The following is a 57671-nucleotide window of genomic DNA, read 5'->3' as shown; positions in this document are numbered from 1 at the left end:
TCTGTCCAAGTTCAAGCAGGACATCGGGGAGACCGTGGACGAGATTCGGGGCATCGTGTACGACCTGCGGCCCCAGGCGCTGGACGAGCTCGGGCTGATCGGCGCCGTCCGGCAGCGGATCGAGCAGGTCCGGCAGCTTAGGCAGCTTCGGGATCTCGAAGCGGACGAACCGTTCGAGGTGGAGCTGGAGGCTCCGGACGAGCTTCCGATTCTTCCCGCGGCGGTCGAGGTCGGCGCTTACCGGATCTTGACCGAGGCGCTGGTCAACGTCGTGAAGCACGCCCGGGCGAGCCTCTGCCGGATCCGCATCTCGCTCGAGACCGAGGAGGATTCCGGCGCTTTGACGCTTCTCGTCGCCGATAACGGGATCGGGTTGGGGAGCAGGGAGGAGGCGCCTGCGTCCGCGGAGGAGTCCAAGGGCGGGCTTGGGTTGTTCTCCCTGCGGGAGCGGGCCGAGGAGCTGGGCGGCTCCTGCTATATAGGACCGGGGGAATCCGGAGGAACCCGGATCGAGGCGAGGCTTCCGCTGAGAGCCGGAACGATTCATGGAAGGGGTTCGAATCATGCTGCGTATTCTGTTGGCCGATGATCATCCGATGTTCCGGGAGGGCGTCCGGAGCGTGCTCGAGGGCGCCGAAGGGATCAGCGTGGCGGGGGAGGCCGCCACGGGGGACGAGGCGGTGCGGCTCGCGCTCGAATTGCGGCCGGATCTGGTTCTCATGGACCTGCGAATGCCCGGGCTGAACGGCATCGAGGCGACGGCCCGGATCCGGGAGGCCGATCCCGGCATTCAAGTTCTGGTCTTCACGATGTTCAAGGACGACGCTTCCGTCATCACGGCCATGAAGGCCGGAGCCCGCGGCTATATCCTGAAGGATTCCGATCGGGACGACATCCTCCGCGCGATCTGGGCCGTCGCTTCCGGCGAAGCGATCTTCAGCGGGGACGTGGCTTCCCGGATGATCGACTACGTGACCCGGCCGCTGAGCCGGATGGACGCGTTCCCGGAATTGACCTACCGGGAGAAAGAAGTGCTCAGTCTGGCGGCGGAAGGCTGCGGCAACTCCGAGATCTCCCGGAGGCTCGGGCTCAGTTCGAAGACCGTATCGAACTATATGACCAACATTTTCAACAAATTGCAGGTATCCGACCGCGCGGAAGCCATCGCCAAGGTGAGGGCTGCGGAGAGATAACCGGGGACAAGCGGGGCGTCGGCCGATAGGGGCCGGCGTTTTTGCTTGGCGCCGGGTACTTCCCGGTCTTCCGGCCGCAATTTCCCGGATTTCGGGATAGAGACTCCCTTCCCCGCGGGAAAGAACGGGTGCTAAGATGGATATAACGACCAAACCGCGGCAGATCGGATTCAATCGAGGAGGAGGGGCCGTTCGTGGGAGAGCGTCGCCGGTTAGCATACGATATTCACGATACGGTGGGGTACACCCTTACGACGGCGCTGGTTCAGGTCGAGGGCATTCGCCGCCTGCTCGAACGGGGAGACGACGAAGGAATCCGGAAGCTCGAAGCGCTCGGGAATTTGCTCCGGATCGGCTTGGGGGAGCTTCGTCAGCTTCTGAGGCAGACGGAGGACGGTCCGGAGCCGGACGATCTCCCGGATTTGGAAGAGTCCTTGAGAGGACTGATGGAGACGACCCGGGACGCGGCCGGAGCGGAGACGTCCGTCGTCATCGATGCTCCTCTCCGCCGGCTCTCGGTCGCGCAGAAGAAAATGATCTACTACACGGTGCTGGAAGGGCTGACGAACGGATTGCGCCATGGGGAGAGCACCCGGTTCGAATTGTCCCTGACCGTGCGGGAATCCGTCCTGGTGATGGAATTGGCGAATAACGGGAAGCCGATGGCCTGTACCGGGTCCGGGTCGGGAGTCGGCTTGTCGGGGATGCTCGCCCGCATCGCTTCCGTCGGCGGCTCCCTGGAGATCAAGCCGGGGGCGGAGAAGGGAGTCCGGCTGCGCGTGAGAATCCCGATGGCGGACGAACAACGGGATGCGATCGCCGCAAGTCAGGAAGGCGAAGTCTAAGCCGCGCGGATGGAGAGTTCGCCGTCCTCTGCATCGGTTTTGATAGACGGCACCTTTACGGAATCGCGGCGAATGGAACCCACCGGACCCGGCCGGCGGTTCTTTCTTATTTCTCAGGTCCGCCAGGGCTTGCTGGTTGGCTTTTTTTTCTACGAAAGACCATTTCGTTCATGGTTGCAAGTTGCAATTGGAATCCCATGCTCCCCGTTCATAGGCCCCTTTCTTCTCTAGCGAACCCAGGAGACGCTATTTAGCGTTTAGAAGCCCTTTTGACAATCTAACGAACTCCAGCGATCTTATTTAGGGGAATTGAGGGGGAAGCGGCGCGATTAGCGCTGGAACCCGATATTGCCCTGGTTAGAGAGCTTCCGCCAAGACCTCGGACAAGCGGCATGAATAAGTGGTAAATCGCACCAGCGCCTTGAAGCAAACGCAGCGGGGGCGCGGATTGTTGTTCTTTAAGCCTAGGCGCGTTCTGGACCCTATTGCCTATGGGAGAGTCCCTCCTTGAGAATTCCGTCTCATGAATCCCGCCGCATGTCCTCCGATAATGGACTTGATACACCAAGTTCATGGGGAGGACAAGACTACATGAGAAGGAATTTGATGATTGCGCTGACCGCCCTGACGCTGGCTTCCGCTCTCCCGGCTGCGGCCGGCGCGGCGGCGAAGGAGGGCAAGGCGCAGATCGTGGCGACGGTCAGCTTCCGCACGGCCCCGAGCACGTCTTCGAGCGTCGTTCGATACCTGAAGCCCGGCGAATCGGTCGCCCTGCTGGAGAAGACGAACGATTACTGGTGGAAGGTGCGGGAGTCCGGCGGCCGGACGGGCTACGTCTCCTCGAGGTCGACGTACGTCAAGCTGATCTCGGCGCCGGCCGAAGAAGCCGATTCCGGCGCCAGCGCCAACGCCAACGCCGTCATCGTCTCCTCCGTCTCGTTCCGCGAAGCTCCGTCCGCGTCCGGGGCCCGCATTCGCTACCTCAAAGCGAACGAGAAGGTAACGGTGACCGCTAAGGTCAACTCTTACTGGTATGCGGTCACCGACTCCGACGGCAAGGCCGGCTACGTCAGCTCCTCCTCTTCCTATATCAAGCTGACGGGACCGATCCCGGACGCGTCCTCGGGGGGAAGCTCCGGCGGCAACGCGGGAACCGGCTCCGGAGGGAACGGTTCGAGCTCCGGCGGAAGCGGCTCCGGCTCGGACTCCGGAACGGATACGTCCGGCCCGGGCGGGACGTTGGACGCGGCCGCGAAGGCCGAAGCCGTCATCGAAGCCGGCCTGAAGTATCTCGGCACCCCGTACGAATACGGCTCCGACCGGAACACGACGACGACGTTCGACTGCTCGGACTTCGTCCGGCAGGCGTTCAAGGACGCGCTCGGCGTGACGCTTCCGGGCGATTCCGCTTCCCAAGGGGCCTACGTGCGCGAGAGATCGGCCGTCACGACCGATTGGAGGCAACTGAAGCGCGGCGACCTTATGTTCTTCATGGATTACAAAGGGACAAGCTCGTCCTTGTACGCGAACAAGCAGCCGTTCACCTCGAAGATCAGCCACGTAGGCATCTACCTGGGCGACGGCAAGATTCTCCAGACGTACTCGAAGACGTCCGGAGGCGTCCGGATCGACTCGATCGCGGGCAAGCATTGGGAGTACCGCTTCCTGTTCGGAGGCAGCGCCCTGTAAGCAAGCCGCGCCGCGTGCCTCGCGCCGTTCGCCCCCTCGCGCGTCTCTCCCGGCGCGCGTTATGGCGCCGAAGGCGCCGTGCGTCGGGACGCAGCACAATGGCGGCGTTCGTCCTCCATCTGCCGGGACGCTCGGCCCCCAAGGAGCGGCAACGGCCGCTATAATCCATACAAGCCGGACGAGTTCCGCTCGTCCCGGTTCGCCAAAGTTCGTCCCCTATCCGACGGGGGACGGGCTTTTTTTGTGTCGGCCGGGAGAGCCGGCGATACGGAAATCGTTTTCCAAGTGGTTACTTTACCGTTCATAAGAAGTTACAATCCGCACATTTGTCAAACAATCGCGGATTTATAATCAAATTGGAACCGAATCCCAAGCGTCATTCGGAAAGGAGGAGAGGCGTCAGCGCTATCGCATCGCAAATCCATTCGGGAGGGATTAACGATGAAGTGGAAGAGGTTGACCAGAACGTTATCCGGCTTGATGGCGTTATCGACGGCATTGTCGTTGGGATGGGGCCCGCTCTTCCAGGAGGGGCGCGCGTCGGCCTCCGCCTCCTCGTACAACTACGCGGAGGCTCTGCAGAAGTCGATTTACTTCTACGAAGCCCAGCGGTCGGGCGACTTGCCCGCGAACAATCGCGTGGAGTGGCGCGGCGATTCGGGCATGACGGACGGCGCGGACCGCGGAATCGATCTGACCGGCGGCTGGTACGACGCGGGAGACCACGTCAAGTTCGGCCTGCCGATGGCGTCGACGGCGACGATGCTCGCTTGGTCGGTGTACGAGTATGCAAGCGGTTACAATCAAGCCGGCCAGTATGAAGAGATTTTGGACAATCTCCGTTGGGTCGACGATTACTTCATGAAGGCGCACACCGCCCCGAACGAGCTGTACGTCCAGGTCGGCACGGGCGGGGTCGATCATGCCTGGTGGGGTCCCGCCGAAGTGATGCAGATGAACCGGCCGTCCTACAAAATCACCGCCTCGTGCCCCGGCTCGGACGTCGCGGGCGAGACGGCGGCGGCGCTGGCGGCTTCCGCGATCGTGTTCGAGGAGACCGATCCGGCGTACTCCGCCCAGCTGCTCACGCACGCGAAGCAGCTGTACTCGTTCGCGGACACGTACCGCGGCAAGTACACCGACTGCGTGACGGACGCCGCCAGCTTCTACAATTCCTTCTCCGGCTATTGGGACGAACTGGCTTGGGGGGCCGTCTGGCTCTATCTGGCGACCGACGACCAGACGTATCTGACCAAGGCGATCGCGGCCTCCGACCAATGGGGCAAGGAAGGGCAAACGAGCCACTGGGGCTACAAGTGGACCCAATCGTGGGACGACAAGCATTACGGGGCCCAGCTGCTCCTCGCCCGGATTACGAACGACGCCCGCTATATAACGTCTACCGAACGGAACCTCGACTTCTGGACGACCGGAACGACGGATACGCGCGAACGGATCACCTACACGCCCGGCGGCCTCGCCTGGCTCGACCAGTGGGGCTCGCTGCGGTATTCCATGAACGCTTCGTTCCTCGCGTTCGTCTATTCGGACTGGGTGACCGATCCGGCCAAAAAGCAGAAGTACAAAGACTTCGCCGTCGGCCAGGCGTTGTATGCGCTCGGGGATAACCCCCGCAATAGCAGCTACGTCGTCGGCTACGGCGTCAATCCGCCGCAGCATCCGCACCACCGCACCTCGCACGGCTCCTGGGCGGACAGCCAGACCGTGCCGGCGAACCATCGCCACGTCCTGTACGGGGCGCTCGTCGGCGGGCCGAACAGCAGCGACGCTTATACCGACTCGATCGGCGACTACGTCAGCAACGAGGTGGCGACCGATTACAACGCGGGCTTCACCGGCGTGCTGGCGAAGATGAACCTGCTCTACGGGTCGGGACAGCAGCCGCTCGCGAACTTCCCGGCGCCCGAGACGAAGGAAGACGAGATGTTCGTCGAGGCTTCGTTCAACAGCACCGGTCCGAACTATACCGAGATCAAGGCGCTTCTCAACAACCGTTCCGGCTGGCCGGCCCGCATGGGCGACAAGCTGAGCTTCCGCTACTACGTCGACCTGACGGAAGTGTATAACGCGGGGTACACGGTTAACGACATCGCGATCACGACCAACTACAACCAAGGAGCGACGGTATCGGCGCTCAAGCCATACGACGCGGCGAACCATATCTATTACGTCGTCGTGGACTTCACGGGCACGAAGATTTATCCGGGCGGGCAGTCGGCCTACAAGAAGGAGATCCAGTTCCGGCTGGCGGCGCCGCAGGCGACGTCGTTCTGGAATCCGGCGAACGATTATTCGGCGAAGGGATTGACGGCGATGTCGACCGTGAAGACCGCCTACATTCCGGTGTACGACAACGGCGTGAAGGTGTTCGGCAGCGAGCCGGGGGCCGTTACGCCGACCGTTCCGGCGGCTCCGGCGGGGCTCTCCGCGACGGCGGGCAACGCGCAGATCAGCCTGAGCTGGACGGCGTCGGCCGGAGCGACGGGCTACAACGTGAAGCGGGCGACGACGAGCGGCGGCCCGTATACGACGGTGGCGACGGGCGTGACGGCGACGAGCTACGCGGATACGGGGCTGACGAACGGCACGACGTACTACTACGTCGTCAGCGCGACGAACGCGGCGGGCGAGAGCCCGAATTCGGCGCAGGTTAGCGAGACGCCGACCGCGGCGCCGACGGTTCCGGCAGCTCCGGCGGGGCTCTCCGCGACGGCGGGCGACACGCAGGTCAGCCTGAGCTGGACGGCGTCGGCCGGAGCGACGGGCTACAACGTGAAGCGGGCGACGACGAGCGGCGGCCCGTATACGACGGTGGCGACGGGCGTGACGGCGACGAGCTACGCGGATACGGGGCTGACGAACGGCACGACGTACTATTACGTCGTCAGCGCGACGAACGCGGCGGGCGAGAGCCCGAATTCGGCGCAGGTTAGCGCGACGCCGGCGGCGCCGGCGACGGGCGGACTCGTCGTGCAGTACAAGACGACCAATTCGAGCGCGACCGACAACCAGGCGTACGCCCAGTTCAACATCAAGAATACCGGCACGAGCGCCGTCAACCTGAGCGGGCTGAAGCTGCGCTACTACTTCACGAAGGACGGCAATTCGGCGCTTAGCTTCTGGTGCGATTACGCGCAGGTCGGCAGCTCCAACGTCAGCGGCGCGTTCGCGACGGTGAGTCCGGCGAAGACGGGCGCGGACACGTACCTGGAGATCTCGTTCGGCTCGGGAGCGGGCTCGATCGCGGCCGGCGGGCAGAGCGGCGAGATCCAGGTCCGGTTCGCGAAGTCCGACTGGTCGAACTTCAACGAAGCGGACGACTATTCGTACGACGCGACGAAGACGTCGTTCGCCGACTGGAGCAAGGCGACGCTGTATCAGAACGGAACGCTGGTATGGGGAACGGAACCCTAATAAACCGACAGCGAACGAAATACGCGACTCCGATCCGAAGGCGCCGAGGCCTGCGCGGCGCGGCCCCTTCGGCTATCAACCGCCAAAGGAGCTGATATCGTTGAGTAAAACGAAAGGGATCGCTTCCGTCGCGGGCGCGGCCGTGCTGCTGTCCGCGCTGCTTCCGCTGGCCCCGGCCGCCCATGCGGCGCCGGTCAACGTATCCATTACGGTCGACACGGGAGCGGAGAGGACGAACATCAGCCCCTACATTTACGGGACCAATCAGGATTTTCCGAATGTCGGCGATTATACGGCCCGACGATTGGGAGGCAACCGGCTGACCGGCTACAACTGGGAGACCAACGCTTCGAACGCGGGCAGCGATTGGCTGCATTCGAGCGACGATTATCTGTGCGGCGCCAACGTCAGCGGCTGCTCGGCTCCGGGCGCCACGGTAACCAAGTTTCACGACGTGTCCGTCGCGAACGGAAGCTACTCGCTCGTCACGCTTCAGATGGCGGGCTACGTCGCCGCGGACAAGAACGGATCCGTATCGGAGAGCGAAGCGGCTCCTTCATCCCGGTGGCGCCAAGTCGTGAACGAGAAGGGCAGCCCGTACACCCTGACGCCGGACCCGAACGACGGAAGCGTCTATATGGACGAAGAAGTGAACTTCCTCGTGAACAAGTACGGCTCCGCGGCGACTTCCACGGGAATCCGGGGGTATTCGCTGGATAACGAGCCGGCGTTATGGTCGTCGACGCATCCGCGAATCCACTCCGCCAAAGTGGGAGCCAAAGAGTTGGTGGACCGGTCGGTCGCTCTGTCGAAGGCGGTTAAAGCCGTCGATCCAGCCGCCGAAATTTTCGGACCCGCGTTGTACGGATTTTACGCCTATTACGCGCTTCAGGACGCGCCGGACTGGCCGGCGGAGAAGGGCAGCTACAACTGGTACGTCGATTACTACCTCGACAAAATGAAGCAGGCATCCGCGACGGCGGGCAAACGGCTGCTCGATACGCTCGACGTTCACTGGTATCCCGAAGCGCAAGGAGGCGGACAGCGCATCGTTTTCGGCGGGACCGGCAATACGGACACGCAGAAGGCGCGCGTGCAGGCGCCCCGTTCGCTGTGGGACCCGACGTATCACGAAGACAGTTGGATCAACACGTCCTTTTCCAGCTATCTTCCCATAATCCCGAGACTGAAATCTTCGATCGACTCGTATTACCCGGGCACCAAATTGGCGATCACCGAGTACAGCTACGGCGGAGAAGGGGACATCTCGGGCGGCATCGCCCAAGCGGACGCGCTCGGCATATTCGGGAAGTACGGGCTGTACTTCGCGTCGTTCTGGAAGCTCGAGTCCGACTCCGATTACGTGAATTCGGCGTTTAAGCTGTACCGCAATTACGACGGCAACGGCTCCAAATTCGGCGACATTCACGTCAAGGCGGACACTTCCGATATCGCGAACAGCTCCGTATACGCCTCCGTCAACGACGCGACGAATTCGGAGCTGCATCTGATCGTTCTGAACAAGAGCTTCGACAGTTCGCTGAACGCGAACATTCAAATCGCCGGCGACAAGACGTATACCTCCGGCGTCGTCTACGGCTTCGACAGCACCGGTACTGCACTCTCGCAGAAAGGCGTTATCTCCTCCATTAGCGGCAATCAGTTCGCGTACTCGATTCCGCCTTTGACCGCCTATCACATCGTACTTCAATCGGGGAATTCATCGACGCCTGCGGCACCGACGGGCGTGACGGCGACGGCGGGCGACGCGCGGGTCGACTTGGCTTGGGCCCCTGTAAGCGGAGCCGCGAGCTATAACGTGAAGCGGGCGACGACGAGCGGCGGCCCGTACGCGACGGTGGCCTCGGGCGTGACGTCGACGGCTTACGCGGATACGGGCCTGACGAACGGGACGACGTATTATTACGTCGTGAGCGCGGTCCATCCGGCAGGCGAGAGCGCGAACTCCGCTCAAGCCGTCGCAACGCCCCAAGGGGCGCCGCCGACGGGCGGGCTTGCGGTGCAGTACAAAGTGAACAACGCGAGCCCGAACGACAACCAGGTCATGGCGCAGTTCAACATCAAGAACGCGGGCGCGAGCCCGGTCGCCATGAATTCGCTGAAGCTGCGCTACTACTTCACGAAGGACGCCGGTTCTTCCGCGCTTCAATTCTGGTCCGACTGGGCGCAGGTCGGCAGCTCGAACGTGAGCGGCTCGTTCGTCGCGATGAACCCGGCGAAGACGGGAGCGGACGCCTACCTCGAGATCTCGTTCGGCCCGGGAGCGGGCTCGATCGCGCCGGGCGGACAGAGCGGCGAGATTCAAGCCCGGTTCGCGAAGTCCGACTGGTCGAACTTCGACGAAGCGAACGACTACTCCTACGACGGAACGAAGAGTTCGTTCGTCGACTGGAGCCGGGTAACGCTGTATCGGAACGGCACGCTGGTATGGGGAACGGAGCCGTCCTGAACGGCGGCTCTTCCCTTCATTCGATCAGGAGGAGGAGTTACGAATGATAGCGAGTTTGACGAACAAGGCGTTTAAGCTCTGGATCGCCCTCGCCGTCGTCCTGACGGTCTATGCGGGATTAGGGTCGGGCCCGGCTCCGAAGGCCGCCGCGGCGACCGTGAACGAGACCCGGTTCCTGGAGCTGTACGACGCCATCAAGGATCCGAATAACGGGTACTTCTCGCCGGAAGGCATTCCGTATCACTCCGTCGAGACCCTCATCAGCGAGGCTCCCGACTACGGCCATATGACGACGTCCGAGGCGTACAGCTACTGGCTGTGGCTGGAGACGCTGTACGGCTACTACACCGGGGACTGGACCAAGCTGGAAGCGGCTTGGGACAGCATGGAGAAGTACATCATTCCGATCAACGAAGGCGACGGCAAGGAAGAACAGCCGACGATGAGCTATTACAATCCGAACAGCCCGGCCACGTACGCGGCGGAGAAGCCCTATCCCGACCAGTATCCGTCCCAGCTGACGGGGCAATACGCGGCGGGCAAGGACCCCCTCGACGCCGAGCTCAAGGCCACGTACGGCAACAACCAGACGTATCTGATGCACTGGCTGGTGGACGTCGACAACTGGTACGGCTACGGCAACCTGCTGAACCCGTCCCATACGGCGACATACGTGAACACGTTCCAGCGGGGCGAGCAGGAATCGGTCTGGGAAGCGATCGACCATCCGTCCCAGGACGACAAGTCGTTCGGCAAGCCGGGCGAAGGCTTCATGTCCCTGTTCACGAAGGAGAACGCCGCTCCCTCCGCCCAGTGGCGCTACACGAACGCGACCGACGCGGACGGGCGGGCCATCCAGGTGATGTACTGGGCGAAGCAGCTTGGCTACAACAACCCGGCATACCTGAATAAAGCGAAAAAAATGGGAGACTACTTGCGCTACGGCATGTACGACAAGTACTTCCAGAAGATCGGCAGCGCCAGCTCCGGGTCGCCGACGGCCGGCACGGGCAAGGACGCCAGCCACTACCTCATGTCGTGGTACACGGCTTGGGGCGGCGGACTGGGAGCGAACGGCAGCGGCAACTGGGCTTGGCGGATCGGCGCGAGCCACGCCCACCAGGCTTACCAGAACCCCGTCATGGCGTACGCCCTGTCCACGAACGCGGGCGGCCTCATCCCGGCCTCGCCGACGGCCCAGACAGACTGGAGCACGTCGCTGACGCGGCAGCTCGAGTTCTACACGTGGCTCCTGTCCTCCGAAGGAGGAATGGGAGGCGGCGCGACCAACAGCTGGAACGGAAGCTACGCAGCCTATCCGTCCGGCGTCAGCAAGTTCTACGGCCTCGCCTACCAGGAGGCTCCGGTGTACCACGACCCGAACTCGAACACGTGGTTCGGCTTCCAATCGTGGCCGTTGGAGCGCGTCGCCGAGCTCTACTACATCCTCGCCTCCAACGGGGATACGTCGTCCCAGAACTTCCAGATGGCCAAGAACATCATCCAGAAGTGGATCGACTGGTCGATGGACTACGTGTTCGTGAACAAGCGTCCGTCGACGGACGCCGACGGCTACTATCTGAACGCGTCCGGACAGCGGGTGCTGGGCGGCCTCAACCCGGCCATCGCCTCGACGAACGCGCCGGGCGAATTCTGGCTCCCCTCTACGCTGGAATGGACGGGACAGCCGGACACGTGGAACGGCTTCTCCTCGTTCACCGGCAACCCGTCCTACCACGTCATCACGAAGAGCCCCGGCCAGGACGTCGGCGTGCTCGGAAGCTACGTCAAGGCGCTGTCCTTCTTCGCGGCCGGCACGAAGGCCGAGACGGGCGGCTTCACGGCGCTTGGCAGCCAGGCGAAGACGCTGGCCGAGCAGCTGCTGGATACGGCCTGGAGCTACAACGACGGCATGGGCATCGCGGTCGACGAGACGCGGGCCGATTATTACCGCTACTTCACGAAGGAGATTTACTTCCCGAACGGATGGTCCGGAACGTTCGGCCAAGGCAACGCGATTCCGGGAACCGGAGCCGTCGCTTCCGATCCGGCCAAGGGCGGCAACGGCGTCTACATCAGCTACGCGCAGCTTCGTCCGAAGATCACGCAGGATCCGCAATGGTCTTATCTGTCCGACCTGTATAACAGCTCCTGGAATCCGGCGACCCAGAAGTGGGAGAACGGGACGCCTACGTTCAAGTACCATCGCTTCTGGTCGCAGGTCGACATCGCCACCGCCTACGCGGAGTTCGACCGGCTGATCGGCGGAGGCTCGACGACGCCGACGGTTCCGGCGGCTCCGGCGGGGCTCTCCGCGACGGCGGGCAACGCGCAGGTCAGCCTGAGCTGGACGGCGTCGGCCGGAGCGACGGGCTACAACGTGAAGCGGGCGACGACGAGCGGCGGCCCGTACGCGACGGTGGCGACGGGCGTAACGGCGACGAGCTACGCGGATACGGGGCTGACGAACGGCACGACGTATTACTACGTCGTCAGCGCGACGAACGCGGCGGGCGAGAGCCCGAATTCGGCGCAGGTTAGCGCGACGCCGACCGCGGCGCCGACGGTTCCGGCAGCTCCGGCGGGGCTGACGGCGACAGCGGGCAATGCGCAGGTCAGCCTGAGCTGGACGGCGTCGGCCGGAGCGACGGGCTACAACGTGAAGCGGGCGACGACGAGCGGCGGCCCGTATACGACGGTGGCGACGGGCGTGACGGCGACGAGCTACGCGGATACGGGGCTGACGAACGGCACGACGTACTATTACGTCGTCAGCGCGACGAACGCGGCGGGCGAGAGCCCGAATTCGGCGCAGGCGAGCGCGACGCCGACGGCGCCGGCGACGGGCGGACTCGTCGTGCAGTACCGGACGACCAACTCGAGTCCGACCGACAACCAGGTGTACGCCCAGTTCAACATCAAGAACACCGGCACGAGCGCCGTCAACCTGAGCGGGCTGAAGCTTCGCTACTACTTCACGAAGGACAACGCCTCTGGGCTTAGCTTCTGGTGCGATTACGCGCAGGTCGGCAGCTCCAACGTCAGCGGCGCGTTCGCGACGGTAAGCCCGGCGAAGACGGGCGCCGATACGTATCTGGAGATCTCCTTCGGCTCGGGAGCGGGCTCGATCGCGGCCGGCGGGCAGAGCGGCGAGATCCAGGTCCGGTTCGCGAAGTCCGACTGGTCGAACTTCAACGAAGCGGACGACTATTCGTACGACGCGACGAAGACGTCGTTCGCCGACTGGAGCAAGGCGACGCTGTACCAGAACGGAACTCTCGTCTGGGGAACCGAGCCTTAATCGCCGCGGCGGGCGTCCCCTTCTTCCGGCTTCCGGGTCGGGGACGCCCGTTCGTGCATTCCGATGCGAAGGAGGAGTCCGCCATGTTCAATCCGAAGAGAGGGCGGCGGCGTCTCGCGCCGCTGCTCGCCTTCGCCGTCGCGCTCGGCCTGTCGTTCCCGGCGGGGAGCGGGGAGAGCGCCGCCGCCGGCGCGCCGACGGGCTATTATCATACGTCGGGCAACCGGATCGTCGATTCCAACGGCGATCCCGCGATTTTCAACGGCATCAGCTGGTTCGGCTTCGAGACTTCGAATTATTCTCCCCACGGCCTGTGGGCTCGTTCGCTGGACAGCTACCTGGACGAGATCAAGAACCGCGGCTACAACTTGATCCGGCTGCCGTTCAGCTCCCAGATGTTCGATCCCGGATCGACCGTCAACAGCATCAACGCGGTCGTGAATCCGGACCTGGTCGGGCTTACTCCCCTTCAGCTCATGGACAAGGTCGTGCAGGAGGCGGGGGAACGCGGCATCCAGATCTTCCTGGACCGTCACCGTCCCGATTCGGGAGGCCAATCGGAGCTGTGGTACACGGCGCAGTATTCGGAGCAGCGCTGGATCGACGACTGGAAGATGCTCGCGGCGCGTTACGCGAACAATCCGACGGTCATCGGCGCGGACCTTCATAACGAGCCGCACGGAACGGCGACGTGGGGCACCGGCGACCCGGGCACGGACTGGCGCCTCGCCGCGGAACGGGCGGGCAACGCGATCCTGTCGGTGAACCCGAATTGGCTGATCATCGTCGAAGGGATCCAGTCCAACGTACGGGGGCAGACCGGCTCCTATTGGTGGGGCGGCAACCTGAAGGGAGTCCGGAACGACCCGGTGCGCCTGAACGTCCCGAACCGGGTCGTCTATTCGCCGCACGATTACGGGCCCGGCGTCGCACAGCAAACGTGGTTCGAGGACCCTTCGTTCCCGAACAACCTGCCGGCGCTGTGGGATTCGTACTGGGGGTATATCAGCAAAGAGAACATCGCCCCGATTCTCGTCGGGGAATTCGGCGGGCGCAGCGTCGACGCGGTCAGCAAGGAAGGCCGATGGCAGAACGAGCTGGTCGACTATATTCAAGCGAACGGCCTGTATTGGGCGTACTGGTGCCTCAATCCGAACAGCGGAGACACCGGAGGGCTGCTGCTCGACGATTGGACGACGTGGAACGCCCCGAAGCAGACGATGCTTAACTGCATCATGAAGCCGCTGTCGGGCGGATGGCAGTCGGCGCCGCAGCCGCCGTCAAGCCTGACCGCGACGGCGGGCGACGCCAAGGCGAGCCTGAGCTGGCCGGCCTCGGGCGGAGCCGCGAGCTACAACGTGAAGCGGGCGGCGACGAGCGGCGGCCCGTACGCGACGGTGGCGTCGGGGGTGACGGCGACGAGCTACGCGGATACGGGGCTTGCGAACGGCACGACGTATTACTACGTCGTCAGCGCGGCGAACGCGGCGGGCGAAGGGGCGAATTCGCCCGAAGCGGCCGTTACGCCCCAGGCGGGATCGAACGGTTCGCCGGGCTCCCTCGTCGTCCAATACAAGGCGAACCAGCCGAATCCGGCCGGCAATCAGATTACGGCCCAATTCAATATCAAGAACAATGGCGCTAGCGCCGCGAGCCTCTCCGGACTTAAGCTGCGGTATTATTTCACGAAGGAAGGGGCGGCCGGGCTCAGCTTCTTCGTCGATTACGCGGCGGTCGGCAGCTCCAACGTCGGCGGTGCGTTCGCGGCCGTCAGTCCGGCGAAGCCGGGAGCGGACACGTACCTGGAGATCTCGTTCGGGCCGGGCGCCGGCTCCATCGCGCCGGGCGGCCAGAGCGGGGACATTCAGATCCGCGCGGCCAAGACGGACTGGTCGAACTTCGACCAGAGCGACGACTACTCGTTCCTGGCGACCCAATCGTCTTACGCCGACTGGACCCATGCGACGCTGTACGAGAACGGCGCTCTCGTCTGGGGAACGGAGCCTTGACGGCGCGCCGATAGCGAGCGAACGGGACGACGGGAAGCCGGGGCGAACGAGATTCGGCCCGGCTTCCGGTTCCGGCTTGGGAACGCAGGACCGTTTTCTGACGCCAGACCGTCTCTTTTTCCTTAAAATAGTAGTTGTCGGACATATCGGAGGGGAGAGGAGGACCCCGAATGCAGACCGTTCTATTCATCGCCGGCGAGTCGGAATCGGCCGAGTGGTTGGAAGGGTGGGGCGATTCGGAGACCGCGCCCGCGAAGATCTGGAAGGCTTCCGATGCCGGAGGCGCCAGGCGGCGGCTCGAAGGAAGGCGGTTCGACTGCGTATGCTGCGATCTGGAGGCGACCGGATTCGAGGAGGGGCTGGCGCTGCTGGAGTGGGCCCGGGAACGGGATCCCGGCGTCGCGTGGCTGTCGATCGTTCCGCCCGGCTTGACGGGAGAGCAGATCGAGAGGCTGGACGGCTGTTCCTACGTCGTGAAGCCGCTTCGGCCCGGGAGGCTGCCGGCCGTTCTGTCGCGAATGCTACGCCAATCAAGGGAGAGGGGGGAATTGAAGAATAAGCGGGAAGCGGCCGGCGAATGGCTGCTTCCCGTTCGCATCGCCGTGAACCGATGGCGCATCGGGCTCACTTCCCGCGAGCGGACCTTGCTCGAGTTCGCGCTCGGCAACGCGGCGGACGAACTGATCCGGGGTTCGGAAGCGGGGCTGACGGTTCCGGTCCAAGACGGCTTCGCGGTGCTGCTCCTCGGGCTTCCGGCGCCGCTTCGAAGAACGGACGAGATCGAGAGCCGCTGCCGCCGGTTCGCGAAGGCCGCCCGGAATCACTTCTACGCCGACGTCTCGGTCTCGATCGGGGAGCCGGTCGCGATGAGAAGGATCGGGGGCGAAGCGGAGGACGAATACGAGGGAGACGAGGAGGGAGGCCGGGCGGGAAGTCCGGAACGCGGGCGTAGCGGCGCGTCGGCATCGTTATCGATGGAGGAGGCGCAGGAGGAGAAGACTCAGGAGGAGAAGACGCAGGAAGAGAAGCTGCAGGCGGAGAAGACGCGGGCAGAGAAGGCGGAGGCAGAGTCGCCGGAGGAGGCGAAGAAGGAGGCAGGGAGGCCGGATGAAGGGAAGAAGGAGGTCGGCAGGCGGGAGACAGGCGATTCGGAGGGCAGGCTCGCGCGCGAAGCGGACGGGAAGCCGAGCCGTCAGGCGCGAACGAGGAGTCCGAGTCCGTCGGACCGAGCCGTTCTGCAGCGCATCTTCTCCTACGTGGACGAACATTTGCCCCATGAGCTGAAGAGAGAGGAGATCGCCGATCTCGTCCACTTCCATCCGGCTTACTTGTCCCGGTTCTTCAAGAGCCGGACGGGAACGTCGCTGTCGCGGTACATCGTCAACCAGCGGATCGAGAAGGCGAAGGTGCTGCTGACGCAGTCCGAGCTGCAGGTGAGCCACATCGTCCATCGGCTCGGCTATTACAATACCTCCCACTTCACGCGAACGTTCAAGCAGGCGACCGGCTTCACGCCCAGGCAGTACCGCAGCGTCATCGTCGGAGAATCGGACTCGCCGCCCGTCCGTTGACGGCCGCCGCACAACTTTTTTTTGCTTCCGGTCCAGCCTATCTGGATGATATTGGCGGACCGGGAAAATATATGCCTTAGCCAACCGGGGGGCCTGATTTTATACTTAAAGGGTTGGATTCAGGTTTTTTTGCGAACAGGAAGGGATTTGGACATGGCAACCAAGAAGAGGCAGCAGGAGCACAACGGCAATCAACTGGTACGGGGCTTGAAGGCCCGCCACATGACGATGATCGCCATCGGGGGCTCGATCGGAACGGGGCTGTTCCTGGCGAGCGGCAGCGCGATTCATTCCGCCGGCCCGGGAGGCGCGCTTCTGGCTTACGCGGTCATCGGCTTCATGGTTTACTTCCTGATGACGAGCCTTGGGGAGATGGCGGCCTACATGCCCGTATCGGGCTCGTTCAGCACGTATGCGGGGAAGTTCGTCGACCCGGCGCTAGGCTTCGCTCTCGGCTGGAACTACTGGTTCAATTGGGCCATCACGATCGCCGCCGAGATCTCGGCCGCCAGCCTTATCGTCAAATATTGGCTGCCGGGAACGCCTTCGCTAGTATGGAGCGTACTGTTCCTTCTGCTAATGACCGGCATCAACTATTTCTCCGTGCGGGCGTACGGGGAATCGGAATTCTGGTTCTCGTCCATCAAGGTCATCACGGTCGTCGTCTTCATCGCGATCGGACTGATCATGATCGTGCGCATCCTGACGGGAGCCAATCCGGGACCTCTGCATTTCTCGGAAGGGGGAACGTCCGTACACGGCGGGCTGCTGGCGGTGTTCGGCGTGTTCATGACGGCCGGCTTCTCCTTCCAGGGCACCGAGCTCGTCGGCGTCGCCGCCGGGGAGAGCGAGGACCCGGCCCGGAACGTGCCCCGGGCGATCAAGCAGATTTTCTGGCGCATCCTGATCTTCTACATTATGGCCATCGCGGTGATCGGAGCCCTGATCTCGTACCGGGATCCGCTGCTCCTGCAATCCGGGATCGAGAACATCGCCGTCAGCCCGTTCACGATCGTCTTCGAGAAGGCCGGCTTCGCCTTCGCCGCCTCCGTTATGAACGCGATCATCCTGACGTCCGTGCTGTCCGCCGGCAACTCCGGCATGTACGCGTCCACCCGCATGCTGTGGGTGCTGGCGAAGGAGGGCAAGGCGCCGGCTTGGCTGAGCAAAATCAATAAAAGAGGCGTCCCGACCGCTTCTCTTCTCGTTACGGCGGCAATCGGGATGCTCGCGTTCCTGTCCTCGCTGTTCGGAGACGGCACCGTCTACATCTGGCTGCTGAACGCTTCCGGCATGTGCGGCTTCCTGGCGTGGCTGGGCATCGCGATCAGCCATTACCGGTTCCGGCGGGCCTTCGAGGCGCAGGGCAAGAAGGCGGACGAACTGCCGTACCGCGCCCGCTGGTTCCCGTTCGGCCAGCTCGTGGCGTTCGCGATCTGCTTCGTCGTCATGATCGGCCAAGGGTATTCGCTCCTCGAGACGGGCGAAGTCGATTGGTACGGGGTCGCGGCCACGTACATCGGGCTTCCCCTGTTCCTGATCGTCTACGCAGGATACAAGATCAAGCATCGCACCCGGCTGATTCCTCTGCGGGAGTGCCGGTTCGAGGATACGTAGGAAAAAAAGCCGCCCTCCGGAAGCTCCGATCGCTGGATCGCTTCCGGGGGACGGCTGTTTTGTTGCGAATCCGGTTCAGGATTGTTCCAGCAGCTGCAGGACCGCCTTCGCGCACTTGGCCGGCTCGTATTCCGCGTTCCTCAGGGCGAGGAGGCTGTCGCGGTGCTGATTCGCCTCGTAAGGCTCCTGGATGAGCCGGAACCAGCGGTCGATCGTCTCCGTCGACGTCAGCAGCTCGCCGAAGCCCTGGGTGACGAAGTAGTCGAGGTTCTCTTCCTCCTGGCCGGGGATCGGCTCGTAGAACAGCATCGGGATGCCCTTGGCCATCCCTTCCGTGCACGTCATGCCGCCGGGCTTCGTGACGAGCAGCTCGGAGACGTCCATCAGCTTGCTCACTTCCTTCGTGAATCCGAGCACCTTGATGTTCGGGTGCTGGAACCGCGGGTCGGCGAGCAGCTTCTCGCGGGCCTTGTCGTTGTTGCCCATGCAGAGGATGAGCTGCACGTTGTCGGCGTAGTTCGTCATGTATTCGACCATCTGGTCGGAGTACAGAAGCCCCCAGCCGCCGCCCATGATCAGGACGGTAGGCATATCCGACAGCTGGAATTGGGCCAGTATCTCTGCCCGGTCGTGCGGGAACCAGAAGTTCGGATGCACCGGGATGCCGGTCACTTCGACGCTGGCCGGCGAGATGCCCCGGGCGATCAGCTTGTTGCGCACCGACGCCGTACTGACCAGGTACTTGTCCACTTCGGGATTCGTCCAGGTCGCGTGCGCGTCGTAATCCGTAATCAACGTATACAAAGGAACATCCAACCCGAGACGCTTGAGCCGGCTGACGACCGCGTTGGGAAAAGGATGGGTGCAAACGATCATGTCGGGCTTCAGCTGTTGGACGACGTCCGAGACATGATTGTAGAACAGCCGGTGCAGGGCGAAGCGCGTCATCCGGTTCAAGCCCTTGTCGTAATGGCTCTTGTACAGCTTGCCGACCAGCTTCGGCTGCTTGGTGACCGTCTTGCGGTAAGCGGACAGGATCAGCGGACCGATGACGGGATTAAGGAACGTCCCGAGCTCGATGACCCGCGCCTGAATATGGGGGGACAACTGGCGCAGTCCGACCGACAACGCGTACGCGGCTTGGGTATGTCCGGTGCCGAACCCTTCGGAGAGCAGCAAAACTCTTTTTTTACGCATGGGATACAATCCTCCACTTTACCTATCTCCCATATTACTTCCTTCTAGGACTCGGGACAAGTGCAGCGCTTTAAATCGCGACGGAATGCGGGCGGGCCGGGCCGGAACCGGAGCCGAACGTCCGTGCATCGGCCGCTTCGCTGTTGTACAATTCAAGTAGTCGAAAAGTTGGATTATGCGAAGCGACAGGAGGCGATAACGCATGAACGAACCGAACGCGACGCCCGGGCAGATCGTCAAGGCGGCGTACAAGACGGGGGAATACATAGCGGAAGTGGCCGAGTCCGACGGGCGGAGGGTGCTCGTCCAGGTTCACGCGGTGCTTCAGCATCCGACCCAAGGGGACCTGCACCACCCGTACGATCCGGACGCGCCGATGTTCCACGAGAGGCGGGCTTCGGCCTACGGCGAGAAGGTATGGGTTCCGGCCGCGGCCGTGAAGCCTTACGACGGAGCCATTCCGCCGTACAAGGAGACGCTGATGACCGCGCTCGGGGCGGAGATGGAGAGGATGGACCGGCTGCAGCGGTGGGCCCAGCGGAGTCTGGAGCGGCTGCGGAGCCTCGAGAAGGATTACAAGGGATAGGGTTGGTTGTCGAGGAAAAGGAAATGGAAAAGGCCAAAGGACGACGCGGAGAGCGAGAGGCTCTCTGCTTCGTCCTTTTTGTTGCGGCCTGCGGAACGGAGGTTATGTCGTTGCACGTGGCGAGCGGCGCGAGCAGGCTGCAACGGAAGTTTTATCCGTTGCATGGGGCGAACGCCGCAAGCGAGGCCGTGCAACGGAAGTTTTATCTGTTGCAAGAGCCGAAGGCCGCGAGCGAGGCTGTGCAACGGAAGTTTTATCCGTTACATGGGGCGAACGCCGCGATCTAGGGCCTGCAACGGAAGTTTTATCCGTTTTAGCGAACGGCTTCTCAGAGAGGGCACACACTTTGACACTAAACAGCCCTAAGTCTCTCTAACCTCCAAAATAGCGGTTACAGCGCGCCCTCCGGGCTACCGGGCCTCTGTAACCTCCAAAATGGCGGTTACAGCTCGTACTCCGGGCTGCCGGGCCTCTGTAACCTCCAAAATGGCGGTTACAGCTCGCCCTCCGGGCTACCGGGCCTCTGTAACCTCCAAAATGGCGGTTACAGCTCGCCCTCCGGGCTACCGGGCCTCTGTAACCTCCAAAATGGCGGTTACAGCGCGCCCCTCCCGCGCTTATTCGACCGGCACGATCGTGAGCGGATAGCCGGCCTTCCGATAAACGTCGGCTTCGTCCTCGTCGAGGCGGGCGTCGGTGATGATCTCGTCGAACTCGTCCAGCCCGGCGAAGATGGCGAGCGAGTTGTAGCCGAACTTGGTCGAGTCGGCGAGCAGAACGTTGCGGCCGGCGGCGCTCATCGTCGTCTGCCGGGCTCCCACGAGCACGGGCGACCAGGCCATCGCCCCCTTCGCGTGGGACACCGCCTCGCACGTCAGGAACGCCAAGTCCACCGTCATCGACCCGATCATTTTCTCCGCGTAGATGCCGTCCGTGCTGTAGGCCCACTTGCTGATGCGGCCGCCCGCGCAGTAGACGTCGAAGCTGCCGAACCGGTCCTCGTTCGAGAGCAGCAGCGCCGTATGCAGGTCCCGCGTGATGATCTTCAGCTCCCGGAACTTCTCCAGTTCGTCCACCATCGCCGCGACCGTCGTCCCCGCGTCCAGGATCAGGCTCATGCCGTCCTGAACGCGCTTGGCCGCTTCCTTCGCGATGGCCGCCTTCTCCGCTTTGCGCTCGTTCGCCCGCTGGTCGTACTTCGCCCCCATGAACCTCTTCACCTTCACCGCCCCGCCGTGGAAGCGCTGAATCTTCCCCTCGGACTGGAGCAGGTCCAGGTCGCGGCGAATGGTCATGTGCGAGACGTTGAACTGCTCCGCGAGCTCGGGGATCGTCACTTCTTGCTTCAATTCCAGCGTCTTCAAAATTTCGTGTCGTCGAGTGATGACCATGCGCGAGTCCTCCCGTCGCCGGCAGAGCCGTAAGGATGTTGGCAATCGTTTTCTTGTCATTATAGCTTCCATTCCATACGGTTGTCAGTAACATTTTGTGAAAAAGATGTGCGAATGATGTGAATTTAGACTATACAAACTTTCGATTGCGTGATATAAGTGTAATATATTGATCGACGATGTGAGATATGAGTCATCAAAAATGACAGAAAATTTGAAAAAGTAGGACGAAAGGGCGCCGACCCACGACTGATTCGATGATCTCTCTGAGTTTTGTGTTAATTAATGTGACGTTTCCGATGACTTGCAAGGAGAGGTGAAGAAGATGCCCTTCCGTTACGAAGGAGAGGCCTACGAGAGACGGTTCCTGCCGCGGCTGACGACGAGAGAGATCGCGGCTCTGCCCAAGGAAGACGCGCTCATCGTTCTGCCGGTCGGAGCCGTCGAGCAGCACGGGCCGCACCTGCCCGTCTACACGGACACGCTGCTCGGCGAGGCGTTCATGGCGGCCGCGTTCGCCCACCTGCCGAAGGACGCGCCGATCTGGCTGCTTCCGTCGATCGGTTACGGCAAGAGCACCGAGCACGCCGAGTACCCGGGCACGATCACCCTCTCGGCCCGCACGCTTATGTCGGTGCTCGAGGACGTGGCCGCGTCGCTGGCGCGAAGCGGGTTCAAGAAGCTGCTGCTGTTCAACACGCACGGCGGCAACGCCGATCTGCTCGGCATGATGGCGCGGGAGATCCGCATCTCGACCGGGATGGCCGTGTTCCGTCTCGACCCGGGCGCCGTCGGCTACGCCGACGAGTTCACCGACGACGAGGAGAAGGCTTGCGGCATTCACGGCGGCGACGTCGAGACGTCGCTCGTCATGGCGGTCTGCCCGGACTGGACGCGACCGGAGCTGGCGCCGAGGGAGATGCCCCGGTTCCCCCGGACGGCGGCGCTGTCGCTGAGGGCCAAGTCGTTCGCCTGGACGACGAAGGACATCTCCGCCAGCGGGGTCGCCGGCGACGCTACGAAGGCGTCCGCCGCCCGCGGAGAAGCGATGCTGAACCGAGCGGGGCCATTGCTGGCGGAAGCGCTTCTGGAGATCGCGGCGTTCGACCTGAATTCGGTCCGCGAACCGCGAGATTAACGCGAACAAGAAGAGGAGGCGGTAGACCGATGGCGGCAACGGCGGAAGCGATCGAATGGGTGAGGATGGAGAGGCTGTCGAAGGTGTATCCGAACGGCACGGTCGCGGTGCAGGACGTGAACCTGACGATCCGGGAGGGGGAGTTCCTCTGCTTCGTCGGCCCTTCCGGCTGCGGCAAATCGACGATTTTCAAAATGATCACGGGCCTCTCCGGCCCGACCGGAGGGACGCTCGAGGTGATGGGCACGTCCCCGAAGCAGGCGCGCAAGCAGAGCGATACCGCGTTCGTGTTCCAGGACCATACGCTGCTGCCCTGGAGCTCCGTGCTCGACAACGTGTCGCTGCCTCTTGCCCTGCGGGGCGTCCCGCGCAAGGAGCGGAAGGCGGAGGCGGAACGCGCGCTCGAGCTCGTCGGGCTGAAGGATTACGCGAAGGCGATGCCGAGGCAGCTGTCCGGCGGTATGAAGATGCGGGCGTCCATCGCCCGGGCGCTCGTGTCGAAGCCGAAGCTGCTGCTCATGGACGAACCGTTCGGCGCGCTCGACGAGATTACCCGGCAGACGCTGCAGCTCGAGCTGCTCGACATCTGGCGGCAGGACCCGAAGATGACGGTGCTGTTCGTTACCCACAACGTGTTCGAGGCCGTGTTCCTGTCGACCCGCGTGGCGGTCATGACCCCGAGGCCCGGCAAGGTGGCCGCGCTCGTCGACGTGCCGGTCCCGTTCCCGCGGGACGAGTCGTTCCGCACGACGCCCGAATTCGGACGGATCGTCCGGTCCGTCTCCGAAGCGCTGAAGCATTGATACATTGAAGCCGTGAGGCAAACCCAACCGGATAGGAGGATTCTCTCATGACGACCGACTGGACGAAGGAGATGCGGGGATTGGTCGGGGAGGAGCGGGTGCTCGTAAGCTCCGACCAGGTCGACAAGCTGTCCAAGGATTATTATTGGTACTCTCCCGTTCTGGAGCCGCTGCTGCGGGACAAACGGGCCGAAGCCGTCGCCGTGCCGGAATCGGAGGAACAGGTGGCGCAGCTGCTCGCCGTCGCCTTCCGCCGCGGAATCCCGGTCACGACCCGCGGGGCGGGAACCGGCAATTACGGGCAGGCCGTTCCGCTCGAAGGCGGGCTCGTGCTGGATCTGAGCGGGCTGGACCGGGTGCTCGAATTCGGCGAGGATTACGTCCGCGTGCAGGCGGGCGTCCGGCTCGGAGCGCTGGAGAAGAAGCTTCGGGAGCGCGGGCAAGAGCTGCGTATCTACCCGAGCACGTTCATGAAGGCGACCGTCGGCGGCTTCGTCTGCGGCGGCTCCGGCGGGATCGGCTCTATCACGTGGGGCAACCTGTGGGACGGCAACGTGCTCGAGGCCGTCGCATACACGATGGAGGAGACGCCCCGCCGCCTCGTCATCCAAGGTCCCGGCCTTCGCGCTTACATTCATAACTACGGCACGAGCGGCATCCTGACGGAGCTGAAGATTCCCGTCTCCTCGAAGACGGAATGGAGGCAGACGGTCGCGCAGTTCGACGACTTCGAGTCGTGCGCCCGGTTCGCGCGCGCGGTCGCCGCGGACGACTCGATCCGCAAGCGGCTCGTCGCCCCGGTCGAGTGGCCGATTCCTTCCTTTTTCCGACCGATCGTCAAGCATCTCGAGCCCGGCTCCTCCGCCTGTCTGATGGAGATCGAAGACGGCGGCGAAGACGCGCTTGCCGCTCATGCCGCGGCGGCGGGCGGACGGATCGGCTACGTCATCCCCTCCTCTCAATACCGCGCCGTCATCGGCCTCTCCGACTTCACCTGGAACCATACGACGCTGTGGGCGCTTAAGGCCGACCCTTCGTTCACCTACCTGCAGGCGGGCTTCCATCCGACCGGCTTCCTCGATCAGATCGGCTCGATCAAGCGCCGGTTCGGCGACGAGGTGCTGATGCATCTGGAATTCATGCGGTCGGGAGGCGTCGTCGTCCCCGCTTCGCTGCCGCTCGTCCGCTATACGACGAAGGAGCGGCTGTACGAGATCATCGCCTACTTCCGGCAGACCGGCGTCTCCGTCAACGATCCCCACACGTGGACGCTCGAGATGGGCGGGCGCGGGGAGCTGGAGGAGATGCAGGCGGCGAAGCGAGACAACGATCCGCGCGGCCTGCTCAATCCGGGCAAGCTGCAGATGCCGGCGGGCCGGAGCGAGAGGAGGGCGGGAGCATGAACGAGGAACTCGCGACCGGGACGACGGCGGGACCGGGGCTGCATCCGCATCCGGCGGCGCCCTCCGCGGCCCGAACCGGCAAGAGGAGAAGCGCGAAGCCGTTCGCGGGCTCCCGGCTCTTGCGGATGGCGCCCCCCCTCGCGGCGTTCGTCCTGTTCGTCGGAGGCTGGGAGCTCGTCTGCCGCTTGGCGGGCATCAAGCCTTATCTGCTGCCGAAGCCGTCCGACATCGTCCGCGCCGCCTCGGAGAACGCTTCGAACCTGTGGGTGTCCGTCTACACGACGATCACCGAAGCCGTGCTCGGCTTCCTGCTCAGCATCGTTCTCGGCGTCGCCTTCGCCATCGCGCTCGCCAGCTCCAAGCTGGTCGAGCGAAGCGTCTACCCTTACGCGATCGTCATGCAGACGATTCCGATCGTCGCCGTCGCCCCGATCATCGTCATCTGGTTCGGCGCCGGCATCAACGCCATCGTCATGATCGCCTTCCTCATCGGGTTCTTCCCGATGCTCTCCAACACGCTCATCGGACTCAATTCCACCGAACACAACATGAAGAACCTGTTTTACCTCTATAATGCGTCCCCCCTGCAGACGATGTTCCGGCTTCGCATTCCGGCCGCGCTTCCCTACGTCGTCGCCGGGCTCAAAATCTCCTGCACGCTGGCCGTCATCGGAGCCATCGTCGGCGAGTACATCGCCGGCATCGGCGGGGGCAAGGGCGGCCTCGGCTACGCCATCACGGTGTCCGCCGCGCGCCTGCAGACCGCGTACCTGTTCGCGTGCGGACTGTCCGCCTCGCTGCTCGGGATCGCGTTCTATCTTCTCGTCAACGCCTTCTCCAAGTGGATGCTGAGCTCGTGGCACGAGTCCGAGATGAATTCCTCCGAAGGATGAGGATAAGAGGAGAAAAGGAGGGGAACGACATGCCGATTCCAACCGCGGACCTGGAGATCGTGAACGCCCGCCTGCCGCTCGCGGATGGCGGGGAGCTGTTCCGCCTCGCCGTCTCCGGAGGCAGGTGGACGGCGGTCGAGCCGCAGGCCGGGCGCCTGGCGTCGCCGGAGCACGAGCCGATCGGGGCTATCGGGTTCGAACGGCTGCCAAGCGTCCGGCGTCTCGACCTGGAAGGCCGGGTGCTGCTGCCGGGCTTCGTCGACGTCCACATGCACCTGGACAAAGCCTACTCGCTTCCCTTCGTGCGGAACCGGTCGGGGACGCTGCTCGAGGCGATCGGCAATTATCGGGCCGCCGCCCCGGCGTTCGCCAAGGAGACGATTCGCGACCGGATCGTGAAGGCCGCGCTCCGATCGGCGTCGTTCGGCTCGGCGACGCTGCGCAGCCATCTCGACGTGCCCGTCCACCTCGGACGCGACGTCGCCATGCGGACGATCGAGGCGGCGCTGGAGGCGAGGGAGCTCGTCTCCGGGTTCGTCGACATTCAATACTTCCCGATGTATTTCTACGATCCGGCGATGGAGGGCGAGCTGACCGAATTCGCGGCCGAGACGCTGCGGATGGGCGTCGACGGCGTCGGCGGAGCGCCTCATCTGACGCCCGATCCGGCCGCGGGCATCGACTGGGCGTTCCGGATGGCGACCGGGTTCGGCCTGCCGATCGACCTGCATGCCGACGAGACGGACGATCCTTCGGTCAAGACGATCGACGTCTATTGCGATTACGTCGTCCGCTACGGGTACTCGGGCCGCGCGACGGCCGGGCATCTGTGCTCGCTGGCGGCGATGGAGCATGAAGAGGCGGAGCGGCTCATCGCCAAGATGGCGGAGGCCGGCGTCGCCGCGGCGACGCTGCCCGCGGTCAACCTGTACCTCCAAGGGCGGGGCGACCGAGGCAACGTCCGCCGGGGCGTGACCCGGGTCCGCGAGCTGGCGGACGCCGGCGTGAAGGTGGCCGCGGCTTCGGACAACATCCAGGACCCGTTCCATCCGTTCGGACGGGGCGACATGCTGCAGATCGGGCTGATGGCTTCCTATGCGGCCCACTTGGCCGGGGAAGAGGATATTTTGACGGTGCTGCGCATGCTGACGCAAGTACCGGCGGCGATCGCCGGGGTGCGGGAGTACGGCGTCGCCGCCGGCAACCCGGCGAGCTTCGCCGTCTTCGACGCGGCGTCCGCGGAGGAGCTGTTCCAGGAGCTGCCGGCCGGGCGATGGGTATACAACAAGTCGCGATGGACCGGGGCGTCCGAGCTGATCCGGCGGAGGTACGACGATTCGCCGACCGCGGCCTCGCCCTCTTTTGCCGAATAGATTCCGCGTTGCCGCCTGCCGGTGTCGATCCGCTATGCGCGGGTGCACAGATAGATAAGAAGGATAAGGGAGGAAGAGAACCATGCTGAACGATCTTAAGGTTCGAAAAAGGGGAAGGAATCGCTTCGTTCCGCTGGCGATTGCGCTGGCGGCCCTCCTCGCGCTTGCGGGCTGCGGCTCGAACGGGAACGGCGGGGCGTCGTCCCCGAGCGCTTCGCCGGAGGCGTCGACGTCCCCGCCGGCTTCGCCGTCCGCTTCCCCGTCAGCTTCGCCGTCCCAAGCTTCGCCGCCGGCGAAGCTGACGAAGGTGAAGCAGGTGACGAACTGGTTCGCGGAGCCCGAGCACGGGGGCCAGTACGCCGCTCTCGCCAAGGGCTTCTACGAGGAGGCGGGGCTCGACATGACCATCCAATCGGGAGGACCGGGCATCTCCTCGACGCAGATCGTCGCCTCGGGCCAGGCCGAATTCGGCATGGGGCAGGCGGACGAAATATTGCTCGCCAGGCAGAACGGGATCCCTCTCGTGGCGGTCGCGGCTACTTTTCAGAAGAATCCTCAAGGCATCATGTTCCACAAGGGCAAGTACAAGGATCTGTCGGAGTTGAACGGGCACAAGGTGTACGTCGCGAGCGGGGCGTCCTATTGGGAGTATCTGAAGAAGGCCTACAAGCTCGACAAGGTCGAGGAGCTGAAGTATACGGGCTCGCTCGCCAACTTCGTCGCCGACCCGGAAGCCGCCACCCAAATCTACGTCACCTCGGAGCCGTTCACGATGGAGCAGGAGGGGGTGGACGTCGATTACTTCCTCAACTACGATCTCGGCTACAAGCAGTACGGCAACGTCCTCTACACGACGGAAGATTACCTCAAGAGCCATCCGGACGTCGTCAAGGCCTACGTCGAAGCGTCGGTCAAGGGCTGGAACTACTACAAGGACAACGTCGAAGAGATCAACAAGGTCATGCAGGAGAAGAACCCCGACCTGAAGCTCGAAGCGATGGCGTTCGGGGCGAAGGCGCAGGAGCCGCTCGTGTACGGCGGGGACGCGGAGACGCACGGCGTCGGCTACATGAGCAAGGAGATCTGGGAAGGGCTGCAGAAGCAGCTCGTCGACATCGGCCTTCTGAAGAAGGCGGAGCCGATCGAAGCCGCGTTCACGAACGAGTTCTTGCCGGCGAAATAACGAGGCAGCGGGGCCGCGCGCGGGCACAGCGTTCGCGGTCCCTTCTCGTTACGGATAAGAGGGAGGGAGAAAAGGGGATGGCCAACGTTCTCGTAATCTACTTCAGCGCGTACGGACATATTCACCGCATGGCGGAAGCCGCCGCGAAGGGGGCTGCCGATGAGGGGCATGCCGTTCGGCTCGCCCGCATTCCCGAGTTCCGTTCTCCCGACAACGTCACGGCGCTGCTCGACCATCCGGGCCGCCGGAAGGAGCGGGCGGGCGGCGGCGGCCACGGCAATGGCGGCCACGGCAACGACGGCCACGGACACGGCCACGGCGACGGCGGCGACGGCGACGGCAACGGCGGGTTGGCCGGCGCGTTCCGCATCGGGGCCCGGTGGGAGAAGTACGAGGCGTCCCAACGGGAGCAGCGGGGCGTTCCGGAAGCGACGGCGGACGATCTGAGGTGGGCGGACGGCATCGTCTGGGGGTATCCGACCTATTACGGATCGATGCCGGCGCAGGTCAAGTCGTTCCTCGACCTGTCGGGGAGCCTGTGCTCCGGAGGGGAGCTGGAGGGCAAGCCGACGGGCATCATGACGAGCGCGGGCTCGATCCATACCGGACATGAGGCGGCGATTCTGACGGCGATCGTTCCGCTGCTTCATTTCGGGATGGTGTTCGTCGGGCTGCCGTATACGCAGAACCCGGAATACTTGACGGCGGACGCGATCGGAGGCTCGCCCTACGGTCCTTCGACGCTGGCGGGGCCGGACAGCTCGCGGACGCCGGACGAGCGGGAGCTGACGATGGCCGGCCGGCTCGGAGCCCGGGTGGCGCGCTTCGCGGAAGCGGCCAAGGGGATCCGATGAACGGGGCGGAGGCGAGGGAGAAGGCAAGGGAGGAAATAAATCTAAAGGCGAAGGCAGAGGAGGAGGTGCAGGTGCAGATGCAGGTGCAGGGGCAGACGAAGGCGAAGGCGCAGGTCCAAGCGGGGGATTCCGCGACGAGCCGATACGACCTGGTGATTCGGAATGCGCGAATGTTCGGGCGCGGCCGGGAAGGAGCAGAGGGCGCGCCGTTCGATATCGGCATTGCCGGGGGCGTGATTGCCGCGATTGGGGAATTATCCGGCTCCGGCGCGGCCAAGGCGGAGGAGTTCGACGCGGGCGGAAGGCTGCTGCTGCCTCCGTTCGCGGAGGCTCACGTCCATCTGGACACGACGCTGACCGCGGGGGATCCCCTATGGAACGAGAGCGGGACGCTGGCGGAAGGGATCCGGGTGTGGACGTCGCGCAAGGCCGTTCTGACGAAGGAGGACGTCGTCGCGAGGGCGGAGCGGACGATCCGGCTCTATATCGGGTACGGCGTGCAATATTTGCGCGCGATGGTGGACATCGGCGACCCGAAGCTCGTCGCGCTGGAGGCGGTGCTGGAGCTGAAGGAGCGATACCGGGAGCTCCTCGAGATCCAGGTGATCGCCTTCCCGCAGGACGGAATCGAATCGTGCCCGGCCAACGAGGGCCGCATGGCGGAGGCGCTTCGGCTGGGGGCCGACGGCGTGTCCGCGGTGCCGCACCTGGAGCGGACGCGCGAAGAAGGCGTCTCGTCTCTGAGGCGCGCGTTCGCCATGGCGGAGCGGGCGGGGGCGTTCGTCCACGTTTTCTGCGACGAGACGGACGACGAATCCTCCCGCTTCCTCGAAGTCTGCGCCTCTCTCGCTATGGCTACCGGCCTCGGGCCGCGGGTCGCGGCCGCCCATGTCAATGCCGCGGCTTATTATAACGAGGCGTATTTCCACAAGGTGGCCGGGCTTGTCCGTCAAGCCGGCCTGTCCATCGTCGCGTGCCCCCTCATCAATTCGGTCATGCAAGGAAGGTTCGACGCTTATCCGAAGGGGAGGGGAATTACGCGCATCAGGGAATTCAGCGAGGCGGGCGTCAACGTCGCGCTGGCCCACGACGACATGCGCACGCCGTTCTATCCGCTCGGCACGGGCAATCCGCTCGACGCCGCCCACATGGCCGCCCATCTGGCGCATATGTGCGGGCGTTCCGAGCTGGCGGAGCTGGTCGGCATGGTTACGGAGGGCGGGGCGGAAGCGATGCGGTTGGGCGACCGGTACGGCTATCGGGAAGGCGCGTTCCGCATCGGAGCTCCCGCCTCGTTCCTGCTGTTCGACGCGGAGGACGCGCGCGACCTGATCGGCCGGCGCCCGGCTCCGCGCTACGTCTTCCGAGAAGGCCGTCTGGCCGCGGAGACCGCGCCGCCTGTCGCGCGGGTGTGGGAGGGCTAACGGAGTCGCGCGAACGCAGCCGCCCAGCCATCGCGCCGTTTGCTCCGAACTTATATGCGCGCTGACCGTACGAGACATCGAACAGACCCCATCTAGTGAAACGAGATTTATTGCAACAGCCGAAATGGGGGTTGCAGAGAGAGCCTTGAACTCCTTGGCCTCTGTAACCTCCAAAATAGCCGTTACAGCGCGCATCTCGGACTCCAGGGCCTCTGTCCCGAGACCGCACCTCCTTTTCCAGGCGAATCTCCTTCTTAAAGCGAACGCGATCGGCTCTCGATCGAACCTCCGGCCCATCCCGTGCATAAGACAATCGTGTAGGGATCTTCCGGCTTAAATGCCTGACACAACCATTCGGGGAGGGGATGCGCCTTCTTCGACGCGATGATGAGAAGCGGGTTCCAGAGACTGGGGAGAAGCCGAGCCGCCAACCGTCTCGCCCGCAAATACGGCCTGCGCTTCGGAGCCTCGCGGTTCGTGGCCGGCGAGACGATTCGCCAAGCGATCGAGGCGGTTCGCAAGCTGAACGCGACGGGGCGGGCGGCGACGCTCGACCACTTGGGCGAGTTCGTCTCTTCCGCGGAGGAGGCCGACGAGTCTGCCGCCATGTGCTTGCGGACGTTGGACGCGATCGCCGAAGCGAACGCGGACTGCAATCTGTCCTTGAAGCTGACTTCCCTCGGTCTCGATCTCGATCGCGGCCTCTGTCTCGCCCGCCTTCGTTCCATTCTGGACAGAGCCCGCCAGTACGGCAATTTCGTTCGGATCGACATGGAGGATTACTCCCATTGCCAAGCGACGCTGGAGCTGTACCGCGAGCTGCGCGGGACGTACGACAACGTCGGCGTCGTCATTCAAGCCTACCTTTACCGCTCGGAGAGGGACGTCGACAAGCTGCGGGAGCTGAAGCCCAATCTGCGCCTGGTCAAGGGGGCTTACAAGGAGTCTCCCCTAGTCGCCTACCCGGACAAGAGAGACGTCGACGCGAATTACAGGAAGCTGATCCGGATGCAGCTGCTCTCCGGCGACTACGCCGCGATCGCGACCCATGACGAGAGCATGGTGTCGTACGCGCTTAACGTCCTCCGGGAACATGGCTTGCCCAGAGAACGAATGGAATTCCAGATGCTGTACGGAATCGCCGAAGAGCTCCAGAACCGGCTCGTTCGCGAAGGGTTCAAAGTGCGCGTGTACGTCCCCTTCGGCCGCGACTGGTTCGGGTACTTCGCGCGAAGGCTGGCGGAACGGCCCGCGAACGTCCGGTTCGTTTTGAGGAACCTGTTCCAATAATCCGTTCCTGCTTCAACAGGGAGACGAGGAGGAGGGCGCGATGAACAAACGTACGGAGGCGGCGCCGTTCGCGAACGAGCCGTTCGTCGATTTCGGCGTCGAGGAGAACCGTCTGGCGATGGAAGCCGCGATCGGGAAGATCAAGGAAGAGCTGGGGCGGGAGTACCCGCTTCGGATCGGGGACGAGAAGATTTACACCGAAGAGAAGATCGTCTCTCTCAATCCGGGGGATGTCGGCATGGCGATCGGGCGGGTGAGCAAGACCGATCGGGCGTTGGCGGAGAAGGCGATGCAGGCGGCGCTAAAGACGTTCGAGTCGTGGAAAAACGTGCCGGCCGAGGAACGAGCGGGGGTCCTGTTCCGGGCGGCAGAGAGGCTGCGCGAGCGCAAGCGCGAATTCTCGGCGACGATGGTGCTGGAAGCCGGCAAAAATTACGCGGAAGCCGACGCCGACACCGCCGAGGCGATCGACTTCATGGAGTTTTACGCCAGGGAGATGATCCGGCTCGACCGAATCAACGAGACGCTTCCGCTGACGAAGATCGCGGGAGAAGACAACCGGCTCGAGTATATCCCGCTCGGCGTCGGCATCGTGATCCCGCCTTGGAACTTCCCGCTCGCCATCTGCGCCGGCATGACGGCGGCCGCGATCGTCTCCGGCAACGCGGTGCTGCTCAAGCCCGCCTCCGCGACGCCCGTCGTCGCTGCCAAGTTCGTCGAATTAATGGAAGAGGCCGGCCTCCCGCCAGGCGTCCTCAACTTCGTTCCGGGCAGCGGGGCGGAGGTAGGGGACTACTTGACTTCGCATCCGAAAACGAGGTTCATCAGCTTCACCGGCTCGAAGGAGGTCGGCTTGCGCATCGGCCGGCTGGCGGCCGAGACCGCTCCCGGGCAGATCTGGATCAAGCGCTTCGTGGCCGAGATGGGCGGCAAGGACGGCATCGTCGTCGACGAGACGGCCGATCTGGGCGCGGCCGCGCAGGCGATCGTCTCTTCGGCCTTCGGCTTCCAGGGGCAGAAGTGCTCCGCAGGCTCGCGCGCCTTCGTCGTCGAGTCCGTGTACGAAGAGGTAACCGAGAGAATCGTCGAACTGACGAAGCGTCTATCGATCGGACTGCCCGAGCGGAATTGCGCGATTGGACCGGTCATCGACGAGAGCTCCTATAAGAAGATTCTCGGCTACATCGAGATCGGGCGCAAAGAAGGCAGGCTTCTCGCCGGAGGGGGGAGGGCTCCCGGCAACGGCTACTATATCGAGCCGACCGTGTTCGCCGACGTGGACGGGAAGGCTCGGATCATGCAGGAAGAGATTTTCGGCCCCGTGCTCGCCATCGGCAAAGCCAAGGATTGGAGAGAAGCGATCCGCCTCTATAACGATACCGAATACGGATTGACGGGCTCCTTCTTCTCGACCGACGAGAAGCGGATCGAGGAGGCGGAGCGGACGATGCACTGCGGCAACCTGTATATCAACCGCAAGTGCACCGGAGCGCTGGTCGGCGTTCACCCGTTCGGAGGATTCAACATGTCCGGCACGGATTCCAAGGCGGGCGGCCGCGATTACTTGCTGCTGTTCACGCAAGCCAAAGCGATATCCCGCAAGAGATGATTGCGCTGCATGAAGGGAGAATGCGTCTAAGCCGCCTAAATGGAGCCGCGCCTTCCTCGAGCTTGCCCAATACGCGAAGACCCGCGACATCGTCGCGGGTCTCTTGTACGTTACGCTTCCCGTCAAGCGGGAGGGGAAAAGGATCGATTCGGCAATAAATCCTGCAATAAATCCTGCAATAAGTCCTGCGATAAGTCCGGCTAAAAATCCTCGAATCCGTTCGACCCCTCGCGAGGTGCCCGATCCGGCTGTTCCATCCGGCGGCTTCCGAACCGGCCGTTCAGCCGGATCTTCCCCGTTCCGAGACTTCAGGAGCGGCTGCACAGGGCTTGGGTCATCAGATAGGAGAGCGTGGCCTCGGCGCCGCAGTTCATGTTCGGGCCGTTCGCCTGCAGACCGTCGCAGCAGCAGCCGTCCCGGGCGTCCACCATCGACGTGTGCAGGTCGTTGTCTCCGTAGAACCAGGAGAGGCAGCCGTTCCGGGCTTGGCGAAGCGCCGCGATATGCTCTCCCACGTCGACGAGCCGGGTGTCGCCCGACCGGCTGGAGTCGTCCCGGTCGGCGGTCAGCGTCCCGTTCCGCGAAGGCCGCAGGCCGCCCGACGGGACTCCCGGGGAGACCAGAAGCGACATGCCGTCTCCCTGGACCGATTCGAGCACGGCGGCGGCCTCCTCCAAGGCGAGAGCGAGCTTGAACATCTCGAGCGGCTGCTGATCCCAACGGCTGACGGAATCCTTCGTGCCCCAATTCTCGTTGCCGATCGGGCGGAAGCCGCCGCTGTCGGACGTCATCGCTTCCTGAAGAGAGGACAGGCTGTCGAGCCCGATCTCCAGCGTCTCGGTGCGCCTCGTCGCGCGGTACGCCTTCAGCATCGCCCAGGGCAGCACTCCGTTGCCGTACGTCATGGCCGGCTCGAACCACCTCCAGCCGTCGCGGGAGAAGTGGCGGAACGCTCCGGTCAGATGATCCTCGTACCTCAGGAGGTGATCCTTCAGCTCCGCCGCCCAGCCGTCCGGCAGGGCGATCATTCCCTGATCGGCGGCCGTCAGCAGGTGCGAGCAAGCGGCCATCGCGAACGCCTGTCCGCGAAGCGAGTCGATCCGGCCGAGCGTCCGCATCGACTTCTGGAACAGAATGAGCGCGGTCTCGCGCTGCCCCGTCTCCAAGCGGACCCAGGCGTCGGCGCAGCTCCAGACGGAGCGTCCCTGGCAATCGTGCGATATGCTCTCCGGCTCGGGCGTCCGGTCGTAAGCGATATTGTTATGGAACCAGCCGTCGTCCTCCTGGGCCCAGAGAAGGAAGGCCAGGTAGATGTCGGCCAGCTCCTTCAGATTCGCCCGGTCTTCCTCCCCGACAACATTCGAATGCCGGGGATCGAGCCATTCCGTCACGGTCCACAGAGCCCGGGCGTTGTCGTCGGTCGTGTAGCCCTCCCGGCGCCGCGGAATGCGGCCGAGAGCGTGCTCCAGCAAGCCGGTATCGTCCGTTAATCTGCGCAGATGGACGAAGGATGGCGCGTCGCCGCGCCACGGCGTCCGGTCAGACGACATCGGCCATTCCCCAATCCTTATTCGCGACCACGCGCTCGAGCAGCCCCAAATACTGCGCACCTACTTGAGGCCACTGCATGCTGCGCCCGATCTCCGACATCCACTTCTCGCATTCCGCGCGAAGCTCCGGGTAGGTGAAGAGTTCGATGATCTTCGAGCTCCAGGCTTCCGTATCCCCATAAGGCAGAAGCAGCTCGTCGTAGCCCTGGACGAGATCCTTGGCGTAGCTGTACGGCGTGCTGAGAATCGGACGGCCGAGGCCGGCGGCGTAAGCCAGCGTCCCGCTCGTGATCTGCTGCATGCCCGGATAAGGCGTCACGTACAGATCGCACGCCGAGATCAAGGACACGAGCTCGTCTTCGGGGACGTAACGGTTGATCATCCGGACGTGGTGCTCCAGGCCGAGCTCCGCGATAAGGGCGATCAACTCCTCGCGGTACGCTTCTCCCTCGTGCTTCTTCACTTCCGGATGGGTCTGGCCGGCGATGATGTAGAGCAGGTCCGGAACGGCGTTCACGGCTTTGGACAGAGCCCGGAGCAGCGATTCGATGCCCTTGGACCGGCCGAGCAGGCCGAACTGGAACAGCACCTTCCGGTTCTCCCAGCCGTATTGCTGGCGGGTCAGCGTCCTCTCCCGGCGGTTCGGCACGGGAGCGCCGTGCGGAATGAACGAGATTTTCTCCAAGGGAATGCGGAAGTGGTCGTGCAAATAACCGACCGCCTTGCGGTTCATGACGTGAATGCGGTCGCTTCTCTCGGCGATGGCCGCCTGAACGGAAGCGTAAGGCTCCGCGGGGTTCTCGAACACCGTATGGAAGGTGGTGGCGACGGGCTTCTTCAGCCGGTCGAGAAATTCGAGCAAATAATCGCCGGCCTGCCCGCCGAAGATGCCGAATTCGTGCTGGACCGACACGACGTCGACGGAGCTTCGGTTCAAGGCGTCCGCCAGCCTTCGATAGTCGTCCTTCTCCTGCTTGAGAAGCGGGTATAGCCACGGCTCGTTATACGCGTCCGCCTCGTCGGCGTTGCACATGGCGATGACGGGGTCGGGGGCGGAAGAGCCCTTCGACGCGGCGACCGCTTCGCGCAGATGATGGGTGTAGGTGGCCAGCCCGCATCTTTTCGGCACGTATGTGCTGACGTAGGCAATTTGGAAAGGAGTTGAGTTCAAAGACGTTGCACCTCCAAAGCGCGGTTGGAAACCGCTTCGTTGTGAAATAAGGGGACCCGGGCGGGGCGTCGGTCCGATTGCGGCGCCGGCGAAGCGACATCGTTCCCGTCGGTTCGCGGTCGGCGGCGTAGAACGGCACCCTCGGCGCGGCGGCCGCCTGCGTACGGGAGAAGAAGTCTCTACCTTCATGGATACGGCTCTGCCGGGAGGATTATGCCCCGGCGCCGCCCCGCCCGCCGGAAATCGCCGCGCCGCTCGGACCGACATCGCTAAGGACTCGTTGCCCTCGTACAGGCTCTATATAGGTATTTAACGCAACGATCCGAAGACGAAACACCCTTCCGGCGCAAGCCCGAGCGATCGTCGAACCCGGATCTCCGGGCTCGTTCCCGGGCATTCGCTCCCGGGAAATAAAACGCCTTCCCTTCGATCGGGAGAAGGGAAGGCGCCGCTTGCGGGTCGGACGGCCGGCTTCCGCCGGGCTCGTCCGATCCGGCGTCAGGTTCGCGAACGACGTCCGAAAATGAGAGACAGAACGAACAAGACGAGGAAAACGAAGAACAGAATCTTGGCGATGCCGGCCGCCGCCGCTACGATGCCTCCGAACCCGAAGATCGCGGCTACGATGGCGACGACGAGAAAGACCATGGCCCAGTAGAGCATGTGAATCTCCTCCTTCCGTTGTTAGGGCGTTAGCCTTGCTTGCCGAGACTTTACCCGCACCTTCCGGCAGCGAATCAATCCGGGCCGCTCCGGGATCGCCGGAAACGCTCCGAGGCCGTTTGGTAAAGGCTTCCCGGCTGTGGTATCATGATAGGAACCCGAGCGGAAGGGGAGGTGATGGAATTGAACAATAACCGCTCTTCGATGCGATGGCTGCTTCTGTTCGCCATGCTCTTCCTCTCCTTATCCTTCGCGCCGGTTCCCGAATCCGAGGCGAACACGGGCGAAGGCGGCCGCGTCACCGTCGGCCAATTGATGGTCTCGAACGCCAAGTCCGCGGGAGGCCTTCCCAACGCGTCCTATCCGAAGACGTTCGCTCTTGGCGCCATGCTGTGCCTGCTCCTATTGACTTCCGGATCCGCCCGTACGGAGAGCAAACCTCGCCTTCCGACGGCTTACCGCTATCCGGATATCTCCCTTCGAATGCTGCGGCGGTTCCTCAGACCGTTCCGTTTCGAATCCAACTATTTGGCTTGATTCCCCATGCGCTGTCGGCAGCGCGTTTAAGGCGGACGTAGACCGGGCTCGTATTTTCGCATACCCCCAGGTCTGTTCAGTCGCGCCCCAATCCCTCGCAATCTATCGATACGTTCCTCTATCTTTTCCCGGCGAGCATCCCAACGAAAGACGATAGCCGCGCCTGGCCCCGATAGTTGAGGCTCTTGTTTGCGCACGCTATTTTTCCCATACGGAGATGGATAAAACTTCATAACTGGAGGTTGTGCGTTCATGCAAATTCGCGAATCCGAGCTTCCGTCGATCGGCAAGAAGTTCCAGATGACGACCGAAGCCGGAGACAAGCTGGTCCTTGTCGTGCACGACGACGGCAGGCGGGAGATGTACCATTACGACCGGGAGGACCCGGACGATTCGATCTCCATGGTCGAGCTGACGGACGAGGAAGCGAAGCAGTTCGCTTTTATCCTCGGAGGGCTCGTCTACAAGCCGAGATCGCTCGAGACGATCGAGATGGCGCTTGACGAGCTCGTCATCGAGTGGTACCGGCTCGAGCCGGGCAGCCCGTACGCCGGGCGGACGATCGGGGAGCTGGACATCCGCCGGAGAACCGGGACGACCGTCATCGCCGTCGTCGGCCGCGGCCAGGTCCGCCAGATCAATCCGGGACCGGACTTCGTCGTGCCCGAAGAAGCGACGCTCGTCGTGATGGGCGAGAGACGACACCTGAAGGAGTTCAAGAAAATGATCAAGAACGGAAGTGATTGAGTGGAGCACATCGTATTCGAGATCGGTCTGGCGATCGCGCTGGTCGCGTTCGCCGGCCTTCTGTCGGGACGGCTGAAGTTCTCGGTCATCCCGTTCTATATCCTGATCGGCATGGCCGTCGGTCCCCACGCGTTCCATTGGAGCGTATTCGACCTTCGGTTCATTCACAGCGCCCCGTTGATCGAATTCATGGGGCGGATCGGCGTCCTGTTCCTGCTGTTCTATCTCGGACTGGAATTCTCGGTCGGCCGTCTGATCAAGTCCGGCCGCAAGATCGTCGTCGGCGGAACGATCTACATCGCCATCAACTTCACCCTCGGCCTCGTATTCGGCTGGGCCGCGGGATTCCCGCTGGAAGAGACGCTCGTGATCGCGGGCATCACGACGATCTCGTCGAGCGCGATCGTGGCCAAGGTGCTCGTCGATCTGAAGCGCACGGCCAATCCGGAGACGGAGATGATTCTCGGCATCATCATGTTCGAGGACGTGTTCCTCGCCGTCTACCTGTCCATCCTGTCCGGCCTCGTGCTCAGCGGCTCCAGCACGCTGGGAGGCGTACTGCTGTCCGCGGCGGTGGCGCTCGTCTTCATGCTCGCGGTGCTGATCGTCGGGCGCAAGGCGGTGCCGCTCTTGAACCGGCTGCTGAACATTCGGTCCAACGAGGCGTTCCTGCTCGTCGTCTTCGCCGCGCTGTTCATCGTGGCCGGCTTCTCCGAGAAGCTTCACGTCGCGGAAGCGATCGGGGCGCTGCTGGTCGGCCTCGTCTTCGCGGAGACGGAGCACCGCAAGCGGATCGAGCATCTGATTACGCCGTTCCGGGACTTCTTCGGCGCGCTGTTCTTCTTCAGCTTCGGGCTGACGATCGATCCGAAGTCGCTGATCACGAAGGAGACGCTGTGGCTGTCGCTCGCGGCGGTCGCCGTCACGCTCGTCGGCAACTTCGCCGCGGGCATGCTCGCCGGGCGAAGCGCGGGCCTGTCCGCGAAGTCGTCCACGAATGTCGGCCTGACGATCGTCTCCCGGGGGGAATTCTCGATTATCGTCGCCAATCTGGGCAAGGCAGGAGGCCTCCTGGCGGTGCTTCAGCCGTTCGCGGCCCTCTACGTGCTCATTCTGGCCGTGCTGGGGCCGCTATTGACGAAGGAGACGAAGGCGATCTACCGGGTGGTCGGCAAATTCATCAAATTCGATTCGGATCAGAGGAGCGTGCAGCACAAATAATCCGCATTCAAGGAGGACGATAAGATGACCAAGCTTAGCCTGGCACGGACGGAGAGGGCAAGGCTCGGCCGGAACGCCGGCGCCGCCACGGGGGCGATGCTCGCCGCGGCCGGACTCGAGCTGTTCCTTATTCCTCACGGAATGACGGCGGGGGGAGCGATCGGGGTGTCCGCCTTGATCGCCTTCCTCGCCGATGCGAGACTCGGGCTGCTTCTGCTCCTTCTTCATGCGGTATTTCTGCTGGCCGGCTACCGGCGAATCGTCGGGCTGTTCGGGCATCCGGCCGTGATCGGCCTGGCGGTTCTGAGCCTGGGGACGCTCGTCCTGCACCCGCTGCCCGCGTTGACCGGCGACCCGCTGCTGGCGGCGCTCATGGGCGGGGCGCTGCTCGGGGCGGGCTCGGGCGTCGCCCTGCGGATCGGCGGGTTCACGGACGTCTCGCACTTCGTCAAGCTCCGCTGGTCGTCCCCCGCGATCTCCAAGGGCTTCCACGCCTTGAACGCGGCGCTGTTCCTGGGCGTCGGCCTGGCGTACGGCTGGGAGCGCGCGCTGTATTCTCTGCTCGCGTTCGCGCTCGCGGCCGAAGCGACGCGGCTTATGCTGCGGGGGTATCCGTTCTGGAAGCTGATGTGGATCTGGAGCGAGCGGGAGGACGACGTCCGTGCCGCGCTCGCTTCCGAAGGCAAGAGGGAGTTCGTGGAGACCGTCGGCGAGGAGGCGTCGCCGGGGGGAACCCGGCCGGTTCTGCTGTGCCGGGTCCACCGCCTGGAGGAGGAGAGGCTCCGAAGGCTGGTCCGGGAAGCCGATCCCGATGCCCGGCTGGCCCTGTCCCCGGTAGGGGAGGACGGGCGAATCCCGTTTACCCGATAAGGCGGCAGGTTTATGGCGGAGGGAGCCGTTCCGGAAGGTCGATAGACCGGCGGGGCGGCTCCCTCTGTTTAAGGAACGGGAGAATCGGGGTAATAGAACGCCATCCGGAGCTTGCGAAGGAGGAGTGCCCGATGGACGAGAGAGCGATCTACGCCGCAAGCGCGCTCGTGGCGGCCTTAAGCTTCGCGGCCTTATGCGTCTACTTGATCCGCACGCTCGTCAGCGCCAGGCAGACGATGGAGTCGCTGAAGACGACGGTAGAGGAGGCCGGAGCCACCGTGGAGTCGCTTCGCGGCAACGTGCGGGAGCTGACCGCGAACGTCAACGAGATCTCGATCAACGTGAAGCAGAAGCTGCACGCCGCGGACGCGTTGTTCCAGGCGGCGAAGGAAGCCGGGGCGACGTTGCAGGAGACGACCCGCGCGGCCAAGGAGGTTACGGGGACGCTGTCCAAGGCGGTGCGCGAGCAGGCGTCCAAGCCGGATAAGCCTTGGGTGGCTTGGGTAACGGCCGGTGTCAAGGTCGCGACCGCGATCCGCCAGGCGATGAAGGCGAAGGCCGCCGAGCAGCGGCCGCCGCACGCGAACCGGTCCGGAATTTGAGACGGGGTGTTTCGCCGCCCGGTCCGCGGGGTAAGAAGAGGACGTAACCGCAATACGATCGACAGCAGAAGGAGGAGATGCCGATGAGAGCCTACGTGAAGCTGGTGAACAACGGTCTGGAGGCGTACGACGCCGTGAAGGACCTTCGGGCTCAAGGGTACACGACGGATCAAATCTACGTGCTGGCGCACGGAGAGGAGAGGACGGAACGACTGGCCGACGCGGCGAACGCGAGCACGATCGGCCCCTCCGAGGAAGGCGCCTTGCAGACCGTCGCGAACCTGTTCCGCAAGCGGGGCGACGAGCTGAGAAGCAAAATCGAAGCGATGGGCATCGACAGCGGCGAGGCGAAGCTGTACGAGGCGGAGCTCGACCGCGGCAAAGTTCTCGTGTTGGCCCGATAAGGACGGGCCCCTCTCGCGGGAGGCAAACGGGAATAAGGAATGAGGGAGAGCCTCATTCCTTATTCCCGTTTGCCGCTTGCGCTTTACAGAGCGGGGGCGCGCAAGTACGCTGAAATTACGCTGGAATGATGCTGAAATTACGCTGGAATGATGCTGGAATAAGGGGAAGAGGAGCCGGTTAACCGATGAATATCCTTATCGTTGACGATAATCCGATGAACGTGATGGTCGTGCAGGAGATGCTTAAGCGCTCGGGCTACAAGGATGTCCGGGCCGCCCACTCCGCCGAAGAGATGTTCCGATTGCTGCATTCGGAGCTGGATGCTTCGCGCTCCTCCAAGGTGTCCGTCGACTTGATCCTGCTCGACCTGATGATGCCGAATATCGACGGGATCAAGGCGTGCCGCATGCTCCAGCAGGACGAGCGGCTGCGCGACATTCCCGTCATCATGGTGACGGCGATCGGGGACTCCCGCAAGCTGGCCGAGGCGCTGGACGCGGGAGCGACCGATTACGTGACGAAGCCGATCAACAAGATCGAGCTGCTCGCCCGCATCCGCTCCGCGCTTCGGCTGAAGCGCGAGCTTGATTGGCACAAGGAACGGGATCTGCGGATGCGGGAGGACCTGGACCTGGCCCGGCAAGTGCAGGAGTCCGTGCTGCCGTCCGACCTGGACGAGGAGACGTTCCGGCTGCAGGCCTACTTCCAGGCTTCGGAGGAGCTCGCGGGCGACCTGTACGCCTGGCACGTCTTCGACAAGCACCGGATTATCGTGGCCGTCATGGACGCCATGGGCCACGGCATCTCGTCTTCCCTCATCAGCATGTTCTCCGCCTCCGTGCTCAAGGAAGCGATGCGGACCCACATCACGCCGAAGCGCGTCGTCCACGAGCTGAACCGGAGATTGTGCCAGCTTCAGTACGAGAACGAGCTCGTGCATTATTACTGCACGGGAATCTGCGCGTGGATCGACCTGGAGCACGGCGTCATGGAGTACGTGAACGCCGGTCACCCGCCCGGGCTCGTCATCCGGGAGGGCGGCGCCAAGACGGAGACGATGGCCGTCACGTGCGCGCCGATCGGCTTGTTCGAGCAGATGGAGATCAAGGCCGAGACGATGAGTCTCGCTTCCGGAGATAACCTCTATCTCTTCACCGACGGCCTGCTGGATCTGTTCCCCGGCGACCTGGAGGAGAAGAGGACGGAGCTGGCGGGCCGGATCGCGGCTTCCGGCGGCCGCGAAGAGCCGCTGCAGGAGCTGCTGCTTCAGCCGTCCCTGGACCGCAGGCCCGACGACCGGTGCATCGTTCGCCTAGAGGCGAAGGCGAAGGGGGCGGAATAATGCGGATCAAGACGAAGATCCTTCTCGGCTTTGTCGTCCTGCTCGTGCTGATGGTCGGGATCACCACGTTCGGCTACGACCGGCTGAGCCGGATGAACGACCGGCTCGGCGGCTTCTACGACAACCGGTTCGTCAAGGTGCGGGACGTCATCGATCTGAGAGGCACCGTCAACGCCTCCGGAAGAGCGGTCAACGACGTTCTGGTCGGAGCCCTCGAGAGCGATTCGCTCGGCGTCGCGGAGCTGAAGCGCCAGCTCGTCGTCTTCCAGACGCAGCTGGCGAAGCTCTCCGAGAGGCCGAACGATCCCGGCGAACAGCAGCTGGTTGATCAAGTGACGCGCGACGGCGAGCGGTTCGGCGACTTCCTGCAGCGCTTCGTCGTTCTGACCGAGCAATTCGACCGCGAAGGCGCGCTCGAGCTGTACAAGAGCCTGGGACGATCCCGTCAGGACAACATCGTCAGCTCGCTCAATTCTCTCGTCACGTTCGAACAGAAGACGATGGAGACGGAGATGGAGCGTACGAGCTCGATGTACGACCAGTCCGTCCGTTGGGTGGCCGTCCTGACCGTTATCGGGCTGTTCCTCGGCCTGGGGGTCATCCTCTGGGTGTTCCCGAGCATTACGAAAGGGTTGAGCCTGCTGAATCTCATGGCGACGAAGTTCGGGCAGGGTAGGCTTCGCGGGTTCGGCCGGCTTCGGATTCAGTCGTCCGACGAATTGGGACAGCTCGCCGAGGTGTTCAAGCGGATCGCTCTCGACCTGCAGCAGCAGAAGGAGAGAGAGGCTCTGTACCATCAGGCGAAGGAGCAGCAGGCCTGGATGGACGCGCAGCTCGCCCGGACGGCGGAGCTGCTCAAGGAAGGCGCCGATCTGAAGGCGATCTCGCAATCGTTCATCAACGAATACGCTCCGGTTCTCGGAGCGGCCTACGGGGCGGTTTACTTGCTGGACGGGAACGAGAACACGAATCCTACGCGCCTCTACCGGTTCGGAGCCTACGCTTACTCCGGCTCGGATTCCTCCGCTCGCGGCCAGGCGGAATTCGACATCGGCGAAGGCTTGATCGGGCAGTGCGCGTTGAAGGGCGAGACGATGACGGTCGAATCGCTGCCGCAAGGGTACATGCCGATCCGCTCCGGCCTCGGCGAGGCGCCTCCGACGCAGCTCGTGCTGCAGCCGGTCAAGGCCGACGGCAAGACGATCGGCGTCGTGGAGCTCGCCTATTCGCAGCCGGCCGGCACTCTCCAGCGGACGCTGCTGGAGAAGATCGGCGAGAAGTTCGCTTACCTCGTCATGAACATCCAGTCGCGTTACCGGGTGGAGGAGCTGCTCCGGGAATCCCAGGCGATGACCGAAGAGCTTCAGGTCCAGTCCGAGGAGCTCATGTCCCAGCAGGAGGAGCTGCGGGAGACCAACGAGAAGCTGGAGCTTCACGCGGGACGCTTGAAGCGTTCGGAAGAGCGGCTTCAGCGCCAGCAGGAGGAGCTGGAGCACACGAATCAGGAGCTGACCGTGAAGACGATGGCTCTCGAGGAGCAGAACCGCCAGGCCGAGCAGAAGAACCGGGAGATCGCCCAGGCGAACGCGGCGCTGGAACGCCAGGCGATGCAGCTGACGCTGGCTTCCCAGTACAAGTCGGAATTCCTCGCCAACATGTCCCACGAGCTGAGGACGCCTCTGAACAGCCTGATCATCCTGTCGCAGTTCCTGGCCGACAACGCGGAAGAGAACTTGACCGAGAAGCAGCTCGAATACGTGAAGACGATCTATTCGTCCGGCAACGACCTGCTGAAGATGATCGACGAGATTCTGGATCTCGCGAAGGTCGACGCCGGGCGGATGGAGATCGCTCCGGAGCAGACGCTGATCGAGGACATTACGACGGATCTGTCGCACATGTACGGATCGATCTCCGAGGAGAAGGGCGTCGGCTTCTCGGTGCGGACCGAGCCGGACGTTCCTCCCGTCCTGTACACCGACGGCCACCGTCTCAAGCAGATTCTGCGCAATCTGCTGTCCAACGCGGTCAAATTCACCTCGGAGGGGTCGATCGAGCTGCGGATCCGTCGCGGGTGCGAAGAGGAGATTCCCGCGGACGCGGCGGGCAACGGACCGTACGTCGTCTTCGAAGTCGAGGATACGGGGATCGGCATTCCGGCCGACAAGAAGGAGATCATCTTCGAAGCGTTCCGTCAGGCGGACGGCACGACCAGCCGCAAGTTCGGAGGCACGGGCCTGGGCCTTACGATCAGCCGGGAGCTCGCGCATCTGCTGGGAGGCTGGGTCACCCTCGCGAGCAGCGAGCCGGGCGAGGGAAGCAAGTTCGTGCTGACGATTCCCGAGCAATGCCCGCATCCGGCCGAGAGCGGGAACCTGGCCCTGTCCGGCGACGCCTCCGCGGCGGCCTTCGACCTCTCCGTCACCGAAGAGGAAGCGTCCGCCGCGCAGGAGGTGACGGCGGCCGTCGAAGAGGCTCTCGGCGACGGGACCGGCGTGCCCTCGGACGCGAAGGGAGAGCCCGGCGGCCGGCGTTCGTCCAGGAGCGCGGCAGGGGAAGCGGCCTGGGCGGGCAAGACGATTCTGCTGGTCGACGACGACGAACGCAACGTGTTCTCGCTCAAGAGCCTGCTGAACCATCATTCGATCGAAGTGTTCACCGCCGAGAACGGCAAGGAGGCCATCGGGCTGCTCGCTTCCGGCCTCGAAGCGGATCTCGTCCTGATGGACATCATGATGCCGGAGATGGACGGCTACGAGGCCATGACCCGCATTCGCAATCACCCTCGCTGGAAGGAGCTTCCGATTATCGCGCTGACGGCCAAGGCGATGAAGGAGGACCGGGACAAGTGCCTGGAAGCCGGAGCTTCCGATTATTTGGCCAAACCCGTCATGATCGACCAGCTGTTATCCTTGTTGAAAGTGTGGCTATCCCGATGACCGACGAGAACGAGCTCCTGGAGTACGACGAACAACTGGAACGGGTCGAGATCGAGCTCCTGCTGGAAGGAGTGTATCGCCGCTACGGCTACGACTTCCGCAACTACGCCTACCCGTCGCTGCGAAGAAGGATCTGGCACCGGACGACGATGGAGCAGCTCGGCACGATCTCGCTGCTGCAGAACCGCGTGCTCCATAGCCGGGAAGCCTTCGAGCGCCTTCTCGCGGATCTCGTCATCCCGGTGACGGAGATGTTCCGCGACCCGGGCATGTTCCGCTGGTTCCGCGAGCGCGTCGTGCCGGAGCTTAGAAGCCTTCCGTTCCTCCGCTTGTGGCACGCGGGCTGCGCTTCGGGCGAAGAGGCCTATTCGACCGCCATCCTGCTGCGGGAGGAAGGATTGCTGGAGCAATCCCGCATCTACGCGACGGATATCAGCCAGCAGGCGCTCTCCAGAGCGCGCGAGGGCATCGTATCGGCGGACCGTTACGAGCTGTACGAGAAAAATTACCGGCTGGCGGGAGGGAGCGGGAAGTTGTCCCGCTTCGGCGAGCCGTTCCGCGGCGCTTGGCGGCTCGACCCGGCCTTGACCGAGCGGATCGTGTTCGCCGAGCACAATCTCGTGACCGACCGCTCCTTCAACGAGTTCCATGCGGTGTTCTGCCGCAACGTCATGATCTATTTCGACCCGGGGCTGCGGGAGCGGGTGCACGCCCTGCTGTTCGAGAGCCTCGCGGACGGCGGCTTCCTCATTCTCGGAGGCAAGGAGACGGTCGCCTTCACGAAGTTCGCCGGCCGCTACGAGACTTGGAACGACGAATACCGGATATACCGCAAAATCCGGTGACGCGCCGGCCGCGCGCCGCCGCCGGGTCTCTCCGGGGGTTCAAACGGCTTCCAAAGGGGTATAGTTTAGGGGAAGGCGGAGGCGAATCCGCCGCCGATCTACCCTGAAGGAGGTGTACTCCATGGCTTGGACGATGGGAATATTCGAACGGGAACAGCAAGTGCTCGACGCGGCCCGCAGGCTGCGGGAGGCCGGTCTTGGCGACTCTCGCCTGCGCGTGATCGTCAAGAACGAGGAGAGCGCTCCGCTTCTGTCTTCCCAAGACGCCGTGCCGGTGGAAGGCATAGCCGGCGTGCGGGAGACGAGGGAGCGCCAAGAGCGGGAAGGCCATGAATGGGACGGCGACGGCGAAGCGGTCGTGCCGGCCGTCGCGTACCTGGGCACGCTGCAGGGCTTCGGCACCGCGGGCAACACCGCGCCGGTCGCCGCCTATGCCCTGTCGAACGTTGGCGACGACGACCTGGAAGCCGCGAACGTTCTTCGCGGCATGGGCGTTCCCGATTCCGCCGCGGACGCCTGCGCCGACGCGCTGCGCGGAGGCAAGTTCGTTCTGACGGCGGAAGAGGACGGAGAAGCCGCGCAGGCCGGGGAACTGATGAGGGCGACGGGAGCGGTCGACGTGCTCCATTGAACGACGGGCGGCCGGTAAGAGGAGGGATTCCTCCTCTTACCGGCCGCTTTTTGCCAGGCGCCGCGCGCGGGCCGCTGCGGCCGAAGCGATCGGGATCGGACGGTCCGGGCGGACGATAGGGGCGACCGGCGACTTCTCGCCGATCAGGCTGTCGCGGATCAATCTCGCGGCGATCGCGCCGTAGACGGTCCCGTTGCCCCCGTAGCCGAGGGCGTAGAAGGTGCCGGGCCGCCGCGGATCCTCTCCGAGCCAGGGAAGATTGTCGGCGGATTCGCCGAACGTGGCGCACCATTCGTATTCGGGCTCCGGCTCGAGACCCGGGAACAGCTGGCCGATGTCCGAGCGAAGCCGCAGCGTGCGCTGCCTCAGCTCCGAGTCGCTGAGCACCGGCCGCCGGAGAGGCTCGTCCAAGCCCCCGGCGACGATGCGCCCGTCCTCCGTCGTGCGGGCGTACAGGTACGGCCTGGACGTCTCCCACAGAAGGAAGCGCTGATGCCATTCGCTTAAGCCTTCAAGCGGCTTCGTCGCCATGGCGTAGGACCGGTTCAGCCGGGCGGCGAACAGGGCGCTTCCCGCCGCTTCCGGGGTATAGCCGACGGCATAGACGAGGTTGTCGGCGCGGATCTCTCCGCGCCCCGCGCGGACGACGAACCGGCCCCGCTCCCCCTGCACGGACAGCATCGGCGTCTTCTCGTAGACGCGAAGGCCTTGCTTGGCGGCCTCCTCCACGACGGCATGGACGAACCGGTAAGGATTCATCTCGGCGTCTCCGCGGGTTACGATAGCGGCTTCCCGGCGGAAGGGGAAGTTCTCCTCGATGCGGCGCCCGTCCCACCATTCCGCCCCGAAGCCGAATCGGTCCAGCATCTCGTACTCGCGACGAAGCGCCGCGACGTCGTCCTTCGAGCTGGCCATATAGAGGCTGCTGCGGAGCTTGAACCCGACGTCGCGCGGCAGCGTCTCGGCGATCCGGGCGAGATGCAGGACGGCGTCCTTGCATTCCTTATAGAATAAGACCGCGTTCCGCTCCCCGATCTGCTCCGCCAAATGCGACAGCATGATATCATTGGAGTATTGGATCAGCCCGGTGTTGGCGAGCGAGGAGCCGGACGCGACTTCGTTCTGCTCGATCAGAACGGCGTCGATACCGCTTCTGGCCAGCAGGAGCCCGCATAACGAGCCCGACATCCCACCGCCGATCACCAGCGCCTTGCAGCGATCCGTTCCGGACAGGGAAGGGTAGCGGGGCGGATTCGGCCAGGTCGCGGGCCAATAGAGCGAACCGTAATACAACGACACCGGCAGTCCCTCCCATCGACGATTGCAAGCCGGGGCTTCTTCCAGTATGCGCATTATCCGACCATCGGAGTCAGAACCTGCACGATGAAGTAGACGACGGCGAACAGGACGCCGAGGCTGGCCGCGAACCGGGCGAGCGCCCGCCAGGCGTGGCTCGGGTCTTGACCGTTGTCCGGCCGTCTTCCGTCGAATGGCACGTTGGCGCGTTCCATCGTTCCCATCTCCTTGTCGCTTAGTCGCGCGCTACGCGCGGTATTGGCTGAATTCGATTCTTGCTGATCGCTTACCCGGCCCGGCGAAGGGCGAAACGGGAGCAACGGGAGCAGCGGGAGCGGCGAGCCGCCCGGCGCTTGTTTCGATATGCGGCGCGCGGGGTAATGTCCCTAGTAGAGCGCACTTGCAGAAAGGGGTTTACTATGCAAACCGATAAACTGACTTTTCGAACGGAGAATCTGGATGGGACGACCGTCGTCCACATCGCCGGGGAGCTCGACCTGGAAGTCGCTTCGCAGATGAGGGCGACGATGGAGCCCCTCATGGAGCTCGGCGATCGCAAGCTGGTGCTGAATTTGCGCGATCTCAAGTATATCGACAGCACCGGCATCGGGATCCTGATCGGCATCCTTAAAGCGCGGCATGCCAAGCAGGCCCCCTTCGCCGTCGAGGAAGTACCGGCTACGATCCGCAAGCTGTTCGACATGACCGGCATCACCCCTTTTCTGACGGCGGCGGAATCGTATTCGAACGGGTCGCCGAAGTGAGCGGCAGAACCAGGAAGAAAGGAACGGAGAGCCACACGATGAAAAATGACGCGAACGTAAAGCTGTCGGTCCCGGCCCGGCCCGAATTCGTCGACTTGGTACGTTTGACGCTGTACGGGATTGCGGCCAAAATGAATTTTTCGTACGAAGAGATCGAGGATATGAAGGTTGCGGTATCGGAAGCCTGCAACAACGCCGTCCTTCACGCCTACGGGGGCGAGGAGAACGGCGGTTCCGTCGACGTCCGGTTCGACATTCTGGGCGAAGACGAGCTGCGAATCACGGTCAGCGACTCGGGAGAGAGCTTCGTGCCTTCGGGCGACCTTCAATCGTCGAACCTGCTCGGGAAGTCCATTGAGGAGATCCAGTCGGGCGGATTGGGACTCTACCTGATGCAGGCTTTGATGGATAGCGTGGAAGTGAGAACGCAACAAGGAACGGCGGTCGTCATGTCCAAGCGGCGCGAGGCTGCCGGGAAGGCCAGCGTTTGACCCAGAGCGCGCGTCTGCCCGACGACGCTATGGAGATGCTGCTGGCGTACCAACGCACGCACAGCACGGAGCTGGCGGACGAGCTGGTGCGCCATTACGAGCCGCTGGTTCGCATGGCCGCGCTCAAAATCTCGAGAAGCCGGCCGGACCTTCAGGAGGACCTGTTCCAGGTCGGCCGGATGTCGCTGTTCCGGCTTCTCTCGCAGTTCGACCCCGAGCTGGGGATGCCCTTCGAACCGTACGCCATGAAGAGCATCGTAGGCCAGATGAAGAACTATTTGCGCGACAAATCGTGGTACGTGCAGGTCCCCCGGCGAATCAAGGAGAAGGGGCTGGCCGTCCAGCAGACCGTCGACGAGCTGACCTTGAAGCTCGAGCGGTCGCCCAGCGTGGAGGAGATCGCGGAGAGCCTCGGCATGGAGCTCGAGGAGACGCTGGAGGTGCTGGCGGGGCGGGAGCTGTATCACTACGTCTCGCTCGACACGCCGATCGTCGGGGACGAGAACACCGCGACGCTCGGGGAGCTCATCGGCTCTCCCGCGGACGACTACGAAGGCGTCGACCGCCGGCTCGACCTGCAAGAGGCGATGGAGAAGCTGAAGCCGGAGGAGCGCCAGGTGCTCGTGCTGCTGTACCGGGACGGGTATTCGCAGAGGAACGTGGCCGACCGGCTCGGCGTGTCGCAGATGAGCGTCTCGCGGATCCAGCGAAGGGCTATCGACCAGTTGAAGAAGTGGATGACCGAACACGATCAGGAACGGCCGACCGGAAGCGGATGACGAAGCCAAGGAACGCGGATCGCAGGTTGAAATAGGGGAAAGCCGATGGGCCCGGAGCCTCTTGCGTCGCAAGCGGTTTCCGGGCCTTGCCGCGCCCGCCCGTATGCCGCGCGCATCTTCGGGGGGCTTATCCTCATGTCTCGGGCTGCGCCGAAGCCCCGAGCCCTCCCTCGGAAAAAAAGAGTCTCGCGTACCGATCGTACGAATGTTTCAAGGCCCGCGTCCGGGGTAATAATCGGTACGCAACAAAAACTCTAAAGGACAAGGCGGTGGACGTGATGAGTGTTAAGTACCAGCTCCGTTGCTTCGAATGCGATATTATGGTGGTGGAGGGGAACGATGCTTATCAACTCAGCATACAGTCCCGCTCGAATCCTCTCGGCTTCGGCAACCGGTTGGCCGAATACGATACCGAGGAACGCGCTAAAGACGCAGCCGACCACTTCTGCAGGATGTATACGATCGCCAGAGAATACGGGTATCATCTTCACGGCGGGGAGTTCCGCAGAGAGGATCTGCCTCCCATTCCCGTAGCGCAATTCCTGGAACTGCGCTTGACGCCGACGGGAGTACGGGCGCTGCTCGACAACGAAGCCCGCATCTACGGAACGCCGCTAACGATGTAAGCCGCACGCCGAAATACACGGGCCGCCCCGGCAGGGGCGGTCTTTTGTCGCTCCGCCGCGCGAACGAGAAGCGGTTAGCCCCTTCACGGACGCCGGACCACCGCGCGAGGGGAAGCTGAGCGGCGCGCCTGAGCGAGAGGGAGAGCGGCGCAAGGGCGCTCCCGCTCGCACTCGCGCGCATCGCGAACAAAGGAGCGCTCCGTCATGGAGCGCTCCCGTCGAGCCGTTCCGGCCCGGCCTTCCGTCCGATTCCAGGGCGCCGAAGCGGGCGAGCCTACTCTTGGGCGGGATCGGACACGAGCCCTTCCTTCCTCAGCTGCGCTCCCGTCTTCACCCTCTCCATCTCCTCGCCGAGCCGCTTCAAATCGCTCATGTCCTGGACCATGGAGCCGTTCTCGGCCTCCGACACCGGGCGGGTCGGCATCGGGCCGGACGGGTGCCGGTCCGCGTCGGGCTCATAGGCGGCGTCCGAAGCCGCAGGGAGCTTCGTCTCGCAGGCGGCGTCCGATCCCGTAAGGCTCGCGCTCCCTTGCCGATCGTCGTTCATCGCGCTCACGCTCCTCTCTACTGGCATCCTATTCGCTCCTGGCGGCGTCTAGAAATAACCGTTAGCGCTGGCGCCGCCGTCCGAAGCGCGCCAACAAAGCCAAGCCCCGACGACTCGGGGCTTGGCTTATCGACGGACGGGCCTGCGGCTTAGTTGGCCGACGGCTTCTGCGAAGCCGCCGATGCCGCCGATGCGGCCGCCGTCTCCGCCTCGTCCTTCACGGCCCTCACGACGGACTTGGTCTTGTCCACCAGGTCCGTGGCGTGCTGGCTCACTTGGCTCGCGACTTCCTTCGTCTTGGCGCCGGCGTCGGACATCCACTGCATCGCCTTGTCCGATGCCTGGTTGTACTTCGAGCGGATGTCCTGGCGCAGCTCGCGTCCGGACTTCGGAGCCAGCAGCAGCGCCGCCGCCGCTCCGACCGCTCCGCCGATAATCGCGCCTTTGACCAAACCTTTGGATTCTGCCATAAGTAACGCCTCCTTCGATAGATTCATTCGGAATTTTCCCGCGCCGGCTCTCGTTCTGTCAGGCAGCCTTGCGAAGCGCCTGGCCGAGCAGGCCGAGCAGGAAGACGAACAACGCGGCTCCGATGATGGCCGGAATGACCGCGAATCCGGCGATGACCGGTCCCCAGGACCCGAGCAGCAGCGCCCCGAGCCACGCGCCGGCGAAGCCGGCGATCATGGAGCCGAAGACGCCTCCCGGCATCCGGCTGCGAACCAGCGAATCGCCGATGATCCCGATCAGGATGGCCATCAGCACGCTGATCACGAATCCCCACATCGACTTCTCCTCCCTTCGAGACCGCCGTCGCCGGCGATTCTATGGGATGTGTTGCTATTGCATCCTTACCCGCGGGCGCCCGCGCTGAACCACCGGGACTTTCCGACGTACTCTCTTTCGACTACAATAGGGAAAGACTGGTGAGGAAGGCGAGGACGTTCATGGATTGGAGAATAGACGATCGGTCGTCTCCGCTCAGCTTCGGAACCTACGGCTCCGGAGAGCGAGGCGGCCGTCGCTGGACGCGGCTGGATTGGATTTTGATCGCCATCTTAACGTTGGTATCCGCTTTGGCTTCATTTCACGACCTGGGGAATCGTTCCGCTCCGCAGACCTTCTGGAAGCCCGGGGCATCCGGGGAAGGCTTCGTCGTCGACTTCGGCGAGGCGAAGGCGGTGGATCGGCTGAACCTGTACGAAGGGCCCGGGGCAACCGGGAAGAGCAAGATCGAATATTCCATCGACGGTACGAACTGGCAGACGTATGCCGAAGTCGAGCACAAGGTGAACCGGGCGTTCACCTGGAAGTCCGAGGACAAGCACGCGGAAGCCCGCTATATGCGGTATACGGCCGTCGCGACGGGATTCCGCCTGTACGAGGCGGCGTTCTTCTCGAAGGGGTCGGACGAGCCGATCCGGATCGCGGACATCAAGCCGGCGGGAACGCAGAGCGGCTCCGCGGAGGGCAGCGCCGATCTCGCGTTCGACGAGCAATCGGAAGCGCCGTACCGGCCGGACTATCGCAACAGCATGTACTTCGACGAGATCTATCACGGCCGCACGGCCTACGAATTCATCGAGAAGATGGAGCCGTACGAGAACACTCATCCGCCGCTCGGCAAGGTCATTCTGTCGCTAGGCGTCGAGTGGTTCGGCATGACGCCTTACGGCTGGCGCTTCATGGCGGCGGTCGGCGGAACGGCGATGGTGCCCGTGTTCTACTGGGCGGCGAGAGGATTGTTCAAGCGGACCCGGTACGCGTTCATCGGGACGCTGCTGCTGCTGTTCGAAGGGTTCCATCTCGTCCATTCGCGGATGGCGAACGTGGATATCTTCGGCGTGACGTTCACGATCGTCATGTTCTACGCGATGTACCGCTACGGCGAGACGAAGTGGCGCGGGGGCGGATTCGGCAAGGGGTTCGGGTATTTGGCCCTCTCCGGCGTCTTCTTCGGCTGCGCGGCGGCCGTCAAGTGGAACTACCTGTACGGCGGGGCGGGGCTCGCGATATTGTTCTTCCTGTCGCTCTACCGGCACGTTCGGGAGGCGAAGCGGGATAGGGAACCCGGGGCCGCCAAGAAGGCGATTTTGACCGTGCTGGCCTGCGTCGTCCTGTTCGGGGCCGTGCCCGTCGGCATTTACGCGGCTTCGTACATTCCGTACTTGAAGGCGACCAAGGCCGAAGACAGCTACAAGGATTTGTGGCAATACCAGAAAAACATGTATCATTACCATAAAGGAGTCAAGGAGAAGCACCCGTACTCCTCCAAGTGGTACACGTGGCCCATCATGCAGCGGCCGGTCTGGTATTACGGAGGCAAGGACCTGGCCAAGGGCGACGCGCAGAGCATCGCCGCGATCGGCAACCCGCTGATCTGGTGGGGAGGGCTGCTCGCGATGCTCGCCTCGTGGGTGCTCGGATTCCTCCGAAGGGACAGGGTCGTCCTGACCCTCGGCGTCATGTACCTGAGCTTCTACGTGCCATGGATGGTCGCGCCGCGAAGCATTACGTTCCTGTACCACTACTTCCCGATGGTGCCGCTCCTCATCCTGTCCATCGTGTGGATGCTCCGGCATCTGGAGGAGCGCTGGCGGTACGGGCGGGAGTTCACGTGGCTGACGGTTGCGGCCGCGGGCGTGCTGCTCGTCTGGTTCTATCCCGTCCTGACGGGGATGACGATCAGCCGGGAATGGATGAATATCGGGATCCGCTGGCTCCCGAGCTGGGGATTCTGACAACCCCGAGAGGTATTGGAAAAGGGGATCGAAAATGAACGGACCTGTATTCCTGTCGGTCGTGGTTCCGATGTACAACGAGGAAGAGGTCATCGAGACGACCTACCGCAGACTCGTGTCTGCGCTCGACCCGATAGGAGAGACGTACGAGCTCGTCTTCGTCAACGACGGAAGCCGGGACTCGACGGACAAGATCGTAAGAAGGCTGGGGGCCGAGGACGCGAGGGTGAAGCTGGTCGACTTCTCGCGCAACTTCGGCCACCAGATCGCGGTCACCGCGGGGATGGACTACTCCTCGGGACGCGTCGTCGTGCTCATCGACGCGGACCTGCAGGATCCGCCGGAGCTCATCCCCGAGATGATCGCCCGCTGGCGCGAAGGCTACGACGTCGTCTACGGACGGCGCATCGCGCGGCGGGGAGAGACGTGGTTCAAGAAGGTGACGGCGGCTACGTTCTACCGGCTGCTGCGCTCGATGACCTCCGTCAACATTCCGGTGGACACGGGCGACTTCCGGCTCATGGACCGCAAGGTGTGCGACGCGCTCGGCAGCATGAGGGAGCAGAGCCGCTTCATCCGCGGCATGGTCAGCTGGGCCGGCTTCAAGCAGACGTCCGTCGAGTACGTTCGCGACGAGCGATTCGCAGGAGAGACGAAGTACCCGCTGCGCAAGATGATCCGGCTCTCGCTCGACGCGATCACGTCGTTCTCGACGAAGCCGCTGAAGTTCGCCGGCATCCTCGGCTTCGTCATGTCGGCGGTCGGCTTCGTCTACCTGCTCGTCGTCGTGTACCAGCGGCTGTTCACGGACACGACGCAGCCCGGCTGGAGCTCGATGGTCGTCATCAGCCTGCTGTTCCACGGCATCACGCTGTCGCTGCTCGGCGTGCTCGGGGAGTACATCGGCCGCATCTACGAGGAAGCGAAGGGCCGCCCGCTGTATCTGGTGGCGGACAAGCTGAACCTCGGCGAGACGGCGTCGGACAGGACGGGCGGGACCAAGCCGGATGCGAAGCCGCTGCCCGAGACGGCCGAGGCGGCGTACCGCCGCTGAAGCAAGCCGCGCACAGAACGAGAGGCTGAACCCGGTTCGTCACTGGGCCAGCCTCTTATCCGTTTCCGCGGCTTCCGCGAGCAGCTCGATCAGGTGTCGGATCGCGGGGTTTTTCCACTTTTTCCGATGGAGAACGATCTGGGTATAGAACGTAATGTCCGGGTGGGCGAACGGCAGCGCGACGAGATGGCCTTCCGCCAGCTCCCGGTCCACCGCGATCCGGGGCAGCAGGCCGACGCCGAGTCCGTAGCCGACGAGCCGCTTGATCGCTTCCAGGCTGCCGAACTCGTGCTGAATCTGGTAGGCGACGCCCTGGGCGGTCAGCAAGTTCTCGAACGCCGCGCGGTACGTGCACGTCTGCTCGGTGGCGATGTACGATAGATCGTGGAGATCCTTCGCATGGACCGACTTGGCGCCGGCGAGCGGATGGCCGGGCGGAGCGACGAGCACGAGCGGTTCCTGGCGCAGCGGGATCGTCTCGATGTCTTCGTCGCAGACGAGCCGGTCCATGATGATGCCGATGTCGAGCTCCCCCGCCCGGATCAGCTGCAGAATGTGCGGCTCGGCGAGCGGCAGCGCCTGCAGGTTCATCTGCGGGAACGCCTGGCGGAACCGGTTGAACACCGGGGGAAGGAAGTAGGCGACGAGCGATTCGATCGTTCCGATGTCGAGGTGGCCGGAGATCTGGCGGGAGATCAGGTGCTTCGAATCGTCGTACAGGGCGATGATCTGCTCGAAGTAGCGGTGCAGCTGCTCCCCTTCGGAGGTCAGCCGCATCGTGCGCCCGAAGCGCTCGAACAGGACGACGCCGTATTCGTTCTCCAGCTTCTGAATGTGCGTCGTGACGCTGGATTGCACGTAGCCGAGGTTCTCCGCCGCCTTGGTGAAGCTTTGGCAGCGGGCCACTTCCAGGAAGCTTCGCAGATAGATCAAGTCCAAGACCGGTCACCACCGACTTCAATAGGTTTAGGGCTGCTTCATCTGGAAAAGAATAGCCGCGACGAGAAGCGTCGCGGGGAGACGGAAGACGCCGCCCGGCGTCGTCTCCCCACCGTTCGCGAGACGCCGGAGCTCCAGCTTCCGCTCGCGCTCCTGCGTGTCGTTTTTCCATATTGTAAGGGCCACATAGTCGTTAAGCAACATCTTTCTCGCCTCCGTTCGGGGGATGGATTGGCTCTCATCTTACCACCGGCCCGGCAGGCGAAGTTATCCAACGTTTTGCATGATCGTTATCGATATTTTCGATGGAAACGCCGTCATCTCGCGAGCTTGGGCGGCGGGGCATACATCCAGGGAGGACGAACACAACATGAGCGATCGAATTCAGATGCCGGGCGACGTTCCGCTCGCCGTGACGACGAGGGGAGGGCTCGCGGAGAACGAGCACCGCGGACGCATCTGCGTCGTGTCGGCGGATAGCGGGGAACTGCTGGAGTCGTACGGGGATGCTCGCGCCCATGCTTATATCCGGTCGACCGGCAAGCCGATCCAGGCGATCGAGCCGCTGCTCGGGGGAGCGGCCGAGGCCTTCGGGTGGGAGGACCGCCATCTGGCGATGATGGGCGCGTCCCAGCGAGGGCACGCGGAGCAGGTCGCGGCGCTGGAAGAGATGCGCGAGCGGGCGGGCATTCCCGAAGAAGCGTTCGCGTTCCGGGCCGTCGCGCCGGCGAACGCCCAGTCGAGGGACGAATGGGCGAGGCAGGGAGGGCATCCGCGGAAAATCTACCATACGTGCGCGGGCAAGCACCTCGGCATGCTCGCCTGGAGCAAGTTGATGGGCTGGCCGCTGGAGGGCTACGCGGAGCCGGACCATCCCGCGCAGAAGAGAATCGTCGCTCGGGTACGGGAATGGATGGGCGCGGCCGAGGAGGAGACGACGGTCGGCCGCGACGGGTGCGGCATTCCGGTCGCGGCCGCGCCGATGTGGCGGACGGCGCTCGCGTACGCGCGGCTCGCCTGTCCGGACGCGGCGCCGGACGAGGCGGCCGCCCGCGCGGCCGACCGCGTCGCGCGCGCGATGAATAGGCACCCGGAGTTGGTCGAGGGGCCGGGCCGGCTGGCGAGCCTGCTGCTCGCCGACCCGAACGTCGTCGCCAAGAGCGGCGCGCAGGGGCTGTTCGCGATCGGGCTGCGCAAGGAGCGCCTCGGCATCGCGGTGCATCTGTCCGACGGGTCGGAAGCAGCCTGGGGTCCGGTCGTCATCGCGCTGCTGGAGAAGCTCGGCGGCGTCTCGGAGGAGACGATGGCGTCCTTGCGGGCGCGCTATCCGCGCACGTTCCTCAACGACGCGGGGGACGAGGCCGGCACTTGGGAAGTCGTGTTCTGATCGTGCTTGGGAGACCGCGGAAGGGCTTGGCGCATTGCGCCGCCTCTCCGCGGTTTTTTCTGCCATTGTCCCATTCGCATACGGAATTGGTTTTCCAAGTTCAGATCCGCATCCCTGCCTAGTTCGGACTGTGCAGAATCTAAATGCGGGCGGTTGAACGAACGAGTGCGATTTTTCGAATCAAATCGCCGAAATCATCGCAAACAGAAGAAATCCGTATGATTTTCACATAAAACGTAAGCAACGCACC

The 57671-nt window shown here is 63.7% G+C and carries 50 protein-coding genes (1 of these 50 running past the window's edge); 38 read left to right on the top strand and 12 right to left on the bottom strand.

Annotated elements, in window-relative coordinates:
* From H7B90_RS12045 to H7B90_RS12000, 10 genes are all read left to right on the top strand, one after another.
* A protein-coding gene (locus H7B90_RS12045; RefSeq protein WP_185136122.1) for a GAF domain-containing sensor histidine kinase crosses the window boundary here: on the top strand, positions 1 to 589 show its end. It extends 1652 nt beyond the left edge of the window; only the last 589 of its 2241 coding nucleotides appear in the window; the start codon falls outside the window, past its left edge; the stop codon is at positions 587 to 589.
* Complete coding sequence (locus H7B90_RS12040) at positions 564 to 1193, top strand: response regulator transcription factor (RefSeq protein WP_185136121.1); 630 nt, start codon at positions 564 to 566, stop codon at positions 1191 to 1193. The genes H7B90_RS12045 and H7B90_RS12040 overlap by 26 nt, the downstream gene beginning before the upstream one ends.
* A 194-nt stretch (positions 1194 to 1387) precedes the next feature.
* Entirely contained in the window at positions 1388 to 2038 is a 651-nt protein-coding gene (locus H7B90_RS12035) for a sensor histidine kinase (RefSeq protein WP_185136120.1), read from the top strand.
* A 591-nt stretch (positions 2039 to 2629) separates the two neighbouring features.
* A complete protein-coding gene (locus tag H7B90_RS12030) occupies positions 2630 to 3727 on the top strand; it encodes a C40 family peptidase (protein WP_185136119.1) in 1098 nt (365 codons plus the stop codon).
* A 441-nt stretch (positions 3728 to 4168) separates the two neighbouring features.
* The gene (locus H7B90_RS12025) at positions 4169 to 7162 is read left to right on the top strand and encodes a glycoside hydrolase family 9 protein (RefSeq protein ID WP_185136118.1); all 2994 of its coding nucleotides are present in this window, start codon (positions 4169 to 4171) and stop codon (positions 7160 to 7162) included.
* A gap of 100 nt (positions 7163 to 7262) precedes the next feature.
* Positions 7263 to 9632 carry a glycoside hydrolase family 44 protein gene (locus tag H7B90_RS12020; protein WP_376701729.1) on the top strand — a complete coding sequence of 790 codons (2370 nt, stop codon included), beginning with the start codon at positions 7263 to 7265 and terminating at the stop codon, positions 9630 to 9632.
* A 43-nt stretch (positions 9633 to 9675) separates the two neighbouring features.
* Positions 9676 to 12933 carry a glycoside hydrolase family 48 protein gene (locus H7B90_RS12015; RefSeq protein WP_185136117.1) on the top strand — a complete coding sequence of 1086 codons (3258 nt, stop codon included), beginning with the start codon at positions 9676 to 9678 and terminating at the stop codon, positions 12931 to 12933.
* 83 nt (positions 12934 to 13016) lie between these two features.
* Positions 13017 to 14942 carry a cellulase family glycosylhydrolase gene (locus tag H7B90_RS12010; RefSeq protein WP_185136116.1) on the top strand — a complete coding sequence of 642 codons (1926 nt, stop codon included), beginning with the start codon at positions 13017 to 13019 and terminating at the stop codon, positions 14940 to 14942.
* Positions 14943 to 15112: 170 nt separating this feature from the next.
* Entirely contained in the window at positions 15113 to 16513 is a 1401-nt protein-coding gene (locus H7B90_RS12005) for a response regulator transcription factor (RefSeq protein WP_185136115.1), read from the top strand.
* Between the two features lie 153 nt (positions 16514 to 16666).
* Complete coding sequence (locus H7B90_RS12000) at positions 16667 to 18130, top strand: amino acid permease (protein ID WP_185136114.1); 1464 nt, start codon at positions 16667 to 16669, stop codon at positions 18128 to 18130.
* A gap of 75 nt (positions 18131 to 18205) precedes the next feature.
* Here H7B90_RS12000 and H7B90_RS11995 read toward each other — a convergent pair whose 3' ends face one another.
* On the bottom strand, positions 18206 to 19327 hold the full coding sequence (locus tag H7B90_RS11995; protein ID WP_185136113.1) for an MGDG synthase family glycosyltransferase: 1122 nt from the start codon (positions 19325 to 19327) through the stop codon (positions 18206 to 18208).
* Positions 19328 to 19529: 202 nt separating this feature from the next.
* On the opposite strand from H7B90_RS11995, the gene kapB reads away from it, so the two are divergent.
* Complete coding sequence (gene kapB, locus H7B90_RS11990) at positions 19530 to 19913, top strand: kinase-associated lipoprotein KapB (RefSeq protein ID WP_185136112.1); 384 nt, start codon at positions 19530 to 19532, stop codon at positions 19911 to 19913.
* A gap of 617 nt (positions 19914 to 20530) precedes the next feature.
* On the opposite strand, the gene H7B90_RS11985 is transcribed toward kapB, so the two are convergent.
* Positions 20531 to 21304, bottom strand: a complete 774-nt coding sequence (locus H7B90_RS11985) for a DeoR/GlpR family DNA-binding transcription regulator (protein ID WP_185136111.1) — start codon at positions 21302 to 21304, stop codon at positions 20531 to 20533.
* A 325-nt stretch (positions 21305 to 21629) separates the two neighbouring features.
* Here H7B90_RS11985 and H7B90_RS11980 point away from each other — a divergent pair, with 325 nt between their 5' ends.
* The 10 genes from H7B90_RS11980 (at position 21630) to pruA (ending at position 33274) form a co-directional block, all read left to right on the top strand.
* The gene (locus tag H7B90_RS11980; protein WP_185136110.1) at positions 21630 to 22442 is read left to right on the top strand and encodes a creatininase family protein; all 813 of its coding nucleotides are present in this window, start codon (positions 21630 to 21632) and stop codon (positions 22440 to 22442) included.
* Positions 22443 to 22471: 29 nt separating this feature from the next.
* Positions 22472 to 23245 carry an ABC transporter ATP-binding protein gene (locus H7B90_RS11975; RefSeq protein ID WP_185136109.1) on the top strand — a complete coding sequence of 258 codons (774 nt, stop codon included), beginning with the start codon at positions 22472 to 22474 and terminating at the stop codon, positions 23243 to 23245.
* 47 nt (positions 23246 to 23292) lie between these two features.
* Positions 23293 to 24648, top strand: a complete 1356-nt coding sequence (locus H7B90_RS11970; protein ID WP_185136108.1) for an FAD-binding oxidoreductase — start codon at positions 23293 to 23295, stop codon at positions 24646 to 24648.
* On the top strand, positions 24645 to 25541 hold the full coding sequence (locus tag H7B90_RS11965; protein ID WP_185136107.1) for an ABC transporter permease: 897 nt from the start codon (positions 24645 to 24647) through the stop codon (positions 25539 to 25541). The genes H7B90_RS11970 and H7B90_RS11965 overlap by 4 nt, the downstream gene beginning before the upstream one ends.
* A 29-nt stretch (positions 25542 to 25570) precedes the next feature.
* Positions 25571 to 26914, top strand: coding sequence for an amidohydrolase family protein (locus H7B90_RS11960; protein ID WP_221482015.1), 1344 nt, complete (start codon positions 25571 to 25573; stop codon positions 26912 to 26914).
* A gap of 82 nt (positions 26915 to 26996) precedes the next feature.
* Positions 26997 to 28097, top strand: a complete 1101-nt coding sequence (locus H7B90_RS11955) for an ABC transporter substrate-binding protein (RefSeq protein WP_260410970.1) — start codon at positions 26997 to 26999, stop codon at positions 28095 to 28097.
* 77 nt (positions 28098 to 28174) lie between these two features.
* Positions 28175 to 28951, top strand: coding sequence for an NAD(P)H-dependent oxidoreductase (locus H7B90_RS11950; protein ID WP_185136106.1), 777 nt, complete (start codon positions 28175 to 28177; stop codon positions 28949 to 28951).
* Positions 28948 to 30375, top strand: a complete 1428-nt coding sequence (locus tag H7B90_RS11945; RefSeq protein ID WP_260410969.1) for an amidohydrolase family protein — start codon at positions 28948 to 28950, stop codon at positions 30373 to 30375. The genes H7B90_RS11950 and H7B90_RS11945 overlap by 4 nt, the downstream gene beginning before the upstream one ends.
* A 387-nt stretch (positions 30376 to 30762) precedes the next feature.
* Positions 30763 to 31665, top strand: coding sequence for a proline dehydrogenase family protein (locus H7B90_RS11940; protein ID WP_373315880.1), 903 nt, complete (start codon positions 30763 to 30765; stop codon positions 31663 to 31665).
* A gap of 40 nt (positions 31666 to 31705) precedes the next feature.
* Positions 31706 to 33274: an L-glutamate gamma-semialdehyde dehydrogenase gene (pruA, locus tag H7B90_RS11935; RefSeq protein ID WP_185136104.1), complete on the top strand. Its 1569-nt coding sequence runs from the start codon at positions 31706 to 31708 to the stop codon at positions 33272 to 33274.
* A 308-nt stretch (positions 33275 to 33582) separates the two neighbouring features.
* Here pruA and H7B90_RS11930 read toward each other — a convergent pair whose 3' ends face one another.
* The 3 genes from H7B90_RS11930 to H7B90_RS11920 form a co-directional block, all read right to left on the bottom strand.
* Positions 33583 to 34824, bottom strand: a complete 1242-nt coding sequence (locus H7B90_RS11930) for a hypothetical protein (RefSeq protein ID WP_185136103.1) — start codon at positions 34822 to 34824, stop codon at positions 33583 to 33585.
* Complete coding sequence (locus H7B90_RS11925) at positions 34814 to 35995, bottom strand: glycosyltransferase family 4 protein (protein ID WP_246578444.1); 1182 nt, start codon at positions 35993 to 35995, stop codon at positions 34814 to 34816. The genes H7B90_RS11930 and H7B90_RS11925 overlap by 11 nt, the downstream gene beginning before the upstream one ends.
* A 498-nt stretch (positions 35996 to 36493) precedes the next feature.
* Positions 36494 to 36658, bottom strand: a complete 165-nt coding sequence (locus H7B90_RS11920; RefSeq protein ID WP_185136101.1) for a DUF1328 family protein — start codon at positions 36656 to 36658, stop codon at positions 36494 to 36496.
* 183 nt (positions 36659 to 36841) lie between these two features.
* Between H7B90_RS11920 and H7B90_RS11915 the strand changes: the two genes are divergently transcribed.
* From H7B90_RS11915 to H7B90_RS11870, 10 genes are all read left to right on the top strand, one after another.
* Positions 36842 to 37195, top strand: coding sequence for a hypothetical protein (locus tag H7B90_RS11915; RefSeq protein WP_185136100.1), 354 nt, complete (start codon positions 36842 to 36844; stop codon positions 37193 to 37195).
* Positions 37196 to 37447: 252 nt separating this feature from the next.
* On the top strand, positions 37448 to 37942 hold the full coding sequence (locus tag H7B90_RS11910) for a cation:proton antiporter regulatory subunit (RefSeq protein ID WP_185136099.1): 495 nt from the start codon (positions 37448 to 37450) through the stop codon (positions 37940 to 37942).
* Positions 37943 to 39163: a cation:proton antiporter gene (locus H7B90_RS11905; protein ID WP_185136098.1), complete on the top strand. Its 1221-nt coding sequence runs from the start codon at positions 37943 to 37945 to the stop codon at positions 39161 to 39163. It begins immediately after the preceding gene.
* A gap of 24 nt (positions 39164 to 39187) precedes the next feature.
* Positions 39188 to 40033 carry a YitT family protein gene (locus H7B90_RS11900; RefSeq protein ID WP_185136097.1) on the top strand — a complete coding sequence of 282 codons (846 nt, stop codon included), beginning with the start codon at positions 39188 to 39190 and terminating at the stop codon, positions 40031 to 40033.
* A 131-nt stretch (positions 40034 to 40164) separates the two neighbouring features.
* Complete coding sequence (locus tag H7B90_RS11895) at positions 40165 to 40635, top strand: DUF948 domain-containing protein (protein ID WP_185136096.1); 471 nt, start codon at positions 40165 to 40167, stop codon at positions 40633 to 40635.
* Between the two features lie 83 nt (positions 40636 to 40718).
* Positions 40719 to 41039: a YflT domain-containing protein gene (locus tag H7B90_RS11890; protein ID WP_185136095.1), complete on the top strand. Its 321-nt coding sequence runs from the start codon at positions 40719 to 40721 to the stop codon at positions 41037 to 41039.
* 185 nt (positions 41040 to 41224) lie between these two features.
* A complete protein-coding gene (locus tag H7B90_RS11885) occupies positions 41225 to 42382 on the top strand; it encodes a PP2C family protein-serine/threonine phosphatase (protein WP_185136094.1) in 1158 nt (385 codons plus the stop codon).
* Entirely contained in the window at positions 42382 to 45321 is a 2940-nt protein-coding gene (locus H7B90_RS11880; protein WP_185136093.1) for a response regulator, read from the top strand. The genes H7B90_RS11885 and H7B90_RS11880 overlap by 1 nt, the downstream gene beginning before the upstream one ends.
* Positions 45318 to 46166 carry a CheR family methyltransferase gene (locus H7B90_RS11875; protein ID WP_185136092.1) on the top strand — a complete coding sequence of 283 codons (849 nt, stop codon included), beginning with the start codon at positions 45318 to 45320 and terminating at the stop codon, positions 46164 to 46166. Before H7B90_RS11880 ends, H7B90_RS11875 begins: the two co-directional genes overlap by 4 nt.
* A gap of 121 nt (positions 46167 to 46287) precedes the next feature.
* A complete protein-coding gene (locus H7B90_RS11870; protein ID WP_185136091.1) occupies positions 46288 to 46797 on the top strand; it encodes a hypothetical protein in 510 nt (169 codons plus the stop codon).
* 36 nt (positions 46798 to 46833) lie between these two features.
* Here H7B90_RS11870 and H7B90_RS11865 read toward each other — a convergent pair whose 3' ends face one another.
* Positions 46834 to 48096 (bottom strand): NAD(P)/FAD-dependent oxidoreductase, encoded by a 1263-nt coding sequence (locus H7B90_RS11865; protein ID WP_185136090.1) that lies wholly within the window; start codon positions 48094 to 48096, stop codon positions 46834 to 46836.
* Between the two features lie 53 nt (positions 48097 to 48149).
* A complete protein-coding gene (locus tag H7B90_RS11860) occupies positions 48150 to 48308 on the bottom strand; it encodes a hypothetical protein (protein WP_185136089.1) in 159 nt (52 codons plus the stop codon).
* 204 nt (positions 48309 to 48512) lie between these two features.
* Here H7B90_RS11860 and H7B90_RS11855 point away from each other — a divergent pair, with 204 nt between their 5' ends.
* The 4 genes from H7B90_RS11855 (at position 48513) to H7B90_RS11840 (ending at position 50753) form a co-directional block, all read left to right on the top strand.
* Entirely contained in the window at positions 48513 to 48857 is a 345-nt protein-coding gene (locus H7B90_RS11855; RefSeq protein WP_185136088.1) for an STAS domain-containing protein, read from the top strand.
* A gap of 38 nt (positions 48858 to 48895) precedes the next feature.
* A complete protein-coding gene (gene rsbW / locus H7B90_RS11850) occupies positions 48896 to 49348 on the top strand; it encodes an anti-sigma B factor RsbW (protein ID WP_185136087.1) in 453 nt (150 codons plus the stop codon).
* A 29-nt stretch (positions 49349 to 49377) separates the two neighbouring features.
* Positions 49378 to 50127, top strand: a complete 750-nt coding sequence (locus tag H7B90_RS11845; RefSeq protein WP_185136128.1) for a sigma-70 family RNA polymerase sigma factor — start codon at positions 49378 to 49380, stop codon at positions 50125 to 50127.
* 278 nt (positions 50128 to 50405) lie between these two features.
* On the top strand, positions 50406 to 50753 hold the full coding sequence (locus H7B90_RS11840; protein WP_185136086.1) for a hypothetical protein: 348 nt from the start codon (positions 50406 to 50408) through the stop codon (positions 50751 to 50753).
* Positions 50754 to 51027: 274 nt separating this feature from the next.
* Here the strand turns inward: H7B90_RS11840 and H7B90_RS11835 are convergent, their stop codons facing one another.
* From H7B90_RS11835 to H7B90_RS11825, 3 genes are all read right to left on the bottom strand, one after another.
* Positions 51028 to 51327 (bottom strand): hypothetical protein, encoded by a 300-nt coding sequence (locus H7B90_RS11835; RefSeq protein WP_185136085.1) that lies wholly within the window; start codon positions 51325 to 51327, stop codon positions 51028 to 51030.
* A gap of 122 nt (positions 51328 to 51449) precedes the next feature.
* Positions 51450 to 51770, bottom strand: coding sequence for a YtxH domain-containing protein (locus H7B90_RS11830; RefSeq protein WP_185136084.1), 321 nt, complete (start codon positions 51768 to 51770; stop codon positions 51450 to 51452).
* A gap of 58 nt (positions 51771 to 51828) precedes the next feature.
* Entirely contained in the window at positions 51829 to 52086 is a 258-nt protein-coding gene (locus H7B90_RS11825) for a GlsB/YeaQ/YmgE family stress response membrane protein (RefSeq protein ID WP_185136083.1), read from the bottom strand.
* 161 nt (positions 52087 to 52247) lie between these two features.
* Here H7B90_RS11825 and H7B90_RS11820 point away from each other — a divergent pair, with 161 nt between their 5' ends.
* Positions 52248 to 54041: a phospholipid carrier-dependent glycosyltransferase gene (locus H7B90_RS11820; RefSeq protein ID WP_185136082.1), complete on the top strand. Its 1794-nt coding sequence runs from the start codon at positions 52248 to 52250 to the stop codon at positions 54039 to 54041.
* Positions 54042 to 54075: 34 nt separating this feature from the next.
* Positions 54076 to 55095: a glycosyltransferase family 2 protein gene (locus tag H7B90_RS11815; protein WP_185136081.1), complete on the top strand. Its 1020-nt coding sequence runs from the start codon at positions 54076 to 54078 to the stop codon at positions 55093 to 55095.
* Between the two features lie 39 nt (positions 55096 to 55134).
* Here the strand turns inward: H7B90_RS11815 and H7B90_RS11810 are convergent, their stop codons facing one another.
* Complete coding sequence (locus H7B90_RS11810; RefSeq protein ID WP_185136080.1) at positions 55135 to 56034, bottom strand: LysR family transcriptional regulator; 900 nt, start codon at positions 56032 to 56034, stop codon at positions 55135 to 55137.
* A 27-nt stretch (positions 56035 to 56061) separates the two neighbouring features.
* Positions 56062 to 56238 (bottom strand): hypothetical protein, encoded by a 177-nt coding sequence (locus H7B90_RS11805; protein WP_185136079.1) that lies wholly within the window; start codon positions 56236 to 56238, stop codon positions 56062 to 56064.
* Positions 56239 to 56404: 166 nt separating this feature from the next.
* On the opposite strand from H7B90_RS11805, the gene H7B90_RS11800 reads away from it, so the two are divergent.
* Complete coding sequence (locus H7B90_RS11800; protein ID WP_185136078.1) at positions 56405 to 57421, top strand: asparaginase; 1017 nt, start codon at positions 56405 to 56407, stop codon at positions 57419 to 57421.
* The last annotated feature ends 250 nt before the right edge of the window (positions 57422 to 57671 follow it).

Origin of the sequence: Cohnella xylanilytica (assembly GCF_014212175.1) — a bacterium.
GTDB classification, from domain to species: domain Bacteria; phylum Bacillota; class Bacilli; order Paenibacillales; family Paenibacillaceae; genus Cohnella; species Cohnella xylanilytica.
This window is presented reverse-complemented; position numbering and strand designations above follow the sequence as displayed.

Coding starts and splice junctions, on each gene's coding strand:
- H7B90_RS12040 (WP_185136121.1), top strand. CDS start 564: ATGCTGCGTATTCTGTTGGCCGATGATCATCCGATGTTCCGGGAGGGC.
- H7B90_RS12030 (WP_185136119.1), top strand. CDS start 2,630: ATGAGAAGGAATTTGATGATTGCGCTGACCGCCCTGACGCTGGCTTCC.
- H7B90_RS12025 (WP_185136118.1), top strand. CDS start 4,169: ATGAAGTGGAAGAGGTTGACCAGAACGTTATCCGGCTTGATGGCGTTA.
- H7B90_RS12015 (WP_185136117.1), top strand. CDS start 9,676: ATGATAGCGAGTTTGACGAACAAGGCGTTTAAGCTCTGGATCGCCCTC.
- H7B90_RS12010 (WP_185136116.1), top strand. CDS start 13,017: ATGTTCAATCCGAAGAGAGGGCGGCGGCGTCTCGCGCCGCTGCTCGCC.
- H7B90_RS12005 (WP_185136115.1), top strand. CDS start 15,113: ATGCAGACCGTTCTATTCATCGCCGGCGAGTCGGAATCGGCCGAGTGG.
- H7B90_RS12000 (WP_185136114.1), top strand. CDS start 16,667: ATGGCAACCAAGAAGAGGCAGCAGGAGCACAACGGCAATCAACTGGTA.
- H7B90_RS11995 (WP_185136113.1), bottom strand. CDS start 19,327: ATGCGTAAAAAAAGAGTTTTGCTGCTCTCCGAAGGGTTCGGCACCGGA.
- kapB (WP_185136112.1), top strand. CDS start 19,530: ATGAACGAACCGAACGCGACGCCCGGGCAGATCGTCAAGGCGGCGTAC.
- H7B90_RS11985 (WP_185136111.1), bottom strand. CDS start 21,304: ATGGTCATCACTCGACGACACGAAATTTTGAAGACGCTGGAATTGAAG.
- H7B90_RS11980 (WP_185136110.1), top strand. CDS start 21,630: ATGCCCTTCCGTTACGAAGGAGAGGCCTACGAGAGACGGTTCCTGCCG.
- H7B90_RS11975 (WP_185136109.1), top strand. CDS start 22,472: ATGGCGGCAACGGCGGAAGCGATCGAATGGGTGAGGATGGAGAGGCTG.
- H7B90_RS11970 (WP_185136108.1), top strand. CDS start 23,293: ATGACGACCGACTGGACGAAGGAGATGCGGGGATTGGTCGGGGAGGAG.
- H7B90_RS11965 (WP_185136107.1), top strand. CDS start 24,645: ATGAACGAGGAACTCGCGACCGGGACGACGGCGGGACCGGGGCTGCAT.
- H7B90_RS11960 (WP_221482015.1), top strand. CDS start 25,571: ATGCCGATTCCAACCGCGGACCTGGAGATCGTGAACGCCCGCCTGCCG.
- H7B90_RS11955 (WP_260410970.1), top strand. CDS start 26,997: ATGCTGAACGATCTTAAGGTTCGAAAAAGGGGAAGGAATCGCTTCGTT.
- H7B90_RS11950 (WP_185136106.1), top strand. CDS start 28,175: ATGGCCAACGTTCTCGTAATCTACTTCAGCGCGTACGGACATATTCAC.
- H7B90_RS11945 (WP_260410969.1), top strand. CDS start 28,948: ATGAACGGGGCGGAGGCGAGGGAGAAGGCAAGGGAGGAAATAAATCTA.
- H7B90_RS11940 (WP_373315880.1), top strand. CDS start 30,763: ATGAGAAGCGGGTTCCAGAGACTGGGGAGAAGCCGAGCCGCCAACCGT.
- pruA (WP_185136104.1), top strand. CDS start 31,706: ATGAACAAACGTACGGAGGCGGCGCCGTTCGCGAACGAGCCGTTCGTC.
- H7B90_RS11930 (WP_185136103.1), bottom strand. CDS start 34,824: ATGTCGTCTGACCGGACGCCGTGGCGCGGCGACGCGCCATCCTTCGTC.
- H7B90_RS11920 (WP_185136101.1), bottom strand. CDS start 36,658: ATGCTCTACTGGGCCATGGTCTTTCTCGTCGTCGCCATCGTAGCCGCG.
- H7B90_RS11910 (WP_185136099.1), top strand. CDS start 37,448: ATGCAAATTCGCGAATCCGAGCTTCCGTCGATCGGCAAGAAGTTCCAG.
- H7B90_RS11900 (WP_185136097.1), top strand. CDS start 39,188: ATGACCAAGCTTAGCCTGGCACGGACGGAGAGGGCAAGGCTCGGCCGG.
- H7B90_RS11895 (WP_185136096.1), top strand. CDS start 40,165: ATGGACGAGAGAGCGATCTACGCCGCAAGCGCGCTCGTGGCGGCCTTA.
- H7B90_RS11890 (WP_185136095.1), top strand. CDS start 40,719: ATGAGAGCCTACGTGAAGCTGGTGAACAACGGTCTGGAGGCGTACGAC.
- H7B90_RS11885 (WP_185136094.1), top strand. CDS start 41,225: ATGAATATCCTTATCGTTGACGATAATCCGATGAACGTGATGGTCGTG.
- H7B90_RS11880 (WP_185136093.1), top strand. CDS start 42,382: ATGCGGATCAAGACGAAGATCCTTCTCGGCTTTGTCGTCCTGCTCGTG.
- H7B90_RS11875 (WP_185136092.1), top strand. CDS start 45,318: ATGACCGACGAGAACGAGCTCCTGGAGTACGACGAACAACTGGAACGG.
- H7B90_RS11870 (WP_185136091.1), top strand. CDS start 46,288: ATGGCTTGGACGATGGGAATATTCGAACGGGAACAGCAAGTGCTCGAC.
- H7B90_RS11860 (WP_185136089.1), bottom strand. CDS start 48,308: ATGGAACGCGCCAACGTGCCATTCGACGGAAGACGGCCGGACAACGGT.
- H7B90_RS11855 (WP_185136088.1), top strand. CDS start 48,513: ATGCAAACCGATAAACTGACTTTTCGAACGGAGAATCTGGATGGGACG.
- rsbW (WP_185136087.1), top strand. CDS start 48,896: ATGAAAAATGACGCGAACGTAAAGCTGTCGGTCCCGGCCCGGCCCGAA.
- H7B90_RS11845 (WP_185136128.1), top strand. CDS start 49,378: ATGGAGATGCTGCTGGCGTACCAACGCACGCACAGCACGGAGCTGGCG.
- H7B90_RS11840 (WP_185136086.1), top strand. CDS start 50,406: ATGAGTGTTAAGTACCAGCTCCGTTGCTTCGAATGCGATATTATGGTG.
- H7B90_RS11835 (WP_185136085.1), bottom strand. CDS start 51,327: ATGCCAGTAGAGAGGAGCGTGAGCGCGATGAACGACGATCGGCAAGGG.
- H7B90_RS11830 (WP_185136084.1), bottom strand. CDS start 51,770: ATGGCAGAATCCAAAGGTTTGGTCAAAGGCGCGATTATCGGCGGAGCG.
- H7B90_RS11825 (WP_185136083.1), bottom strand. CDS start 52,086: ATGTGGGGATTCGTGATCAGCGTGCTGATGGCCATCCTGATCGGGATC.
- H7B90_RS11820 (WP_185136082.1), top strand. CDS start 52,248: ATGGATTGGAGAATAGACGATCGGTCGTCTCCGCTCAGCTTCGGAACC.
- H7B90_RS11815 (WP_185136081.1), top strand. CDS start 54,076: ATGAACGGACCTGTATTCCTGTCGGTCGTGGTTCCGATGTACAACGAG.
- H7B90_RS11805 (WP_185136079.1), bottom strand. CDS start 56,238: ATGTTGCTTAACGACTATGTGGCCCTTACAATATGGAAAAACGACACG.
- H7B90_RS11800 (WP_185136078.1), top strand. CDS start 56,405: ATGAGCGATCGAATTCAGATGCCGGGCGACGTTCCGCTCGCCGTGACG.